This is a genomic window from Mesorhizobium sp. RCAM 06353 (assembly GCF_059683585.1).
The window spans coordinates 1759574-1814645 of sequence record NZ_CM185031.1 but is presented as its reverse complement, the minus strand read 5'-3'; the positions used below and the strand labels follow the sequence as shown (position 1 = coordinate 1814645).

Here is a 55072-nt window from a genome sequence, read left to right as displayed (position 1 = left end):
GGAACGACTTCCGCAAGGCCGAATGCGCCGCCGGCGCGTCCGCCGCTGCCGATACCACGAAGCCGGCAACCACCAAGGCCGCTGCCGCCGCCGATGGCGGCAAGGGCCTGACCATGGCCGAGTGCAGCACCAAGTACCAGGCTGCCAAGACGGCAAACACGCTGAAGGGCCAAAAGTGGAACGACTTCCGCAAGGCCGAATGCGGCGCCGCCGCCTCGGATGACGACACCGTGCCTGCTCCGAGCGAAGCAAGCTACACCAAGGAGCCGGCAAAGCCGACGACGGTTGCGCCCAAGGGCGTCAAATTCCCGTCCGCGATCTCGGCGAAATATGCCAGCGAGACCCCCGGAAAGGGCCGCATGCACACCTGTCTCGACCAATACTATGTCCTCAAGGACGCCAACGCGCTTGGTGGCCTGAAGTGGATCCAAAAGGGCGGCGGCTTCTACAGCCTGTGCAATGCCAAGCTGAAGGGCTGAGCCACGCATGGTATTCCCCCAGATCGATGAGGCATAAGCCTTTTGAGATCGAATTGAAGTAGACGAAAAGTCTGGCAAGGACCGGCAAAGGCCCGCGATGCATCTGCTTCGCGGGCCTTTTGTTGCGCTCGACGACGCCGCGGCCTTGCCCGCATCTGCATAGCGCGGGAGCTGTCGGCATCATCAATTCGCCCGCACTGTCACCGCCAGGCTTGTAGCTCCCCAAAGATTCTAGTTGAACATACCGGGAACAAACAGTATACAAAAAGACATTAGCTTGTATCAACCAGGAGGATCTTATGCTCAATTTGAAATTGGCGGTATTGGCTGCGACGGCATTGGTTGCTTGGAGCGTCGGCCCTGCAAGTGCACTGACGATGAAGGAATGCGGCGAGACCTATCGGACAGCCAAGGAAGGCGGCACTCTGAACGGCATGGACTGGGCCGCTTTCCGCAAGGAGAAATGCGCGACATCTGCTGCGGAGAGTGTCAGCGCGGATACCGTCGAAACCGCGCCGCAGCCGAAAAAGGAAACCGGCGCGGCGGTCGCCCCCACTTTAGCGCCGGCGGGCGTGACATTCCCGACCACACTCGCCGCCGAGTTCAAGACCGAAAAACCCGCGAAGGCGCGGATGAAGACCTGCCTCCAAGGTTACCACGGCAACAAGGAGGCGGGTACGTTGAACGGCCTTCGCTGGATACAGAAGGGCGGCGGTTATTACAGCCTGTGCAATGCGCGGCTGAAAGCTGAATCATAAAATCGAATACGGCGGATAAAGCGGTTCACCGTTTTTCGCGCATACGATGAGTCGAGATCCCCGGGCTTGTCCCGAGGATCTGCTCTCCGCCCTGGGTTAGCCCTGCGGCTGCGGCTCCATGCCGCCTTCCGGCTCCGGGCCCTTCTTGCGGCGGCCGCCGGACTTCGGCACGGCCGAGCCACGGCTGGGCGGCGTGTCGTCGCCGAGGTCGCGCGAGGGCTTGTTGCCTGCGATCAGCTGCTTGATCTCTTCGCCAGACAGCGTCTCGTATTCGAGCAGGCCCTGCGCCAGCGCGATCCATTCCTTCTTCTTCTTGGTCAGGATGGATTTGGCCGAGACATAGGCCTCGTCGATCAGGCGGCGCACTTCGGCGTCGATGATCTGCGCGGTCTCTTCCGAAATGTTCTGCGTGCGCGCCACCGAATGGCCGAGGAACACCTCTTCCTGGTTGTCGCCATAGGCGACATGGCCGAGCTTGTCGGAGAAGCCCCAGCGCGTGACCATGGCGCGCGCCAGCTTGGTCGCCTGCTCGATGTCGGAGGAAGCACCCGAGGTGATGTTCTCCTTGCCGAACTTGAACTCCTCGGCGACGCGACCGCCCATCATGATGGCGAGGCGCGAGATCATGTACTTGTAGCTCATCGAATAGCGGTCGCCTTCCGGCAACTGCATGACCATGCCGAGCGCGCGGCCACGCGGAATGATGGTGGCCTTGTGCAGCGGGTCAGCCGACGGCACGTTGAGCGCCAGGATGGCGTGGCCGGCCTCGTGATAGGCGGTCAGCTCCTTTTCGGCCTGGGTCATGGCCGACGAGCGACGCTCGGCGCCCATCATGATCTTGTCCTTGGCGTCCTCGAACTCGGCCATGGTGACGAGGCGCTTGTTGCGCCGCGCCGCCATCAGCGCCGATTCGTTGACCAGGTTCATCAGGTCGGCGCCGGAGAAGCCCGGCGTACCGCGCGCAACGACCTTGAGGTCGACATTGGGCGCCAGCGGCACGTTGCGCACATGCACCTTGAGGATCTTCTCGCGGCCGACGATGTCGGGGTTCGGTACCACCACCTGGCGGTCGAAACGGCCCGGACGCAACAGCGCAGGATCGAGCACGTCGGGACGATTGGTCGCCGCGATCAGGATGATGCTTTCGTTGGATTCGAAGCCGTCCATCTCGACCAGCAGCTGGTTCAGCGTCTGCTCGCGCTCGTCATTGCCGCCACCGAGGCCGGCGCCGCGATGGCGGCCGACGGCGTCGATTTCATCGATGAAGATGATGCAGGGCGCATTCTTCTTGGCTTGGTCGAACATGTCACGCACACGGGACGCGCCGACGCCGACAAACATCTCGACGAAGTCCGAACCCGAAATGGTGAAGAACGGCACATTGGCTTCGCCGGCGACCGAGCGGGCGAGCAGCGTCTTACCGGTGCCGGGAGGGCCGACCAGCAGCACGCCGCGCGGAATCTTGCCGCCGAGGCGCTGGAACTTTTGCGGGTCGCGCAGGAACTCGACGATCTCTTCCAGATCTTCCTTGGCTTCATCGACGCCGGCGACATCCTGGAAGGTGACGCGGCCGTGCGCCTCCGTCAGAAGCTTGGCCTTCGACTTGCCGAAACCCATGGCGCGCCCGGATCCGGATTGCATCTGGCGCATGAAGAATATCCAGACGCCGAGGATGAGGATCATCGGCAGCCACGAGACCAAATAGCCGAACAGCGAATTGGAACCGTCGGTTTCAGGCCGCGCATTGATGGTGACGTTCTTGTCCTGCAGCCGCGAGACCAGCTGCGGATCGCCGGGCGAATAGGTCTGGAAGCCGGTGGAATTGTCGGTGTAGGTGCCGGTGATGCGGGCGCCCGCAATGGTCACCGTCTTGACCCGGCCGGCCGCGACGTCCTGCAGGAACTGCGAATAAGGCACATCGCTCGAAGCCCCGCGCGTCTGCGGCGTCTGGAACAGATTGAAAAGAGCGATGAGCAGGACCGCTATGATCGCCCAGAGCGCGAGGTTGCGATAGTTCGGATTCATCAATTGTCCCGTTGGCGTCCGCGGACGGACAGCATCATGAGAGGAAACTTGGGCCTAACATAGGGAGAGCGCCTCCCCTTGCCAAGCAGAACAGCACGTCTGGGTTAAGCTTTCGACCAACCATCAATCGGCACTGTGGCCGCGCAATGGCGGAGGGGGAAGCGGCGACGCGCCGATCAACCCCTCGACGGCCTGCGCCGGCGCCAGATCGAAGGACGGCAGGAAGCGGGCAAAAGGCGACACGACCGGCCGCACCACGAACCCTGGCGACCCTCGCTCGCCCTGCTGCAAGCCAGGGGTTTCAAAGGCTTGCTGGGATGTCGGTTCCGCAGCCAACGCGGCACGCATCAGGCTTGCCGGGGTTTCTCCGTCATCAATCGCCAGGCGCTTCGCTGCGGTCGCACCCAGCGGAGCGATCAACAATGCGTCTGAACTGGCGTTCAATGTGATGTGGCGGCGGCCATCCCAGATGGTGTTGTCGACAGCAGCAGTGGCGAGCGGCAAACCCCGCGCCTCACGGCGCAGGAAGATGCCGGCGCGCCGGCAATCAACCACGGTCCGCGACAATGTGGCGCAAAGAAATCCGCCCTTCAGCCGATCGAACAACGCCTCGCTGCGTGCCTGATCCGGAAGAAAGGCAGCGCCTCCGGCGGTGGCGAGCAAAATACGCAACGCGTAGATGGCCGCCTGATCGTCGCCGGCCGAAAGCAGGCGCGGGTCGAGGCGGATGAGACCGGTGGCCGGCTGGCTGGCGAGGCGATGGATCAGATCGGCGGCGCCGGCGCCAAGCTGACTGCGCTCGACGGCGGCCTGGCTGGCGAGCAGCAGCCTGCCCTCGATGGACTCGACACTTTCACCGGCAAGCGCGGCGCGCACGCGCGGCCGCTCGAAGGCCTCGTCGATATTGGTCGGATCATCGGCCCAACCGACATGTTCCCGCCGCAGGAATTCGCGAAGTGCTGAGCGCCGCGTGCCCAGAAGCGGGCGAACGATCCACTCGCGCCAGTCATAGAGGGTGGCCGGCGCCATGCCGGCAAGCCCGCGGCCTGCGACTCCGGCGAACTCTCGGCCCTCACCCCGCGCCTGCCGCATCAGCACCGTCTCGGCCTGGTCGTCGGCGGTATGGCCGGTGACGATCAGGCCGATGCCTTCCGCGCGCGCCGCTTCGGCCAGCAGCCGGTAGCGCGCTTCCCGCGCCGCCGCCGGCAGACCGCTCGATGGCTTGCTTCCGGCCCAGGCCAGGGTGCGGTGGGCAATGCCGCGCTCAGCGCAAAGCTTCGCCACGGTCTGGGCTTCGGCCGCCGAACCTTGCCGCAGGCCATGGTCAACCGTCACGGCCAGCAGCTTCGCTGACGGTGCGGTTCGGTCGAGATGCAGTTTGAGAAGGAGAAGCAGGGCGGTCGAGTCGCTGCCGCCGGACACGGCCGCAACGGCACCGTGGGTAAAATCGATGTGCGAAAAAAGACTCTTCGTTTTGGAAAGAAGGCTGGTCGAAAGATCAGGCTCGGTCGCGAGCATTAGCAGGCAGCCAGAGCCTTCTCCTGCTTGACGCGTTCCTTGAGTGCACTGGAGATATCGGGGTAGCGCTTGCCGACCTCGCTGAAGGTGGCGCAGGCGACATCGTGCTGCTTGAGTCCGACCAGCGACACGCCAAGCTTCAAGAGCATGTCGGGTGCCTTCTTGGCCTTCGGGTAGTCCTTGCTGGCGGCGAGGAAGACCTCGGCCGCGTCGCGGTATTTCTGCTGTCCAAGCAGCGATTCACCCAGCCAGTAATGCGCGTCCGCCGTCTTGGCATCTTTGGGGAAGCGCGAGATATGATCACGAAAACCCTGTTCGGCGGTGCTGTAATCGCCCGACAGGATAAACTGATAGGAATTGCGGTAGAGTTCTTCCGGGTCCTTGGTGGAAGGCAGCGCCGCGACGATCGTGCCATTGGACTTGCCGGCCTTGGCCGGAGCGCCGGTGGCCGGGGCGGTATCTTGCGCCGGGGCGGTTGCCTGGGTGTTGCCGCCGGCATCGATCACATTGCCGTTCTTGTCGACGGTGATCGAGCCAAAGGTCTTTTCCGGCGCTCCCGTGCCGGGGATCACCTTGCCGGGGTCGCCATCGGGTGATTCGACGATGACATCCTCGACCGTCTTGCCGCCGCTCGACTGATCGCTGCCAGTAGCGGCGCCGGAATCAGCCGGCGCCTGGGTTGCCGGGGCCGCGGCCACGTCGGTGTTGGTGTCGGTGGTTGCGTCGGACTTCTTCTTTGGTGCCGCCGGTGCCTGTCCGCCCTGCGAGCCGCCTTCCAGCTGCTGGAAGCGGAACTCGTTGTCTTCCTGCTGCTTGCGGATCTGCTCCTGCATCTGCAGGACCTGGAAATTGAGTTCCTCGATCTTGCCGTTCATCTGCCTCAGCTGGTCTTCCAGACTTGTGACGGCAGTAGGATCGGACTGCACCATCTGGACCTGATCCGGCTTCTTCTTTTCACCGAAAAGGCTGGGCAGCTCGAGGCTGGGCAGATGGAAGGAAAAGCCGCTGTCGGTTGATTGCCCTGTGCCGCTGGCCGCCAGGCCGCTAGCCGGGGCGGTGACGCCTGATAGGAGCAGCAGCGCAAGCGTGCCGCTCAGAACCGATCTCAAATGCATGTGCCTCTCGCCGTGTGTCGTTAGTCTGTTTCGCGCCTTCCAACCAGAGTGGGACCAGCCAAGCGCCCTCGGCTCATAGCAGGGCGCGAGACTTCGGCCAAATTTTGTTTCAGGTGTCCGGATATGAAAAAGGCGGCCCCGAGGGCCGCCTTTCGCAAAGCTGTGTTGTATTTTTGCCGATCAAGAACCGGCGCCGCTGAGCGTGGTGACCGCGCGGCGATTCTGCGACCAGCAGGAGATGTCGTCGCAGACCGCGACCGGACGCTCCTTGCCATAGGAAATGGTCTTCAGCCGGCTGGAAGCGACGCCCTTGGAGACCAGGAAGTCGCGGGTAGCGGCGGCGCGGCGGGCACCGAGCGCCAGATTGTATTCGCGTGTGCCGCGCTCGTCTGCATGGCCTTCGACGACGATGGCATACTGCTTGTACTGGTTCAGCCACTGCGCCTGGCGCGCAAGCGTCTGCTGTGCGTCAGCCCGGATCGAGGTCGAGTCCGTATCGAAGAAGATGCGGTCGCCGATATTGACGGTGAAGTCCTGCGCCGAACCGGGCGTTGCAGCACCGGCACCATTGAGGCCAAGGTCAGCGGCGTTGTTTGGCGTCTTCTTCGAGGCGCAACCGGTGATGGCGAGCAACGCCACCAGCGCGATCATGGCCGGGTTTCTGGTAAGTGCTGCGATACGGCCCATGCCGCCTCTCCTTCGTATTTCGAGTGATCGTATTCGAGTGATTTCGTTGATCACCCAGTAACCACGTTTGGGTTAACCGGCATTCAAGAAACACGGTTAAAATTTGGTTTAGGCCGGTTTAGGTTGCCCGTCCGCAACCTCTTGATCCGAAGCCACAGTTGGCGCGGACCCTAGGCGGAAATGCGGCCAAAACGCGACCAATGCATGGAAAAGGGGCCGAAACGGCCCCTTTTCAGCATGTGTGGCAATTCGGCCGAACCTATTCCAACAGTGGCGACCAGGCCGGGTCCGAGGCGAAGTTCGCGGTCGGGATCGGCTGCTCATTGCGGCCGGTGAGGTCGACGGAAACCAATTTCGGGCCACCAGCGGAATCACGGAAGAACATCAGCACGCGGCCGTTCGGCGCCCAGGTCGGTCCTTCCTGCTGGAAGCCGGACGACAGGATGCGCTCGCCCGAGCCGTCGGTCTTCATGACGCCGATCTGGAATTCACCGCCGGTCTGCTTGGTGAAGGCGATGAGATCGCCGCGCGGCGACCACACCGGCGTCGAATAGACGCCGTCGCCGAAGGAGATGCGGGTCTGGCCCGAGCCGTCGGCGCCCATGACATAGATCTGCGCACGGCCGCCGCGGTCGGAGGTAAACACCACCTTGCTGCCGTCGGGCGAATAGGAAGGCGAGGTGTCGATGGCGGTCGAGTTGGTCAGCCGCGTCGTCGAGCGGCTGCGCAGGTCCATGGCGAAGATGTTGGAATTGCCGTCGTCGCGCAGCAGGCTCATGATCACCTTCTGGCCGTCGGGCGAGAAGCGCGGCGCAAACGTCATGCCGGGGAAATTGCCGACCAGTTCGCGCTGCCCGGTCTCGATCTGCAGGAGATAGACCCGCGGCTGGCCGCTTTCGTAGGACATGTAAGTGATTTCCTGCCGGTTCGGCGAGAAACGCGGGGTCAACACGATCGACTTGCCATCCGAGAGGTAGCGGACGTTGGCGCCATCCTGGTCCATGATGGCCAGGCGCTTCTTGCGCGCATTCTTGGCGCCGGACTCGTCGATGAAGACGACACGCGTGTCGAAATAGCCCTTCTCGCCCGTCAGCCGCTCATAGATCGCGTCGGCGATGATGTGGGCGACGCGGCGCTGATTGGCGTCGTTGGCGAAGAACTGCTCGCCCGCCATCTGCTGTCCGGCGAAAGTGTCCCAAAGCCGGTACTGCGCACGGATGCGCCCGTCTGCTTCCTTGCTGACGCTGCCGGTGACCAGCGCCTGGGCGTTGATGACTTTCCAGTCGTCGAAGCGAGGGGCGGCGTCCGGGTTCGTTATCTTTTCGATGAAGGCGCTCTTGTCGATCGGCGCGAACAGCCCGGAGCGCTTCAGATCAGCGGTGACGATCTGGGAAATCTGGGCGCCAAGCGCATCGCCGCCCTGGAAATCCGTGATGGCGATCGGCAGCGGCTCGACATTGCCCTTGTTGACGTTGAGCTCGACGAGCGCCAGCGCCGGCAGCGTGCCGGCAGCAGTCATGCCCATCGCCATTGCTGCGATCATCAGGAGCGGCTTGAGGATTGATTTCATGTCTTCTCGCTTCTCATACTGATTTTCGGATGTCAGGGCCTAGAGGCCCAGCATCTCCCTTGGATCGAAGGTGACCCGGATGTCGTTCCAGATGTCCTGCTTGCCGGCAGGAACCTGCAGGCCGGCCACGTCGCATTTCTGAACCGCGCGCACCGCGCTTTCATCGAACTGCCGGTTGCCGCTCGACTTTTCGACGGACGGGCGACCGTCGAGCTTGCCGGAGTTGTCCAGGTTGAAGCGCACGACGACGACGAAATTCTCCGAACCTTCCAGCCCGACCGGCAAGGTCCAGCAACCGCCCAACTGGCTCTCCAGGGCGCCCTGCTCGGACTTCGAAAGCTTCTGGCCCTGATCCTTGTCGCCACCGAGCGACGCCTGCTGCGTCGAGCGCTTGGCGCCGCCGCCGGATGGCTTCTGCTTGTCGAGGAGAGCGGAAATCTCGGCGGCGTTGAACTGCTTGTCGTCGGATTTCGGCTTCGACGAAGCGTCCTTGACCGGCTTGTCGGCATCCTTGCGGTCCGGCGCCTTGGCGCTTTCGGCTTGTGCTGGCTGCGGCTTCGGCCGCGCTTCCGGCGCGGGCGCCGAGCTCGGCAATTGCGTCTCTTCGGTCGGCGGGTCCTTCGCTATCGCCTCGGCGACGGCATCCGGCTTGACTTCGGGCGTCGGATCTATTGCCGCGGTCTTGTCCTGCGGCGGCGGGGTCGGCGCCGGCTTGGCCGGCGTCGGCTTGGGCTCGGTCTGCTTGACCGGCTCGGGCTTGACCTCTTCCTTGGGTGTCGGGGCAGGTGCCACTTCCGTCGCCGGAATGGGCTTCGGCTTTTCCTGCGGCTTCGGCACGTCCTCGGTCTTCGGCGTTTCCTTGGGGGTCGGCGCGGGTGGCGGAGCCGATGTGGTGTCGACCGGCTTCGGCTTGGCTTCAGGCGTTATCGGCTTGTCGGTGTCGACGCTGTTTTCGCCAACCTTCTGCGCAACCGGCACGACATCGGGACGCTGCGTCGGCAGCGGCGCCGGCTTCTCATGCATCACCGCCTTCTTGTCGCCCTGCAGCGTCTGCGCAATGGCTTCCATCGGCACGATATCGACCGCGACCGACTCGACATCGGCGGACGGAAGCGCGGCCGGCGCCGACAGGGTGAACAGGCCGAAGGCCAGCACCGCCGTATGCAAGATCACCGATGTGGTGAGGCCGGTCTTCATCTCGCGTCTATTGATCCTGTTCCTGCAATGAAACCAGGCCGATATTCTTGTAGCCAGCGGCCGAAATGCGGGCCATGACCTTCATCGCGGTGCCATAGTCGGTGGACTTGTCGCCACGGATGAAGATGCGCTCTTCATAGCCGGTCTTCGAAATCGCCTGCAGCTTGGCCACCAGCTCCTCGATCGGGATCTCGGTTTCCTGCAGAAAGATCTTGCCCGTGGCATCGATCGAGACCGTGATCGGCTGCGTGTCGGCATTCATCGCCTTGGCCTGCGTATCGGGCAGGTCGATCGGTACGCCGACCGTCAGCATGGGTGCGGCGACCATGAAGATGATCAGCAGCACCAACATGACGTCGACCATCGGCGTGACGTTGATCTCCGACATCAGCGCGTGGTGACGGCCGCGCCGCCGGTGGCCGCGCCCGCCGCGTCCCCCCATGCCTACGGACATACCCATCTCGTTACTCCTCAGGCCTTCGGCGCGACTTTTTCATCGATTTGGCGCGAGAGTATGGCGGAGAACTCGTCGGAGAACCCTTCCATGCGCACAGCGATCTTGCTCGCATCCGATGACAGCTTGTTATAGGCGATGACGGCCGGGATGGCGGCGAGCAGGCCGATGGCCGTCGCCAGCAGCGCTTCGGCGATGCCGGGCGCAACCACAGCAAGGCTGGTGTTCTTGGAGCCGGCAATCGCCTGGAACGAGGTCATGATGCCGATGACCGTGCCGAACAGGCCGATGAAAGGGGCTGCCGAGCCGGTGGTGGCGAGGAAGCCGAGGCGCCCCTCCAGCTTCTCCATCTCGCGGGTCAACGCCAGGTCCATGGCCTTGTCGATGCGGGTCTGCAGCCCGAGCGGCGTCTTGGCGCCCTTCTCGAAGCTCTTCTTCCACTCGCGCATGGCGGCGACGAAAATGGCGCCCATGCCGCTGGTTTTGCGGTCAGCAAGCGTACGGTAGAGCTCCTCCAGCGACTGTCCGGACCAGAAGACCTGCTCGAAGCGGTTCAGCGCCAACCGCATGCGGCCATAGGCAACCAGCTTGTCGATGATGATCGCCCAGGTCCAGACCGAGGCGCAGAGCAAGCCGATCATGACCAGCTTGACCACCCAGCTGGCCTGCATGAACAGCGCCCAAATCGACAATTGCGCGCCCGGGTCGGCGAGTGCGATATTTTCCATCGTTACGTCCTTAAGATTTCCGGGCGAAGCTGGCGGCTGGCCCCTGGCATCCCTTGTGGTCGGTTCGCACGAAGCTACCGGACACCCCAAACCGTGCCGTTAGCGGCCTTTTCAGGGCAAATATTGGTGAAAGGAAGGCGCTGGATAGCGCCAATCTTCACCAATCTCTTCATGAACCGTTATGGTTAAGGATGGGTTAGTGAATATGGCGCGGCGCATTGCCGCGCCCGGTTAGGGAGCAGGCACAATCGCCTACGGCGTAATTCGCCTAATCGGCCGTCGGCAGTGCCTTGGGCATAAAGGCTGCCACCCATTCCTTGGGAAAGCGCCTCGGCCGGCCATTCTCGCCGATGATCGCCGCCTCGACCTTGGCCTCGACCAGCACCTCGTCGCCGCGTTTGAGCTGCTGCGCCATGAAGATGCGCGCGCCGGAAATGCTGTCGGTGCGGGTGTCGACGGTCAGGATGTCGTCGATGCGCGCGGGGCTGCGGAAGTCGATCTCCATGCGGCGCACCACCCACACGATCTTCTCGCCATGCTTGCCGTCGGCGAGTTCCGTGTGATGCACGCCGGTGAGCCTGAGATAGTCGGAGCGGCCGCGTTCGAGGAATTCGAGATAGCGCGCGTGATAGACGACGCCCGAGAAATCGGTGTCGGCATAGTAGACCCGCGCCATCAGCCGGTGGCCGAACGCCGTCAGCGCGCCGGAAAGCCCGGCCAGCAGCGTCGCCGATTCACCATGATCGTCCATTGCGCTTCCTTTTTCGGTCTCGACGAGGCACCTGTCCCCACGTGACCTAGAGCATGATCCCGAAAAGTGGGAACCGGTTTTCTCGGACAAACGGTTTCCGTTTGTCCAAAGATCATGCTCCAGCAAAGAAATAGATCAGGATGACGGTTAAACCAAACGCCATCCTGATCTAACATCGGATGGCACTGTTGACGGCGATGATCAAGAGTTTGATGGCGGCGCTGCTTGTGCTGGTGGCCTGCACGCTAGCCTGCCAGGCGGCGACCTTCTCGATGAAGCGCGGCCTCAATCTCGATCAGTGGGTCACCTGGCCAGGCGAGGATCAGTGGGGCGACGCCAAGGCCATCCTGCCCTTTCCGGAATGGCGAAAGTTCCTCAAGGAGGACGATCTCACAGCGCTCAAGCAAGCAGGCTTCGATTTCCTGCGCATGCCTGTCGACCCTTCGCCCTTCCTGTCCGGCCGGACCGAGGCCTTGCGTGACGACCTCTATGCCAGCGTGCTCGACTCGGTGCGCATGATCAACCGCGCCGGGCTGAAGGTGATCGTCGACATGCACCTGATCCCGGCCGGCGGCAGCCGCAAGATCGGCATGGCGCAAGTGATGGACGGCCCGCATATCTTCGACCGCTACGTCGACATGGTGCGCAAGATGGGTCGCACTTTGGCCGGCGAGGATCCCCAAAAGGTCGCCTTCGAACTGATGAACGAACCGATCGTCGACTGCGACAGCGACGGCACCAGCCTGTGGCCGGACCGCCAGCAGAAATTGTTCGCCGCGGCGCGTTCCTCTGCGCCAAAACTAACGCTGGTGCTGACCGGCGCCTGCTATTCCGCCGCCTCGTCGCTGGAAAAGATCGATCCCAAGGCGATCCCCGACGACAATGTCATCTGGACCTTTCACTCCTACGATCCGTTCCTGCTGACCCACCAGGGCGCGACCTGGGCCGGCGACTTTATCCCCTATGTGACCGGCCTGCCCTATCCGCTGACCGCGGTGCCGAAGGCGCAGCTCGACGTGACGCTCGACACGATCCGCGCCCGGATCAAGGCCGAGGCGCCCTGGACACGGCAGAGCGGCATGCTTGCCTATCTCGATGAACAGGTCGCCAGCATGGACAGCCCTGACAAACTGCGTGGCCTGATGGATGCGCCGTTCACGAAAATTGACGCATGGGCGAAGGCCAACGGCATCAAGCCGGAAAACATCACGCTGGGCGAGTTCGGCATGATCCGCCAGGAATACGGCAATGCCTATGTGATGCCGGCCGAATACCGCGCCGCCTATGTCAAGGATATGGCCGCCCGCGCCGAGGCACACGGCTTCTCATGGTCGGTGTGGAGCTATGGCGGCGCCTTCGGCATCGTCGACGCCTTCAATGGCGACAAGGCCGAGCCTGACGTGATGGACGTGATCAGGTCACTTCACTGAGGCCGGGCATGATCCCGAAAAGTGGATCCGGGTTTTCTCGGACAAACGATTTCCGTTTGTCCAGAGATCATGCCCAGATGTAAGATTCTAGCCGAGATCGATCTGCAGGATCTCCGGCCGCACGCCGAAACGCACAGGCATGATGCTAAAGCCGAGCCCTCCTGAGACGATAAGATTGCGATCGTTCTCGACGACATGGCCATAGGCGTAGCGATTGCCGAAACGCGACGGCACGACGGGCGAATAGCCGAACAGCCGCACCTGTCCGCCATGGGTGTGGCCCGACAGGGTCAGCGAAACCCGCCACGGCACGGTGGCAAAAATGTCAGGCTCATGGGCGAGCAGTATGACAGGCGCGGTGTCGCTGACCTTGGCCAGTGTGCCGTCGAGATCGTCCAACCCCGTCAATCCCGGGCGCTCCTCGGTCGGCAACAGGGCCTGCTGGTCGGCCAGCCCGGCGAGCCACACGCCGTGCCCATCCTTCTCCAGGCGCACGACATCGTTCTCCAGCACCGGGATGCCGACCTTCTCCAAGGCCTTGCGCGCTATGGTTGGGCCGACTCCGGCCCGCTGCGCGAAGCCGTCGTGCCACCAGTCATGGTTGCCAAGGATCGACAGCACGCCGAGCGGGGCCTTGAGGCCCGACAGAGCGGACGCCCATTGCGATGGCGTCACCCCGCCTGTCACCAGGCGCATGCCGGCAATATAGTCGCCAAGCAGAACGATCACATCCGGCTGCAGGGCATTGGCATCCTGGACAAGCGAGGCGATCCGCTCCGGTGTCATCCACGGCCGGCAGGCATGGATATCCGCAAGGGCCACAACGCGCAGCTTCAAGCCATCAGGCCAATGCGGCGGCGTCAGCGCATAGCGCTTCACATGCGTCAAAAGCATCGGCTCGATGCCGACCGCATAGGCGCCGAGCGCGGCGGCCGCCACGAACGACCCGCCGATGAAGCGCAGGAACCCGCGTCTGGTTATCATTCTAGGGCTCCGGCAGGTGGATCGCGGCGGCATGCCGCGAGACAGCGCCGATAAAATCCACGATTGCGCCGGCAAATCGACAAAGACGAGCAGATTCTGCGCAAGACGTTCACGGATGCTTGATCACCGGTCTGGGCACCCACGCCTGATCGCTTGGCGGCTATTCTTCCTGGAACAGGTTGATCTGCTGCTGCGCCAGATCCTTCGGCGCGTCGAGGCCGAGATGGCGCCAGGCATTGGCCGTCAGCATGCGACCGCGCGGCGTGCGCTGGATGAAACCTTGCTGGATCAGATAGGGCTCGATGATGTCCTCGATGGCGTCGCGCGGCTCGGACAAGCCTGCGGCGATCGTCTCGATGCCGACCGGACCGCCGCCGAAATTGCGCGCGATCATCGAGAGATAGCGGCGGTCGAGCGCGTCCAGGCCGAGCGCGTCGACCTCGAGCCGGGTCAACGCCTCATCGGCGATCTTACGGTCGACATGACCGTCGCCGGCGACCGAGGCAAAATCGCGCACGCGGCGCAACAGTCGGCCGGCAATGCGCGGCGTGCCGCGCGCGCGCCGCGCGATCTCCAGCGCGCCATCGTCGCCAAGCGGCATTTGCAGGATGCGCGCACCGCGCCGTACGATCTGCTCGAGTTCCTCGACCGTGTAGAAGTTGAGCCGCACCGGAATACCGAAACGGTCGCGCAGCGGGTTGGTGAGCAGGCCAAGCCGCGTGGTGGCTGCGACAAGCGTGAAACGGGCAAGGTCGATCTTGACCGAGCGCGCCGCCGGTCCCTCGCCGATGATCAGGTCGAGCTGGAAATCCTCCATCGCCGGATAGAGGATTTCCTCCACCGCCGGGCTCAGCCGGTGGATCTCGTCGATGAACAGCACGTCGCCTTCTTCGAGATTGGTGAGCAGGGCGGCGAGATCACCAGCCTTGGCGATGACCGGTCCGGAAGTCGAGCGGAAATTGACGCCGAGTTCGCGCGCCATGATCTGCGCCAGCGTCGTCTTGCCCAGCCCCGGCGGCCCGACGAACAGCACATGGTCGAGCGCCTCGTTGCGGCCTTTGGCGGCCTCGATGAACACTTTGAGATTGGCCCGCACCGCGGCCTGGCCGACGAAATCGTCAAGCGTCTGCGGCCGCAAGGTCTGCTCGGCATCCTCGCCGCGTTTTTCCGGCGCAATGAGACGGGGCGACAGGCTCATGCTGCCTTCCTCGCATAGGGCAGGGAAACGGACAAGCGAGCCCTCACCGCGCCAGTTCCTTCAGCCCGAAGCGGATCAGCTTCGAGGCGTCGGCATCCTCGCCCGCTGTCTTCAGCGCCGCGGCTATCGCGTTGGCAGCGGTGTCGCGCGAATAGCCGAGATTGACCAAAGCCGAGACAGCGTCGGTGATTGGCGCTGATGCCACGCCCTCACCGAGTTCCTGCTTTAGCCCGATGGTGCCAGAGGCAGAGCCCGCATAGGCCGGCGCCTTGTTCTTCAACTCGGTGACGATGCGCTCGGCCACTTTCTTGCCGACCCCGGGCGCGCGGGAAACCATGGCGATGTCGCGCAACGCAATCGCATTGGCTAGGTCGGCTGGCGCCAGCGTCGACAGGATGGCGAGCGCCACTTTGGCGCCGACCCCCGGCACGTTGTTCATCAGCAACCGGAACCACTCGCGCTCAAGCTGCGACTGGAAGCCGTAGAGGCGCAGCATGTCCTCGCGCACATAGGTCTCGATGAACAGCACCACCACTTCGCCGGGCGAAGGCAGCGCCGCCAGCGTGCGCGCCGAGCAATAGGCGACATAGCCGACGCCATGAATGTCGACGAGACAATGATCCTCGTCGATCTCGTCCAACGTGCCCTTGAGCTTGCCGATCATGCCAGATCTTTCATGGAAGATGGGCCTTCATGGGTGCGTTTCCGGAGAGATGATGTCGAGGTCGGGGAAGTAACTGCGATAACGCGCGGCGTCGCGTGTCAAAAGACGATGCCCGGCAACAGTCGCATGAGCGCCGATAAAGAAGTCCGGCAAGGTTCGTTCGCGGACACCACCAGCCCGGCGATAGCGGGAATGCGTGACGCCCGCAAGAAACGCTGCGTCCCAAGGTACAAGTTCGCGATCCATCTCAAGCATGTCGACGGCTTTTCGAAGCGCCGTCTCTGTGGAGATCAGCGGCGCGAGCTCGGACCAGATGATTGTGTTTAGCACCAAGGCACCATCGCGGCGGCAGGAAGCGATCGCCGACGCCGACCATTCTTTCAGCGGTCCCGCTGGTCCCCAAACGTCGATCAGGACATTTGTGTCAATCAACGTCGAGATCTTCACGCGGCCCCCTCAACCACTCCATGTACTGATCGGTGGTCATGCCTCCCAGATCCAACGTTCCCTCCATCCGGTCAAGGACATCGTTGAACCTGCGCAATTTCTCCTCCTGGGAGAGATTCTCGTTGACGGCAACCAGCTGAACGCCCCCGTCGGTGGCCACGAATTCCACCTCGGAACCCGGACCGATGCCCAGATGGTCCCTTATCGGCTTGGGGATCGTAACTTGCCCCTTGGTGGTGACGCGCATGGTAATACCTCTGCGGTATTACTTATCCTCTCAACGTGAACAAGTCAAGAACACCGCTAGCCGGCAAGCGCCATCCGATAGGCCACGCTCTGCCGGTGATGGGCGTGGCAAATCGCAATGGCCAGCGCGTCGGCGGCATGTTCGGTGTCGAAGATCGCTTTGGGCAGCAGCACCTTGACCATCATGTGGATCTGCTTCTTGTCGCCGTGGCCGACGCCGATGACTGCCTTCTTCACCGCATTGGGTGCATATTCGGCAACGACCAGGCCGGCACGCGCCGGCACCAGCATGGCGATGCCGCGCGCCTGGCCGAGCTTCAGCGTCGCCACGGCATCCTTGTTGACAAAGGTCTGTTCGACGGCCGCCTCATGCGGCATTGCCGCATGCAGGACTTCCGCGAGCCCGTCATGCAATTGGCAGAGCCGCGTCGCCAGCGCCGCCTTGTCCTCGGAACGCACGGTGCCGGACGCGATGAAACGCAAGGAATTGCCGAGGCTCTCGACAATGCCCCATCCGGTGCGCCTGAGCCCCGGATCGATGCCAATGATGCGAATCGCGTCCCCCATCCGGTCACTTTACCTCCGGCCGACAGCGATGCCAGCGAAATGTGAACAAACCGGAAACAATGCCCTTGCCGGGCCAGGAGAATCTGGTGGGATTGCCTAGTTGCGGGCGAACGCCGTGTTCAGCAAGCTGATCTGGTCTGAAACCGGATTGGGCCGGCGGCCCATCGGCTGCATATCGACCACAGCGCCGGCGCCGTAGATTTCGTCGTCCATGCGGCGCACAAGTGACTGCAGGCGAAGCGAGCGGTTGACGAGATCGAGGAAATCCTCGGGCAGTTCGGCCCAGCCGGCGGCTTCGTCATGCGCGGAAGCTGTGTCGAGCCGCACCTTGGACTTTTCCGAAGCGACCTGGTCGCGGGTCATTTCGCCGGAATTGGCCGCACGCTGCAAAAGCAGCCAGGAGGCAACCTGCATCAGCCTGGTCGTCAGCCGCATCGATTCGGCAGCGTAGAGCGTGGCCGCCAGCCGCGACAGTTTCTTGGCCTCGGCGCGGCCCTTGCCGTCGAGATACTCAGCCGCCTGTTCGACCAGCCCCATGCCTTCCTGGTAGAGCGGTTTGAAGGAGTGCGAAAAAACCCGACGCTCCGCCAGCTTCACGGTTTTCGCACTGCCCTTCGAAGGCTCGTTCATTGCTACGCCCCTGCACTTGCAACCGGCCGATTCGGCTCACTGCCGATACATCCGGAACCCTATACGACTGAAGCTTGAAAATGCGCTTTGGCGGGGGTGAAGGCAAGCACATGTTTAACAGAAGGTTAACAGCGGACCGACGCCCGGCGTGCCACCGGAATGGGGACAAAAAAAGAGCCGCGGATAAGGCGGCTCTCAGGAGTTTAACAGGGAGGCGTCAAACAAAGTGGCTCCAACCACTCGGTAAGAATCCAGATCACTGGATGCGCATAGTAAACGCCTGTAAAGCTTAATGAACCTTTAACGGCACCGATGTTTTTCGACCGAACGCCCGATTCCTGTGCCGTAACAGCACAGTCTCAAGACCTCCGATGGCACCAGTTCAGGCCTTTTTCCAGACCACCGGCAGCGCGATGAAGGCAAACAGCAGCATGCCTGCGTAGAAGCCGATCGACGCGATTCCCAACATCGGTTCGATTGCCGGCGTGCCGGCAAGCAGAATGAAGAGGCCGATCATGAGCCCGATTCCGCTGATCGCGGTCAGCCAGAAGTGAACGACGGCGATCGTCTTCTGCCCGACGGCCGGAAACAGGTGATAGAAGAAGGCAAAGACCGCCGACATCAGCCAGCCTGCCACCATGATGTGAGCGTGAGTCGGCATCTGGCCATGGTCTTCGCTGATCGCCATGTGGATGCCGAGCGCCATGCCGCACAAAGCATAGATGATCGCCAGCGTGAAGAAATTCCGTGCTACCCCTTGCATGTCTGTCCCTCGAATTTGCCTTTTCCCGTTTTCGGGAATGGGTTGATCGTCAGGCGATTATAGCCGCCGCCGGGCTCCCGGCGTCGGCGCACTAGCATCGGCAGTGTTTCCAGACGATGTCGCGCCCCCCTGACGCATCCGACAATAGCAGAAAATGAAACCGCGCATCGGCTTGTTGTCGAGAGCCACGCCGATCGAAAACCGCCGAAACAGAACCGGTTTTTTCGCGACATCGTTCCGAAACACGCGCCACGCTAAACGCCCACTCCTCTGACGGCCGGCGCAAATCCGCGCCACCGCAAACCCAACGGAAACATCCCGGGAGCAACCGATGGACTGGTATTCGATCGTCAAATTTCTCCACATCGTCTCAGCCACTTTGTGGGTCGGCGGCGGCTTCGTGCTGTTCCTGCTCGGCGTGCTTGCCGAACGCGCCGGCAACATCGAGGACAAGCTCCAGGCGATGCGTGCCAGCGGACAATTGGGCGGCCGTTTCTTCGCGCCGATGTCGATGCTCACCTTGCTCTTCGGCCTCATCATGTGCGGTGTCTGGGTCGGCTTCTCCGACCTGTGGATCATCATCGGCCTGATCGGCTACGCCACGACCTTCTCGATCGGCATGTTCATCTTCAAGCCGACCGGCGAGCGCATGGGTGCGATGGTGGCCAAGGAGGGCGTCACGCCGGCTGTGCTAGCCATTGGCCAGCGCATGATGAGCGCGGCGCGCTTCGACTATGCGGTGATGCTGGTGATCGTCGCCGACATGGTGCTCAAGCCGACCATGCATGATGTCGGTATCCTCGCCGGCATGGCGCTGGTCATAGCAGTGGGCGCCACGCTGGCCTTTGGCGGCAACCGTCGCCTCGTGCCCAGCGCCGCCTGATCCCACAGACGGTGGGAGCGGCTGAACAGCCGCCTCGCCCGCTACATCAGGCCGGCTAGGCCGTCCCACAGCAGTTTGATGGCAACGACGGCCACGGTCGCGTAGGTGAACGGATAAAAAATCTCGGGCCGCATCCGCCGCACCAGCCAGGCGCCGGCGATGGTCGACAGCGGCGCCAGCGGCATCAGCACCGCGGACGCCGTCAGATTGGCGGTGTCGAACTGGCCGAGCGCGAAATAGGGGATGAGTTTCAGCGCATTGGTGGCGGCAAAGAAGATCGCGGCGGTGCCCGACAGCACCTTGGGATCGAGCCGGATTGGCAAGGCATAGACCTGGAAGGGCGGGCCGCCGACATGGGCGACGAAGCTGGTGAAGCCGGCGACCGTGCCCCAGATCGCGGCAGCCACGCGGTTGGGCTCGGCGGCATGGTCGGAGCCATGGCGGAACTGCAGATAGAGCCAGCGCAGCACGAAGATGATGGCGACCGCACCGACGATGAGCCGCACCGCCTCCTCGGTGACGAGTGCCGCGGTCAGCCAGCCGAGGCCGATGCCAATGACGGCGCCTGGCATCATGTCGACCAGCATCTTGCGGTCGTACACGCCCCACCACGTCCACACCGAGACGATGTCCATCAGGCATAGGATCGGCAGCAGGATGGCGGCCGCCTGCACCGGCGGTATGGTCAGCGCCATCAGCGGCACACCGACGAAACCGACAGCGCCGCCGAATCCGCCCTTGGACAGGCCGACCAGAATAACCGCCGGAATGGCGGCCGCGTAGAACCACGGATCGAGAAGCAGGCCTGACATGGTGAGGGACTGATCTGGAGGGAAGGCGTCAACGCCTGAATAACCCAGAATTGCGCTTCGAGCGACTGTAAATCCGGGCCGGTTGCCGGACACCCGCCAATGTCCGGCTCGTGCCCTAGCGCCGGGCCGAGACCAGCAGGAACATCGGCCGCTCGAGTTCTTCCGCCAGTTCCGGCCTGGCCGCGATCTGTGCGGCTGTCGGACAGAATTCCTCGACATGTCCGATCGCGAAATCCGACCGGATCAGCGCGTCAGCGGCAGAACCAGCCGAAGCCGCAGCCGAGATCGACAATTCGCAAGCCGCCGACATCGGGCAGCATCGCGCGCAGCGCCGGCCATTCGGCAGCACCTTCCAGGCCTTCGACCGACCGGCCAAGCTGGCTGTAGCTGGCGAAGAACTCCGGTTGGTCATAGATATTCTGCGCCATGTCTTCCTCGTCTCTCAGCCCATCATCCATCGGACCTGCAGCGCATTTCCACCACGGCCATACGGAGTCAAGACGATGATGGTGCCCCGAGCGGCGGCGGCCGCCGCCGGATCGGCTGCGCCTTGATGATGGCGGTGCTGGTCTCGGCCTTGTCGGCGATGCGGTCGAGAATGCCGTCGAGGTCGCCGATCGAGCGCACGAACAGCCGGGCGACAAAACAGTCATCACCCGTCACCTTGTCGCATTCGCCGAACTCGGCGATCTCCTCGATCAGCTTCTGGACGATGTGCAGCTTGCCCGGCAAAGGCTTGATGCGCACGATCGCCTGCAGCGTATAGCCGAGCGCCAGCGGATCGATCTCGACGGTGAACGCCCGGATGACGCCGCGCTCCTCGAGCCGCCGGAGCCGCTCCGAAACGCTCGGCGACGACAGTCCGACCTGTGCGGCCAACTCCTTCAGCGAGGTCCGTGCATCCTTCACCAGGATTTCGAGGATTCTTCGGTCGAGATCGTCAAGCATTTCAGATTTCTCGCGAATTCGTAGCATTTTCCTAATATAATTAGGCCATCTTCTCATACGGCCTTTTCTATCAGATGGAAAGCGCCCACGCTGCATGAGATTATGCCGCCTCAACTGACTCAGAGGTCTATCATGAACGATACGGTACGCGGCACGGTCGAAATGTCGGCAGCAATGGCGATCCTGGGCACGATCGGATGGTTCGTCGTCATGTCCGGCCAGCCCATCATGGATGTGGTGTTCTGGCGCTGCGCATTCGGCGCGGTGACGCTGCTCGTCATCTGCGCATCGCTCGGATTGTTGCGCAACAAACTGTCGTTGCGCGTCATCGGCCTCGCCGCGCTTGGCGGTGCCGCCATCGTCATCAACTGGCTGCTGCTGTTCAGCGCTTTTTCACGCGCGTCGATCTCGATCGCCACCGCCGTCTACAACACCCAGCCCTTCATGCTGGTCGGCTTCGGCGCGCTCTTCTTCGCCGAACGCCTGACGCTGACCAAGCTGACATGGCTGGCAATAGCCTTCGCCGGCATGGTGTTGATCGTCGAGGCCGCGCCTGACGCCGGCGATGTCGGCACCAACTATTTTGCCGGCATCCTCATGGCGCTGGCGGCGGCCTTCTTCTGGGCCGTCGCGGCCATCGCCACCAAGAAGCTCAAGGGCACGCCGCCGCATCTGATCGCGCTCATCCAGGTCTGCGTCGGTGTCGTCATGCTGGCGCCCTTCGCCAGTCTGTCGCATCTTCCGGCCGACCCATGGAGCTGGGCCATGCTGGCGACGCTCGGCATCGTCCACACCGGCCTGATGTACATATTGATGTACGGCGCCATCCAGAAGTTGCCGACGCATCTGCAGGGATCGCTGTCCTTCATCTATCCGGTCGTCGCCATCCTGGTCGATGTCACAGCCTTCGGCCATCGGCTGCATCTCAGCCAGATCGTCGGTGCCGCTTTGATCCTGACGGCGGCGGCCGGCATGAATCTCGGCTGGACCTTGTGGAAGTCGAAACCGTCCGCCGTGAGCCCTGAGCCGGTCAAGTAGGGCAGCACACCGGCCACCCGGCGGTCCAGAAACGCGATCCCGACTGCCCGCCTGTTCAAAGCGGGCAGTTTGTTCTATGCCGCAATCCAACCATCTTCGCCCGGCATAGGCGAAACCCGGGATCGAAGAACCATGAACGACGCCACACCCCCAAATCGCTGCCGCATCGTGCTGATCGCGCCGTCCGGCGTGCCGGCCACCCGCATCGCCACCGCATTCGACGGCGGTGACGTCGCCTCGCTGATCCTGCCCGAGAACGGCATGGACGAGGCCTCCTTCCAGGCCTTCGCCGAACAGATCGTGCCGGCGGCTCAGGCCGCGGGCGTCGCCGTCATCATCGCCGGCGACACCCGCATAGCGGGCCGGGTCCAGGCCGACGGCATTCATGTCGAGGTTTCCAAGGCCGAACTCGCCGAGACGATCGGACATTTTCAGGCGAAAATGATGGTCGGCGCCGGCGGCGCCAAGACGCGTGACGACGCGCTTGAGCTTGGCGAGACGCGGCCCGACTACATCTTCTTCGGCCGCTTCGGCTACGACAACAAGCCCGAGCCGCACCCGCGCAACCTGTCGCTGGGGCGATGGTGGGCTGATATGATCCAGATCCCCTGCATCGTCATGGCCGGGTCCGATCTGGCTTCCATCGAGGAAGTGGCCGCCACCGGCGCCGAATTCGTCGCGCTGTCGAGCGCGGTGTTTGCCGACGGCGTCGATCCGCAAGCGACGATTGCCCAGGCCAATGCGCTGCTCGACGAAACCGCGCCGCGCTTCGAGGACTGATGTGGCTCCGGTAAGGCTTCCCCTTCAGGCCTTGCTTGCAGCGGTCATGATCCAGGCCGCCGCCGCCGAAACCATACCCTTGCCGCAGCCCAAGCCTGAAACAGGCGTGCACACCGACAAGCCGATCGAAAAGCAGCTGCCGCAACCGGCCACCACGGCGGAGCCCGCACCGCTGCCCTCGGTCGACAGCGTCAATCCCGACCGCTTCGGGGCCAAGCCGGCGGACGCGGCCTATGGCGCCTTCCAGCGCGGGCTCTACAAGACGGCCTACAACCTCGCGCTGGTGCGTGCCCAGAACGGCGACCCGGCGGCGCAGACATTGGTGGCCGAGATCCTGTCGCGCGGGCTCGGCGTGCCGTTGAACGCGGCGGATGCCTCCAAATGGTATGCGCTTGCCGCCGAGCAAGGCGTACCGGAGGCGCAGTTCCAGTATGCGCTGATGCTGCTCGACGGCCGCTACGTCAAGAAAGACACGAAAGAGGCCTACGCGCTGATGCAGGCCGCCGCCGAAGCCGGCAACCAGCTGGCGCAGTTCAATTTCGCGCAGATGCTGGTCCAGCAGGATCCCGGCGACGCGGGCCTGACCAAGGCGGCCACCTACTATGAGCGCGCCGCCGCGACCGGCCTCGCCGACGCGCAATACGCCATGTCCCAGATCTACGCCAACGGTGTCGGCGGCAAGCCACGCGACGACGCCCAGGCAAGGCGCCTGCTGGCACAGGCCGCACGACAGAACTACGACACCGCGCAGATCGATCTCGCCGCCTGGATGATCGAGGGCCGGGGCGGCGCCCGCGACCTGAAATCGGCTTTCGGCTGGACGAAGCAGGCCGCCGAAGGCGGCAATGTCGCCGCCGAGAACCGCTTGGCAAAACTCTATATGCAAGGCATTGGCACCGATCCCGACCTGGTGCTCGCCGGCGCCTGGTACATCGTTGCCCGCCGCGCCGGTCTCATCGATCCCGACATGGACGATTTTCTGCAGGGGTTGAGCGACGACCAGACCAAGGAGGCCCTGCAGAAGGCGAACCGCCTGCCCTGACGTCGGCCCGTGCGGCCGCCCGACGCCGGGCCAACTCCTGATCGCTCCCTTGCCTCTCCGGGCGATTTGTGGTCTTGGGAGCCCCTAAATCGCTTGTCCCGGCGAAAATCTCATTCCGGATCCCATCATCATGGCCAAGATCAATGGCAACGAAATCCGTCCCGGCTACGTCATCGAGCACGATGGCGGCCTCTGGGTGGCGGTCAGGACCAACACCGTCAAGCCCGGCAAGGGCGGCGCCTACAACCAGGTCGAACTGAAGAACCTCATCAACGGCACCAAGCTCAACGAGCGCTTCCGCTCGGCCGAGACGGTCGAACAGATCCGCCTCGACCTGAAGGATTTTTCCTTCCTCTACGCGCAGGAAGACGCACTGGTGTTCATGGACACCCAAAGCTACGAACAGCTCGAGCTGAACAAGGAATTCGTCGGCGACCGCGCCGCATTCCTGCAGGACGGCATGATGGTGACGGTTCAGCTCTATGAGGAGAGGCCGATCGGCATCTCGCTGCCCGATTATGTGACCCTGACCATCACCGAGGCCGATCCGGTGGTGAAGGGCCAGACGGCGGCATCCTCCTACAAGCCGGCGGTGCTGGAGAACGGCATTCGCGTGCTGGTGCCGCCCTTCATCGGCGCCGGCGAACGCATCATCGTCGACACCAACGAAATCACTTACGTGCGCCGCGCGGACTGACGCGCAGCAGCAGGAAGAAGCACTATGGCACGCTCAGCCCTTCTCAACGTCATGGTCCAGGCCGCAATGAAGGCCGGCCGATCGCTGTCGCGCGACTTCGGCGAGGTCCAGAACCTGCAGGTCTCGCTGAAGGGTCCGGGCGACTATGTCAGCCAGGCCGACCGCAAGGCCGAGGACATTCTGTTTGCCGAGCTGTCGAAGGCGCGCCCGGGCTACGGTTTCCTGATGGAAGAGCGCGGCGTGGTGGAAGGCGACGACAACCAGCATCGCTGGATCGTCGACCCGCTCGACGGCACCACCAATTTCCTGCACGGCATTCCGCTCTTCGCCGTCTCGATCGCGCTGGAACGCCAGGGCCAGATCGTTGCCGGGGTCATCTACAACCCGGCGATGGACGAGCTCTATACCACCGAGCGCGGCGGTGGCGCTTTCATGAACGACCGCCGGCTGCGCGTCGCCGGCCGCATCAAGCTGGTCGACACGTTGATCGGCTGCGGCATGCCGCATCTGGGACGCGGCCACCACGGCAATTTCCTGGTCGAGTTGCGCAACGTCATGGCCGAGGTTTCCGGCATCAGGCGGCTTGGTTCAGCCTCGCTCGATCTCGCCTATGTCGCCGCCGGCCGCATGGACGGCTTTTGGGAAACCGGCCTGTCGGCCTGGGACATCGCCGCCGGCCTGCTCTTGATCCGCGAAGCCGGTGGTTTCGTCTCGGACATGGATGGCGGACAGGACATGCTCGACAACGGCTCGGTGGTCGCCGGCAATGAGGTCATCCAGCGCGCTTTGCTGAAGGCCGTGAAGAAGCCTCTCTCGGCGCGCTGACAGGCACGGCGCGCTGAAGGGCCGCAGTCGCAAAACCGCCACCAAAGCTTGAAATACTGTCCGGTGCTTGCCCAGATTAGGGGTGACACAGGACGATCGATGACCAACACACCGTCGCAACTCGAAATCCCGTTTATCGGGCGCTGGCACTACTCCCGCGCGGAGATGATCGCCGACGGCATCGTTCATGCTGTCGGCATCGTGCTGGCGATCGCGGCCGGCTCGGCGCTGCTGGCGCTGGCGGCGTTTCGGGTTGGGCCGGGCGAATACATCGCCGCCGCCTTCTACGTCGTTTCACTGCTCACCGTGCTGTCGGTATCGATGACCTACAATCTGTGGCCGGTGACGTCGCCGGCGAAATGGGTCTTGCGGCGCTTCGACCACGCCGCGATCTATCTCTTGATCGCGGCCACCTACACGCCCTTTCTTGCCCAGCTCGATGGCTCGCCATTGGCCAGCGGGATGATCGTCCTGGTGTGGGCAGCGGCCGCCACGGGCATTGCCATAAAAGTGTTTTTCCCCGGCCGCTTCGACCGGCTGGCCGTTGTCTTCTACCTCGCCATCGGCTGGAGTGGCATCATTCTCGCAAAGCCGCTTGTCCAGACCCTGCCGACGACATCGCTTGCGCTGATCATCGCCGGTGGCGTCGTCTATTCCTGCGGTGTCATTTTCTTCGCCTGGAAGGGGCTGCGCTTCCACAATGCGCTGTGGCATGGCTTCGTCGTCACCGGCGCCGGCCTGCATCTGGCGGCCATGGTCGACTGTCTGGTCATCAATCGTCTCTGATCATGGAAACCGATTTCGGTTTCCATTTCGGATCGGGCGGGTTGCATACTAGCCCCACGGCAATATTGCCAAGCGCCATTCAATTTGGTCACAATTCCGTTTAGAGTCACCAAACTACGTGATCGGCGGCGCTGGAGCAATTCCAGGGAAAGTGTGAGCGGTTTCCCGTTCGGAATTGCGTAAAGGCAAATAAAGCATCGGAAACGGGGCACGGATGGCTTTTCTCAGATCCTTCGGCATGGGCAGGCGCTCCGACGTCCTGATCTACGATCCGCATAAACTGTCGAGTCCGCAGGTCTTCCTGCTGACCATGGTTATCTTCCTGGCCATCGTCGCCTTCATTGCCGCCATCCTGACCCGCCAGATCTCGACCGCCTTCGGCAGCAATCCCGGGCTCAACGGCCTGATCGTCGGCGTGCTCGTGGTCGGCATCCTGCTGGCCTTTGCCCAGGTCGGGCGGCTGTTTCGCGAGGTGCGCTGGGTCAACTCCTTCCGTGCCGGCTCGGAGACAACAGAGCCGGTTCTGCTGGCGCCGATGAAGGCGATGATCGGCCGCTCCTCCGCGACGGCCTTTTCGACCAGTTCGATGCGCACCATGCTCGATTCCATCGCCACGCGCCTCGACGAGAGCCGCGACACCTCGCGCTATCTCGTCGGCCTGCTGGTGTTTCTCGGCCTGCTCGGCACCTTCTGGGGCCTGTTGAACACGATCGGCTCGATCCGCGAGACCATTGAATCGCTCGACCCCGGCACGGGTGATGCGGCGGCGGTGCTCGATTCGCTGAAGCAGGGCCTGTCGGCGCCGCTGGCCGGCATGGGCACGGCCTTCTCGTCCTCGCTGTTCGGCCTGTCGGGCTCGCTCGTACTTGGCTTCCTCGACCTGCAGGCGGGCCGCGCCCAGACCCGCTTCTACACCGAGCTTGAGAACTGGCTGTCCTCGGTCACGGATCTGTCGTCTGACATCGTCGTCTCCGACCCGGCCAAGACCGAATCCTCCGACGAGATCCGTGTGCTGTCGGAACGGCTGCGCAGCATGCAGGAGAATGGCGGCGGCTCCAATCCGCGTGTCGCCACCGCCATGGCCAATCTCGCCGATGGCATTTCCGGCCTGGTCAAGAACATGCGCTCCGAGCAGCAGATCATGCGCGACTGGGTCGAGGCTCAGTCGGATGAGCAGAAGGCGATGCGCAACACGCTGGAAAAGATCGCCGAAGCCCTGAAGAAGCCCGGGGTGCACTGACATGGCGCTTGCCAGGGGCCGGCGTACCGACCGCCGCATCGACTATTGGCCGGGCTTTGTCGACGCGCTGTCGACGCTGCTTCTGGCCATCATGTTCCTGCTCACCGTCTTCGTGCTGGCGCAGTTCCTGCTCGGCCGCGAACTCTCCGGCAAGGATACGGCGCTCACACGCCTCAACTCGCAGATCAATGAACTGACGCAGCTTCTGGCGCTGGAGCGCTCGACGGCGCAGGACAAGGACGATTCGCTCGCCAATTTGCAGGCGTCGCTATCGGCCGCGGAGGCGGAGAAGAGCCGGCTCGAACAATTGCTGGCGCAAGGTGCCGGCGCCGGCGACGCCGCCAACCAGCGTGCCGCGGAACTGGGCGGCGAACTCGACAACCAGCGCCAGATCAGCCAGCAGGCGCTGAGCCAGGTCGAAATCCTCAACCAGCAGATCGCGGCACTGCGCAAGCAGATCGGCGCGCTCGAGGATGCGCTCAACGTATCCGAAACCCGCGACCGCGATTCGAACACCAAGATCGCCGACCTCGGCCGCCGGCTGAACGTGGCGCTTGCACAGCGCGTGCAGGAATTGAACCGTTACCGCTCCGACTTCTTCGGGCGTCTGCGCGAGATTCTTGCCGACCGCGAAAACATCCGCATCGTCGGCGACCGCTTCGTCTTCCAGTCGGAAGTGCTGTTCCCGACCGGGTCCGAAGTGATCAACGATGCCGGCAAGGTCGAGATGAAGAAGCTCGCCGACGCCATCATCGAACTGCAGAAGGAAATTCCGCCCGAGATCAACTGGGTGCTGCGCGTCGATGGCCACACCGACAACAAGCCGCTCTCCGGCACAGGCCGCTATCGCGACAATTGGGAACTGTCGACGGCGCGTTCGACCTCGGTGGTCAAGTTCCTGATCGAGAACGGCGTGCCGGCCAACCGGCTGGTCGCCGCCGGCTTCGGAGAGTTCCAGCCGCTCGACCCCGCCGACACCGACGAGGCACGCAACAAGAATCGCCGCATTGAACTGAAGCTCACCGAACGGTGATTCATCATCACGGAAACGTCACGCGAACTTGTTCGTCGGCTCAACTCTAGGGCGCAGACCGAGGCCGGCAAGGTCTGAAAAGATTATCTTTTTTTAATTACACTTCGCGCGAAAGCGCTCCTAGCTTGCCGCGCAGGGCCGAGAACCGCCGGCGATGCCTCCCATCGCGACGCGACGGAACCCGACGGCCCACGGCTGGAAGGCAGGCGAAAGAACCGCTGCCTTCCTCTTCTGGAGGAGACGCGACGATGCGCTCTTTTAACCCCACGCTCAGAACTGCAGCACTGACCGCATTCTTCATCGCCATTCCGCTCGCCGGCGCCTACGCCGCGGGCCATCACAAGGGCGTTCTCGATACCACCAACCCGAGCGACTTGACGGGTCCGCGCGTCGAAGCCCTCATTGAACAGGCTCAAGGCGTCCGCCAGGGCATCGTCGACGCAAGGCAGGCCAACAACATCACCCCGGCCGTGGCGGAACACCTGGAAATGCGCACCAACCAGATCCGCCAGGCGGCCGAGAAGATTGCCGCGTCGGATCACGGCAGGATACCGGCCGCGCAGTATCATGACCTGCTGAGCCATCTCGACCGTGTCGACCAGCGGCTGAGGATTGATATCGGCAGCGCCTTCATGATGGGTGATGGCTCCGACGGCGGAAATTATCCGAACGGCTAGAGCAATTCCAGGAAAAGTGTGGACGGTTTTCCGTCCGGAATTGCGTTGAAATAAGGAGTCTCAGGGCGATCCCGTCTGGAAACGTTCAGAGGAAGGGACACCTGGCGCCTTCGGGACCCCAATCCCGCGGGCGTCCTTTTTCCTCACCAGCCCAGCCTGCCTACCAACCAAGCCAGACCGTGATCAGGGCGACCACCGCCGGCACGGTCTGGATGAACAGGATCTTGCGGCCGACCGTTGCCGCGCCGTAGAGGCCGGCAATCGCCACGCACAACAGGAAGAAAACCTTGACCTGAAAACCCGCAGTGCCGAGATAAAGCCCCCAGATCAGGCCAGCGGCGAGGAACCCGTTGTAGAGGCCCTGATTGGCGGCCAGCACCTTCGAGGCATTGGCGAATTCCGGCGTCAGGCGGAATGTCTTGTGCCCGCGCGGCGTGTCCCAGAGCACCATCTCGAGATAGACGATGTAGACATGGATCAAGGCCACCAGCCCGACCAGGATGTTGCCGATCATGTGCTCCCCCTTCATGCGTTGCCGGCAGCATTTCATGTGTGGCATCACCTGCGCAAGGCGCATCTGCCGGACGGTATCTGGAGCAATTCCAGGAGAAGTGTGAAGCGGTTTTCCCGCGAAAGGCGCGTAGCGCTTTCCCCACAGGAATTGCGTCAAAACAAGAGTCAGAGCAGCTTACTGTTTCCGTGAAACGGTGAACTGCTCTGAGGGTTGCCAACGCTTTGGCGTTGGTGTCTTTTTCGCGCCGTCCTCAATCACGGAACCCGCCATGTCCTTTCAGAAACTCGACGACCTCGGTCACAAGCTCGAAGCACTTGAGCATGCGCTGGCCATTCTCGGTGCCGATGAGGCGACGCATATGGCCGTCGGCGGCGGCGAAAAGCGAGCCGAGGCGATGGCGGCACTGGCCGGCATGTACCACACCAGGGCAACCGTACCGGAAATCGCCGATTGGATCGCCGCCGCCGAAGGCGAGGTGCTTGACGACGAGCAGCGCGCGGCTCTCGCCGAACTGCGGCGGCAGTACACCAACCTGACCTGCCTGCCCGTCGAATTCGTTGAACGCCAGACGACGGCGCGCATGCGTTGCGAGCAGCTGTGGCGCGACCTGCGCGCCAAGAACGATTGGGCCGGCTTCCAGCCGGCCCTCGAGGGCGTGGTGGCGCTGGTGCGTGAGGAGGCAGCTCTGCGCTCCGCCGTGCTCGGCCTCGCCCCTTACGATGCGCTGATGGAGCAATTCGACCCCGGCAACCGCACCGCAGACATCACCCCCGTCTTTGCCGACCTGAAGGCCTTCCTCAAAGGCTTCGTGCCGGAGGCGCTGGCGATCCAGGAAGCGCGGCTGCGCAAGCATCCGCTGAAGCCGCTTTCGGGCACCTACTCGATCGACAAGCAGCGCGAGCTTGGCCTTGCCATGATGGCGGCGGTCGGTTTCGACCTGACGCACGGCTCGCTGTCGGTCTCGCACCATCCCTTCTGCGGCGGCGTGCCCAGCGACGTGCGCATCACCACCCGCTACAAGACATCGGATTTCCTATCGGCGCTGATGGGCGTGCTGCACGAGACCGGCCATGCGCTCTACGAGCAGAACCTGCCGAAAGCATGGTCGCACTGGCCACTCGGCAAGGCGCGCGGCATGGCCGTGCATGAAAGCCAGAGCCTGTTCGTCGAAAAGCAGATCGGCCGCAATCCCGCCTTCTGGCGCTGGGCGCTGCCGGTGGTGGAAAAGCATCTCGGCGAGGCCTGGTCGCTCGACGATCTCCTGCCGCATGTGCATCGCGTCGAGCGCGGCCTGATCCGCGTCGACGCCGACGAGGTGACCTATCCGCTGCATGTCATCTTGCGCTATGAGCTGGAGCAGGAACTGGTCTCGGGCAGGCTGGAGGTGGCTGATCTCCCCGAAGCCTGGGACGCCAAGATGCGCGACTATCTCGGCCTCTCGACCATCGACAATCCGGCCGACGGGCCGATGCAGGACGTGCATTGGCCGGGCGCCGCCTTCGGCTACTTCCCGTCCTATACGCTGGGCGCGATGATGGCGGCGCAGCAATGGGCCGCGCTGACGCGCGAGCATCCTGCCGCCGACGACGAACTGGCGAAAGGGAATTTCACTGCAATCAACGACTGGCGCCGCAAGAAGATATGGTCGCAGGGGTCGCGCTGGTCGACGCCGGACCTGCTCAAACGCGCCACCGGCGAAAAACTCAACGCCGTGTATTTCGTCAATCACCTGAAGCAACGCTACGGAGCATGAGATCGGCCGTCATGCCATCCCGATTTCGCTGACCGTCGACGCAAGCCCGCAAACAAGGCGATGACTCGGCTTTATCGGACGACGCCCGAATTCCAATGTCTTGCGGGATCGCCTCCACTTTTCTATCACTGGTGGTATCCGACGATATCTGTCGAAGCGTGCGGATCATAAGGGCGGGTACTTTCCGGTGACATTGTCTGCGATCACACGGCTTGTCGTCTTGATTGCCTTCGCGATTTTCTGCGCGCCGGCCCTAGCCGACACAGAAATCCACAAAGGCAGCCCAGGCGCCTGGATCGACCGGATCGAACTCCCCAAGGCAGACCCGCATTTCGACAGCCAGATCAAGAACGGCATCTCCAATCTTGTCTCGGAATATCAGATCCGGCAGCAGCCCGGCGGCATCGAGGCCTTCGACCACTACGCCTACAGGATAGTCGACCGCACCGGTCTCGAGCGCGGCGCTGCCATAAATTTCGAGTTCGACCCGGCGACGTCGCAGGTGACGATGAACTGGCTGAACATCATCCGCGACGGCGTGGTCATCGACCGGCTGCCAGGGGCCACGTTCGACGTGTTCCGGCGCGAGAAGGACGCCGAGAAAGGCCTGTTCGACGGCTGGCTCACGGCCTATGTGAATGTCGACGATGTCCGTGTCGGCGACATCATCGACTATGGCCGGACCACCGTCAGGACACCGATCGTCGGCGCCGATCTGTTTTTCCACTCGGTCGCCATGGCCTGGGGCGAACCCATCGCGCTCATCCGCGAGAAGGTGACCTGGCCGGCAAGCCAGCCCTTGAACATCCGCCAGGTCCGCACCGACATCCAGCCGGATGTCAAAACCGACGGCGCGTCGAAATCCTACACCTGGCAAAGCGTCAACCCTGCCCCGGTCAAATCAGAGGAAAACCTGCCGGCGGATTTCCTGACCTATCCGACGATCCAGATCTCCTCGACAGCCAAATGGCAGGACGTTGTCGATGCGATGTTGCCCTACTATCGGCTCGACCAGGAACTGCCGGCCGCTTTCGCATCGAAGCTCGATGACATTGCCGCCAGATACGCCAGGCCGGAAGACCGGATGATCGAGGCAATGCGGCTGGTCCAGGACACCATCCGCTATGTAAGCCTGTCGATGGGCCGCGGCTCCTACATTCCTCGCAGCCCCGGCACCGTCATCGCCTCAGGCTTCGGCGACTGCAAGGACAAGGCCCTGCTTCTTGCCTCCAGCCTGCGCCGGCTCGGCGTTCAGGCCGATCCGGCCCTGACCGACCTCAACGGCGGACTGGCACTTGGCGACATGCTGCCGACGATCCGCGCCTTCGACCACGTCATCGTCAAGGCAACGATCAAAAGCCAGACCTACTGGATCGATGCGACCAACTATCTGCAGGGCGGCCGGGCCGAAAACCTTGTTTCGCCGGACTATGGCTTTGCCTTGCCTGTTATCGCCGGCAAAGCGCAGATGGAGAGGATGGAGCGCAAGGAGCTTTTCCAGCCGACCACTTTCGTCAGCGAGGCGTTCGACTTTCCCAAACTCAAGGGCGAGGCGCTCAAGCTGACGGTCAGCACCACCTATCGGGACGCCGATGCCGACTCCATGCGCTACAGGCTGGTTTCGCAATCGGCCACCAAGCTCGCCGACGACTATCTCCAGTATTACAACCGGCAATATCCCGGAATGACCAGCCTGGCACCTTTGTCGACACATGACGATCGTGACGGCAACGTCGTCATGACGGTCGAATCCTACGCGCTTCCGGCCGAGGATCTCGACGCCGATGATCTCGTCAAGAACTTCCCACTGAAGGCGGATGTCGGCATCAGCAATCTGCCGGAGCCGGACCTGGTTGGCCGGGCCGGGCCGATCTGGCTCGGCAACCCGATGTTCAAGCGCCATCAGTGCATCGTCCGGAACCTGAAGGCGGCGTTTGTCGGCCCCGAAAAGTCCGACGACGTGATTACGCCCTATGTCGCCTTCAAGGCGCGTTGGTCGAGCACGCCGACCGAATTCCAGGTCGACTGGTTTCTCAAGACGATCGGCGATCGGGTTCCCGCCAAGGACATCGGTTCGTATCTGAGGTCGCGCAGGAAGATGAGTGACAACGCCTCATGGAGCTACAATTTCGGCTATGCCGAAACCGAGGCGAATTGACCGGTATATCGGAAGCGCTTATTCCGCCGCGCCCCTGAAGGCGCTGGCGCCGGTCTCGAACTGCAGCTTGGCCAGCCTGGCATAGATGCCGCCCTTGGCGACCAGGCTCTGATGCGTGCCTTCCTCGACGATGCGGCCACCATCCATGACCAGGATTCGGTCCGCCTTCAGCACCGTCGCCAGCCGGTGGGCGATGACGATGGTGGTGCGGCCTTGCATCAGCCGTTCCAGTGCCGTCTGCACCAGCGTCTCGCTTTCGGCGTCGAGTGCCGAAGTGGCTTCGTCGAGCAGCAGGATCGGCGCGTCGCGCAGGATGGCGCGGGCGATCGCCACACGCTGGCGCTGGCCGCCGGACAGCGTCACGCCGCGCTCGCCGACCTGGCTGTCATAGCCATTCTCGAGCTTGAGGATGAATTCGTCGGCCAGCGCATCCTTCGCCGCCGTCTCGATCTCGGCATTGCCGGCACCCGGCCGGCCGAAGCCGATATTGTCGCGCGCGCTTGCCGCGAAGATGGTGACGTCCTGCGGCACGATGGCGATGCGCTCGCGCACCGAGACGGGATCGGCCTCGCGCACGTCGACGCCATCAATCAGGATCTTGCCGGTTTCGGGGTCGTAGAAGCGCAGGATCAGCGAAAAGACCGTGCTCTTGCCGGCCCCCGAGGGGCCGACGATGGCCACCGTCTCGCCGGGCATGACCTGAAAACTCAAGCCATGGACGGCGGCACGGTCGGGCCGGGCCGGATAGGAGAAGGAGACATTGTCGAAGACGATCGCGCCCTTGGCGACCGCCGGCAGCGGCTTCGGATCGGCCGGCGCCTGAATCGCCGGCTTCTCGGCCAGGATCTCGGTCAGCCGCTCGGCAGCACCCGCCGCCTGGGCAAGTTCGCCCCAGACTTCCGACAGCGCGCCTAGCGCGCCGGCGGCGAACACCGAATAGAGCAGGAACTGGCCCAGCGTACCCGGCGATATCGTGCCTTCGAGGACGTCGCGCGAGCCGAACCAGAGCACCGCGACGACGGATGAGAAGATGGTGAAAATGGCAAAGAAGGTGAGAAAGGCGCGCGCGAAGATCGAGGCGCGCGCTGCCTCGAAGGCAGCCTCCACCGCGCCCGAAAAATGACTGGTGACCAGCTTCTCGTTGGTGAAGGCCTGCAGCGTGCGCACCGCGCCGATCTGCTCGCTGGCATAGGCTGTGGCATCGGCAAGCGTGTCCTGCGCCTGCCTTGACTTGCGCCGCACCGAACGGCCGAAGGCAACCAGCGGCAACACGATCACGGGTATGGCCGCTATAACCAGGCTGGACAGTTTCGGGCTGGTGATGACCATCATTCCCACCGCGCCGAGGCCAAGGATGACGTTGCGCAGCGCGACAGAAGCCGTGGCGCCTACAGCCGACTTGACCTGTGTGGTGTCGGCGGCGAGCCGCGACACGATCTCGCCCGACTGGGCGGTGTCGAAGAAGGCAGGCGATAGCGTCGTCACATGGGCAAAGACGTCGCGCCTGATATCGGCAACGACGCGCTCGCCGAGCGTAATGACGAAATAGTAGCGGCCGGCCGATGCCGCCGCCAGCACCGCGGCCATGGCCACCAGTGCCGCGAAATATTCGGCGATGAAGGTGGTGCTGGACGACGAGAAACCATGGTCGATCATGCGCCGCACGGCCAGCGGCAGCGTCAGCGTCGTTGCCGCCGCGATGGTCAGCGAGATAAGGGCGCCGACGACCAGCGTGCGATATCCAGTGATATAGGGGAACAGGCGTCTGAGCGGCTTGAGCGAGCGTCGGCGCTCGTCTGCGCTGCTTGATTGCGCCATCTCGGTGTTTCCTCTAGCCGCTTCGGCTTTATGCGCTTCAATATGCGCTTGCCGCGGCCTTGTGATTCAATTCCGCCTGATGTATAGGCTCGCCGACCGTTTTAGAAGCCGTGGCTCCTCAATAGCTGCGGCTTCGAGTTTTAAAAAGAGGCGCATCGACGCAGGCTTATGCCCGTCAGCCGCGCCGGCAAGCCAGGAACCGAGCCATGAAGAGCGCTATCCATCCCGATTACCACACCATCAAGGTCGTCATGACCGACGGCACCGAATACACGACCCGTTCGACCTGGGGCAAGGAAGGCGATACGATGAACCTCGATATCGACCCGAGCACGCACCCGGCCTGGACCGGCGGCCACCAGACCCTGCTCGACCGCGGCGGCCGTCTGTCGAAGTTCAAGAAGCGTTTCGAAGGTTTCGGCCTCTAAGCCTATCTCGCCATTGCCGTAGATCAAAAACCCGCCTTTCGAGGCGGGTTTTTTGTTCAACGAATGGTGGCACGAACAAAGTCGCCCTTGATGACGACCGAGGGCTTGGCGCCGGCGGTGCTGATAAGCGAACTGTCGACCAAGGACGCCGTTGCGGTCACCGAATAGCTGATCGCAACCCCCTGGCCGAAGGAGAGCGTGGCATCCAGCGCCTTGCCGGTGATGGCGATGTTTTCGTCCTGCCTGACGCTGCTAAAGGCGAGACTGGCTTTCAGCGCGTCGCCTCTGAGGTCGACGGTCGAGGCATGCCCGTCCAGCGAAACATCGGCCGCCTTGCTGGTTATGGCGATGGTGGAGAAAATTGCCCGCCATGTTGGCCTGCAGCGCTGCCTGGTCGATCGACACCGAACTTTCGGGTTGAATGTTGGCGTTGATCTCGACCCTGCAGTCGGAGGGATCCAGCCATGAGGAGGAGGCAACGTCGATACGCAATGTCGAGGCCTCCAGTTTCATGTCGCCGGCAAGGCTGCAGTCATTGGCGAACCAGCTCGAATACCAGCGCGCGAACCAGCCTTCGCGGCGGCTGCCGATCGTCGCCTGGTAAGGCGCCGAGACCGAAGTGGTGAGCCTGACGGAACTGGCTTCGCCCGATATGACGACGACGCTCACGCCGGAGAGATCGAGTGTCTTGCCGGCATCCCCGCTCGCCGGTGACGCAAGCACGACGCTGCCGAATGACAGCAGGCCAAGAATTGCGGATTTCATTGATATCTCCGATCATGTGTGGCGGTCCCGGCTGGACCGTGGCGCTGTCGGAATGACCCGGGACGTCGATTTCCGCGACCTCGATCGCGATCCGGGACGACCGTGAACGCAATCCAGGTCATTGTCGGTCGCTGCCAGCCCTGGAACCACGCTTGCGATCATGATCTTCATTCCCCTGCCGTTCGTCGTCGCCCTGCTGCTCGTGATCCTGCTTGTGCAGATGATCCGCGCAAACGAGGCCGATCTGCGCGAGCACATCGCCTTCATGCTGCTGATGGCCGCCTATGCCTCGCAGTCGGTCCTGATCGGCATCCGCTGGGGTTATGACGTCAGGGCCATGATGCCGGTCCAGTCGGTGCTGGCGACGCTGATCGCACCGCTTGCCTGGATCGCCTTCAGCGGCTTGACGAAGGAACGATCGGAGCATCGCCTGGCACGGCTGTGGCCGCATCTGCTGCCGGCCTGCCTGGTTGCCTTGCTGCTGGTCTTCTGGCGCGAGCCGGTCGGCCCGGTCATCATCCTTGTGTTCTTATCGTACGGGCTCGCGCTTCTTTGGCTTGCGCTGGCCGGCCCGGATGTCCTTGTCGAATCACGCCTCGACGGCGTCTTGCAGTCCTACCGGTCGCTGTGGGTGACGGCGCTGGCGATGCTCGCATCGCCGGTCACCGACATCATCATCAGTTTTGACATGCAATGGACCGGCGGTGCTCATTCCGGTGCGGTGATTGCCGGCGGCAACGTTCTGGCGCTGTTGCTTCTCGGCGGTGCTGCCGCGGTCGCCAGCGAAGCCACCGCTCCGGTCGAAGACGAGGAAGAAGAGGATGAGCCTCGGCTGCAAACCGCAACCAGCGAAGACTCCGCGATCGCGGCGGCGGTCGACGCGCTGATGCAGTCGAAGGAACTCTACAAGGATGTCGATCTCAACCTTGGGCGCATCGCCAGGCGGCTCGGCCTGCCGGCACGGCAAGTGTCGTCGGCGATCAATCGCATCCACGGATCGAGCGTGTCGCAATACGTCAACAACCAGAGGATCGACGAGGCGCGCCGCCTGCTGGCGACGACGGACGAACCGATCACCCGCATCATGTTCGACGCCGGTTTCCTCAGCAAATCGAACTTCAACCGCGAGTTCCTGCGCATCACCGGCCTGAGCCCGAAAGCCTGGCGGCTTGAGCACCAGCGGCCAGGTGGCGCGATGTCGGCGACATCTTTGCCGGGCACATCCTTGCCGGCCACATCTTTGCCGGAGGGTGGAAAATGAACGCGCGCAGTGCCACTCAGTCTCCGGTCAGTTCCCGCAGCGCCATGCGCTTGTAGGCGGCGACCAGCCTGTCGCCTTCCTGCCGGTCGACCGAGATCGCCAGCCGCATCGCGGCCTCGCCCATCTGCCAGACGAGAAATGCGGTCGTCTCCAGGGCGACGGGGTCGGCACCGGGATGCAATCGCTTCAACACCGCCACAAGGAATTCAGCGTTAGCCCGACTGTCGGCGAGTTCGAGTTGGCGCAGCGCCTTGTCGGCCTGCGTGCCCGACCAGATGTCGCGCATCACCGGCTCGGCCAGGAACAGCCGGTAATAGATATCGACCAGTTCCGAGAAAGCCCGCCGCAGGCCTTCGGCATCGCTGACATCCTTGAGTTCGGCCGAGATGCAGGCCTGGCTTTCGGCGGTGTAGCGCTCGGCCAGCGCCCAGATGATCGCCCGCTTGTCGGGAAAGAACTGGTAAAGCGAGCCGATCGACACCCCTGCCCGTTCGGCGACTTCGCCCATGCGCATGGCATCGCTGCCTTGCTCGGTGATCAGCGCCGAGGCGGCCGCCAGCATGCGCTCCACCCGCTCGCGGCTGCGTTGCTGGCTTGGCGCCCGCCGTGGCGAAGCGATCTGCTCATTGGCCGGCGTGCCTTCCATGGACTGTCTCCAACAAACGCATTCGGCAAATCGCCGAGGAAATGGCTTGACTCGCAAAATACGAGGGTTTATCACGTTTTGCAAATGTGAGTATTACTCATGTTTTGCAACAGAGGAAAACCACAATGACCGACACCAAACCAATTCTGATCCTTGGCGGCACCGGCAAGACCGGCCGCCGTCTCGCCGAACGGCTGACGGCCCGCGGCATTCCGGTACGGATCGGTTCCCGTTCCGCCGCGCCTCGTTTCGACTGGGAAGCTCCCGCAAGCTGGGCTCCCGCACTCGAGGGCGTCAGCGCGGTCTACATCAGCTACTATCCCGACATCGCCGTGCCGGGCGCCGCCGAAGTGATCGGTGCCTTCGCCCGCCTTGCCGTGCGGCATGGCGTTCGCCGGCTGGCGCTTTTGTCGGGCCGCGGCGAGCACGAGGCGCAGCGCGCCGAAGAGATGCTGAAGGCTTCCGGGGCCGACTGGACGATCCTGCGCTGCGCCTGGTTCTCGCAGAATTTCAGCGAAGGCTTTCTCGTCGAGCCGCTGCTGGCGGGCGAGGTCGCACTGCCGGTCGGACCGGTCGGCGAACCCTTTGTCGATGTCGACGACATCGCTGACGCCGCCGAAGCCGTGCTGACTGAGCCCGGTCATGTCGGCCAGCTCTATGAGCTCACGGGGCCGCGGCTGTTGAGCTTCACTGATGCGGTCGCCGAGATTGCCAAGGCGGCAGGACGCGACATCCGCTTTGTCAGAATTTCGCATGACGAGTTCACGGCTTCCGTCACGTCGCACGACCTGCCGCCCGAATTCGCCTGGCTGCTCAACGAGCTGTTCACCCAGGTGCTCGACGGCCGCAACGAGTCGCTCGCCGACGGCGTCCAGCGCGTGCTCGGCCGTGCACCGAAAGACTTCTCAACCTATGCAACCGAAACAGCCGCTAGCGGCATCTGGAGCAACTGAGATGATCAAGCTTCTTCCTGCCCTCACCATCATTGCCGCCATCGGCTCAGGCGTCGTCGGCGGCGTGTTCTTCGCCTTTTCCAACTTCGTCATGGCAGCGCTTGCCCGGCTGCCTGTCCCGCAAGGCATCGCGGCGATGAATTCGATCAACATCACGGTGATCACGCCGACCTTCATGACGGCGCTCTTCGGCACCGGACTGCTCTGTCTGGTGCTTATCGCCGCCGCCATCATGGGCTGGAGCCAGTCCGGCTCGTACTGGCTGCTTGCCGGTGCGGTGGTCTACGTGATCGGCAACCCGATCGTGACCATGGTTTTCAACGTACCGCTCAACGATGCACTTGCCGCCGTCGACCCGGCCAGCAGCAACAGCGCCGCCGTGTGGGCGAACCATCTGAGCCAATGGGTGATGTGGAACCACGTCCGTACCATCACCGCCGTCATGGCGATGGCCTGCTTTATCTTCGCATTGCTCTAAGGAGGCCTTCCAAAACGCAAGGGACTCCGCTCAGGCGGGGTCTTTCTGCGTGTGGCCCTTGCGGTCGGAATGACCGAGATCGCGATCCGGGTCGATCACGTCACGCACCAGCTGCTTGAGTTTTGCCGCGTCCGGAAAGCCACCGTCGCGCTTGCGGTCCCAGACCAGCACCTCATTGCAGGAGATGGTGAAGATGCCGCCGGTGCCGGGCACCAGCGTCACTTCGCCAAGATCGGTGCCGAAGGTGGAGAGCAGCTCCTGCGCCATCCAGCCGGCACGCAGCAGCCACTGGCACTGCGTGCAATAGGTGATGACGATCCGAGGTTTCTCAAAAAGGCTCATTCATGTGTCTCGCGAGTGCGAACGGTTGTGCCGGCGATTCGATCATGGATCGGCTCATGGCCCAACGCTATCGAAATTCCGATCCAGAGCGGCCAGATCAAAGCCAAGGTAGTAACGATTTCCAGCCAGAAATAGCTCGGCGCAGGTGTCGGAACGCCCCTCCAGGTCTGAAAGGCGGACCAGGCTCCCGTCAGTACGAGGGGGAAAGCGCCGAGAAACTTGATAAGCTGTCGATGAAACGCCTTTTGTAATGGCAGGCCTCTCCTTTGCCAGTGATCCTGGTCATACACGACGAGCACCAAAGCCCGCTTGCCGACTGATTGGCCAAAGGCCATCTCCATGACAAGAAGATAGATCGCCAGAGCGGGTAACTGGAGTAAACCCTGATCCAATGTTGTAAGTCGAAACGTCTCCTCCGAACCAACTTTGATTGAAACCGTCTCTGACTTTGCAAGCTGGGCCATCTTCGCTTTTTCGACTGCCCAATCGGCAACTGGAACGTCGAAGTTATAAGATTTGCACACTTGCCGACGTTCGGGCAACAGACCGCCATGCACCTTGCCCGACCTGCATATTTCTACGAAGTGATCCTTCACCCCACCGCCGGCCACCAGGAACAGGCCAGCAACCAGAAAATAGAGGGGTATCATCACGACAAGGTAGTCGATGACCAAAGCGAGGAACCGACGCCATATGCCACCCCGGCGAGGCCAAGCCATCGCAGTGGCAACTTCAGGCCTGTCGCCAGTCATCTCCCCTCCCGCCGACAACTCACTGAGCTATACGTTGGGTGGGGAGTCCTTGACTATGGTGTTCCTCTACACTTCCGCGTGACGGTCAGAAGCTCACGCCGCGCTAAGCTTGGCCAAGGTCTCGTCGTCGACTTCGAAGTTGGCGTAGACGCTTTGTACGTCATCGTCATCCTCGAGCGTGGCGACAAGCTTCATCAGCGATTGAGCCCTTTCCTCGTCGACCGGAACATTGTTCTGCGGCCGCCAGATCAGCTTCACCGATTCCGCCTCGCCAAGCGAGCTTTCCAGTGCTTTCGACACCTCACCGAGATTCTCGAAGGCGCAATAGATCGTGTGGCCTTCCTCGTCGGTTTCCACGTCGTCGGCGCCGGCTTCGATCGCCGCGTCCATGACCTTGTCGGCGCTGCCGGCCGATGCCGGATAATAGATTTCGCCTACACGGTCCCACATGAAGGACACCGAGCCGGTTTCGCCCATCGCGCCGCCGGCCTTGGTGAAGGCCGCGCGCACATTCGACGCCGAGCGGTTGCGGTTGTCGGTCAGCGCCTCGACGATGACGGCGACGCCGCCTGGGCCATAGCCTTCATAGCGCACAGCTTCATAGTTTTCCGCATCGCCCATCGAGGCCTTGTTGACGGCGCGCTGGATGTTGTCCTTCGGCATCGACACGGCCTTGGCGTTCTGGATCGCCAGCCGCAGGCGTGGGTTCATCGATGGGTCGGGCGTGCCGCTCTTGGCGGCGACGGTGATTTCGCGCGCCAGCTTGGAAAACATTTTCGACCGCACCGCGTCCTGACGGCCCTTGCGGTGCATAATGTTCTTGAACTGTGAATGGCCAGCCATGGCACCCCTGTCGTCTTCTCGGCTAGAGCATTCTGCAGCCAGGTGGATCACCTCGCCTTTGCAAAAAATGCTCGAATTCAAAATCTCAGAGCGCCGGAGGTGCAACCCGCGGAAGCACGGCATTCTCTGTCGGAATGGCCGGCTTATAGATAAATCGGCTCAATTCGTCCAGCCGCGCCGTGCGGGGCGCGGTTGGTCATGATGATCCCGCTGCCGATCGCTCAATGCCCGTCGCTGGGCCTCGCCTTCTTGCGCTGCCGCGCCAGCATGTTGAGCCCTTCGACCAGGGCCGAAAAACCCATCGCCGCGTAGATGTAGCCCTTGGGCACGTGATAGCCCATGCCGTCGGCGATCAGCGTCATGCCGATCATCAGCAGGAAGCCCAGCGCCAGCATGACGATGCTGGGGTTCTTGGCGATGAAGTTGGCCAGCGGCCCTGCCGCCAGCATCATCACGGTGACGGCCACGATCACGGCGATGTACATGATGGCGATCTCGTCGGTCATGCCGACGGCGGTGATGATGGAATCGATCGAGAAGACGAGGTCGAGCAGCAGGATCTGGAAGATCGCGCCGGCAAGGCTGATCTGCAGCGTCCCGCCCAGCATCGTGTCCTGATGGTCGTCGGGATCGACGGTGTGATGGATCTCCTTGGTCGCCTTCCAGACCAGGAACAGGCCGCCGGCGATCAGGATCAGGTCGCGCCAAGAGAAGCCATGGCCGAATGCGGTGAAGACCGGCGTCGTCAGCTGGACGATGATCGAGATGGTGGCGAGCAGCACCAGCCGCATGACCAGCGCCGCCGAGATGCCGAGCCGGCGGGCGCGGGCCCGCTGCGCTTCCGGCAGCTTGTTGGTCAGGATCGAGATGAAGATCAGATTGTCGATGCCGAGCACGATCTCCAGCACCACCAGCGTCAGCAAAGCGACCCAGGCTGTCGGGTCGGATACAAAATGAAAATGCGGCGCCAGAAACTCAATGAGCTGCATGGAGGTCGTCCCCTACGATCTAGAGCAGTGTCGCCGGCAGTTAGGTACTACAAACCTCTATATCAATGTCACGACCAGAAAGATGGAGCCGTTTCTTCCAATCGCGGCCCGCGACGAAACGGCGCGATCTTCTCGGTCAGTCCGGTACGATCGGAAATATTGACACCAACCCCACACAATGTCGCCGGTCCGGTCGCAGCCTCGAAACGCCCCTTAGGCACTTTCGACAGGAACCGGTTGAGCGGCTCCTCCTTGTCCATGCCGAGCGAGGAATCGTAGTCGCCGCACATGCCGGCATCGGACAGATAGCCGGTGCCGCCATTGAGGATCTGGTGGTCGGCGGTCGGCTGGTGGGTGTGGGTGCCGACGACCAGGCTGGCGCGGCCATCGACGAAATGCGCGAAACACATCTTTTCCGACGTTGCCTCGGCATGGAAGTCGATCACCACCGCATCCGCCTGCTCGCCGAGCGGACAGGCGGCAAGCTCACGCTCGCCGGCCTGGAACGGATCGTCGAGCTCGGGATGCATGAACACCCGGCCCATGATGTTGGCGACCAGCACCCTCGCCCCGCCCCTCGATATGTAGACGCCGGAGCCGCGCCCGGGCGTGCCCTTGGGAAAGTTGGAGGGACGCAGGAAGCGCTCTTCGCGTGGCGCGAAGGCGAGCGCGTCGCGCTGGTCCCAGACATGGTTGCCGGTGGTGACAACATCGGCGCCGGCCGCGATGGTCTCGCGAAAGATCTCTTCGGTGATGCCGAAACCGCCGGCAGCATTCTCGCCATTGACGATGACGAAATCGAGTTTGAAATCCGAGATCAGACCAGGCAGTTGTTCCCAAACCGCCGTGCGTCCCGTCTTGCCAACCATGTCGCCGAGGAAAAGAAGTCTCATATCCACTTCTATTCCAGAGCCATGGACGCTAGGCAAGCGGTAGTACGGCTGGCCCTAACGCCGGCCGAAAGTGGCGCGCGGCGGCTGGGGTGGTTTTGCGCCCGCACCCAATGCGCCGACGGACGATGGCGTCATCGGCAATGTCGGCGGCGCGTTCCGTCCGCGCAACCAGAAGAACCAGATGTAGAAGACGATGAACCCGCCGGTAACGGCAAGGAGCAGCAATCCGCCGCGCCAGCCTTTCATCGCAGCGGTATCGAGCTTCGATGGATCGGCAGGGTTGTAATACATCTCTACCTTGTCGCCCACGGCTGCCTTGTAGAGACCGATGATCTTTCCCTTGCCGGACCAGCCCATCGGCGCGTCGTTGGCGACATAGGTGACGGCGACATCGATGCCGTCCGTGGTGAGGCCGTTTTCCTGCTTTTCACTGTAGGGACTGACGGAAATTACGGTGGCAACCGTCTGATTCCAGGCGGCTTGATGATGCACGGAGGTTCTGATGACGTGCAATGCCATCGCCAACAGTGTCACCGCGATCAAGACGAACGGCATCAGCAGGAAGCGTGCAAAGACAAAAGCCATGGTTGCCATCGGCCCGGACTGTATTGCAGGAACGCTATCCGATATATCTTGGAAACCCGTTAAGCAGATCGCGATCTTTTAAGCGATGCCGAAGCGGCGCAACCCGCTCTCGGTGAGTATTTCCGGGATGACCACGTCATGGTTCTCGTCCGGAACCTGCGGAACTTCCTGGCAGTCGAAGGCGATGCCGATCAATCGGGGCGCATGCCCCTTGTCGACAAGCTTCGCGATCGCGCGGTCGTAGTAGCCGGCGCCGTAGCCGATGCGGTGACCACGCGCGTCGAACGCGGCAAGCGGCACCAGCATCACCTCTGGATCAAGCACCTCGGCCTCTTCATGCGGCCCGACGGTGCCAAAACCCATGTCGACCATCGGCGCGCCACGCACCAGCTCGCGAAAGACGATCGTGGTCTTGTCGAGAATGGCAGGCAGGCAAAGCCTGGCGCCCTTTTCACGCAAGGCAAACATCAATGGCCTGACGTCGACTTCCGAACGCATCGGCCAGAAGCCGGAGACGATCTGACCGGGCTCGATGGTGAGATGATCGCGCGCCGTCTCGGCCATTTCGAGCGCTACTTCGACCCGCCAGAATTCATCGAGCGCATCGCGGCGCCCAAGCGCCTCGAGCCGCAGCTGTTTTTTCAGGTCTTTGAGAGATGTCATGCGCGGACGATAGAAAAGGCCGGATATGGATGGCGTTTTGGGAGCGACGTTTTCTACCGCATGATCCACCGAAATGCGTGGATACAGGGGCAAGAAGTGACGATCCACACAACCGGTGGAGAGAGCGATCCCGGGAACCTACAAAGTAGGTGGGCGCCGTGTGAGAAAACCCACGGGTCTTCCCAGGGACAGCTCCCTAAGGATCGTTAAGGCCCCGGGGAAAATGTTCTCCTGCCGGGAAGCACAGACCGTCCCCCCCAATATAGGCCGCTCATCAGTCAAGCGCCAGTGATGCAGACAGTCTCGGCGGCTTTATTCGCCACCCGCGTCGCACCCTTGCACAGGCCGGTCGGCGTCCTTACGCTCATGACGTGAACCAAGGAGCAAAAATGCGTTTCGAAGGCACGGCGGCCTATGTCGCCGACAAGGATCTGATGGTGGCCGTCAACGCGGCGATCGCACTGGAGCGGCCCTTGCTGGTCAAGGGTGAGCCCGGCACCGGCAAGACCGAACTTGCCCGCCAGGTGGCATCGGCACTTGGACTCGATCTCATCGAATGGCACGTCAAATCGACCACCAGGGCGCAACAGGGCCTTTACGAGTACGACGCCGTCTCGCGGCTGCGCGACAGCCAGCTCGGCGACAGCAGGTTCAACGACATCAAGAACTACATCAAGCGCGGCAAGCTATGGGAGGCGTTCGCGGCGGGCAAGAAGGTCGTGCTGCTCATCGACGAGATCGACAAGGCCGACATCGAATTCCCCAACGACCTGCTGCAGGAACTCGATCGGATGGAGTTCTTCGTCTACGAGACCGGCGAGACCATCCGCGCTGCTATCAGGCCCATCGTCATCATCACCTCCAACAACGAGAAGGAACTGCCGGACGCCTTCCTGCGCCGCTGCTTCTTCCACTACATCCGCTTTCCCGACGTCGACACCCTGCACAGGATTGTCGACGTCCACTATCCCGGCATCAAACAGAATTTGGTGCGGGCGGCCCTCACCCAGTTCTACGAGATCCGTGACGTGCCGGGCCTGAAGAAGAAGCCGTCGACCTCCGAGGCGCTCGACTGGATCCGCCTGCTCGTCGCCGACGACATCGCGCCCGAGGATCTGCGCGCCGATCCGAAGAATGCACTGCCCAAACTGCATGGCGCGTTGCTGAAGAACGAACAGGACGTGCACCTGTTCGAGCGGCTGGCCTTCATGGCCAGAAGGCAGCAATAGCCAGGCAGCAGTAGCGCTTTTCCCGCTGTGGACCGTTGCTGCCGGCCAGACAGGAAGGCAGCTTCGGCCGCAACCCTTCGGAGGAGATGAAATGTCTGAGATTATTGTCCGCCCGCTCGCACAGTCCGACCACGCCGACTGGAAGCGCCTATGGACCGACTATCTGACCTTCTACGAGACCAAGCTGCCAGAAGAAGTCTACGCCGTCACCTGGAAGCGGTTGTTCACGGCGGGTGAATTCGAGCCGAAGGGTTTTATCGCCACCGTCGACGGCAAGGCTGTCGGCCTCACCCACTATCTCTACCACCGCTCCGGCTGGTCGGAGAAAAACAACTGCTACCTGCAGGACCTGTTCGCCGACCCGGACGTGCGGGGCAAGGGCATCGGCGCAGCGCTGATCAAGGCGGTGAAGGACGCTGCGGAAAAAATCGGCGTCAAGAACGTCTACTGGATGACGCACGAGACCAACACCACCGCACGCAAGCTCTACGACCATGTGGCGCGCCGCACCGGCTTCATCGAGTATGATCTGCTGTAGATAGAAAAATGTTCATCCCCTTCTTCCTCGAACTGAAGGCCGCGCGTGTTCCCGTTTCGCTCCGGGAATATCTGTCGCTGCTGGAGGGGCTGGAGGCCGGGCTGGTCGACTACGACGTCGAAGGTTTTTATTACCTGGCCCGCGCCGCTCTGGTGAAGGACGAGCGCCATATCGACCGCTTCGACCAGGTGTTCGCGCATGTATTCAAGGGCATCGAGGCGCTTGGCGGGCCGGATGCGGTCGACGTCGCCAATATTCCCGAGGAATGGCTGCGCCGGCTCGCCGAAAAGCACCTGACCGAGGAAGAGAAAAAGCTGGTCGAGGCGCTTGGCGGTTTCGAGAAGCTGATGGAGACCTTGAAGCAGCGGCTCGAGGAGCAGAAGGGCCGCCACCAGGGCGGCTCGAAATGGATCGGCACCGGCGGCACCTCGCCCTTCGGCGCCTATGGCTACAATCCCGAAGGCGTGCGCATCGGCCAGCACGAAAGCCGCAACCGCCGCGCGGTAAAGGTCTGGGACAAGCGCGAGTTCAAAAACTTCGACGATGCCGTCGAGCTCGGCACCCGTAACATCAAGATCGCGCTAAAACGGCTGCGCCGCTGGGTGCGCGAAGGCGCCGAGGAAGAATTCGACCTGCCCGGCACCATCCACGCCACCGCCGAACATGGCTATCTCGACGTGCAGACGCGGCCCGAACGGCGCAATGCCGTGAAGCTTTTGATGTTCTTCGACGTCGGCGGCTCGATGGACGACCACATCAAGAGCGTCGAGGAACTGTTTTCGGCGGCCCGTGCCGAATTCCGCCAGCTCGAATATTTTTACTTCCACAACTGCCTCTACGAGGGCGTGTGGAAGGACAACCGGCGCCGCCATGCCGAGGTGATTCCGACCTTCGACCTCCTCCACAAATACGGCCCGGACTACAAAGTGATCGTCGTCGGTGACGCCTCGATGAGCCCCTACGAGATTGCGCACCCCGGCGGATCGGTCGAGCACTGGAATCCGGAGGCCGGCGCCGTCTGGGTCGGCCGCCTGCTGCAGCAATGGCCGAATGCGGTATGGCTGAATCCCGAGAGCGAAAAGAACTGGGGTTACACCCACTCGATCGCGATGATCCGCGACATTTTTGGCGGCCGCATGTTCCCGCTGACGCTGGCCGGGCTCGAAGCCGCGACCAAGCAGCTTTCCAGAAAGCATTGAAAGACCGATCCGATGACCTGCTTCCTCTGCCTGCAGTGCGGCGTCCAGTTCGCGGCGACGAAGACACCGCCGCAACATTGCCCGATCTGCGAGGATGAGCGGCAATTTGTGCGCTGGGAGGGCCAGGCCTGGATCACACAGCAAGAGCTCTCTGCCGGGCATAGACTTGTGATGAGGGATGATGCCGGTGTGCTTGCCTTCGGCATCGAGCCGCGCTTCGCCATCGGCCAGCGGGCACAGCTGGTGCAGACGCCGCACGGCAATGTGCTGTGGGACTGCGTCTCGCTGGTCAGCGACGAGGCGATAGCAGAGATAAACCGTCGCGGCGGTCTGGCGGCCATCGCCATCTCGCACTGCCACTTCTATTCGGCGATGGCCGAATGGAGTGAGGCCTTCGGCGGCGTGCCGATGTATCTCCATGCCGATGACCGCCAATGGATCATGCGGCCGCATCCCTCGATCGTCAGTTGGGAGGGCGAAACTCTTGTCATCAACCCGTCCCTGACACTCATCCGTTGCGGCGGCCATTTTGCCGGCAGCCAGGTGCTGCACTGGCAGCGCGATGGCGGCAACGCGCTGCTGACCGGCGACACCGTCCAGGTGACGCCGACGCGCCGCCATGTCAGCTTCATGTACAGCTATCCCAACCAGATACCGCTCAACGCGGCGGCCGTGCGCCGCATCGCGGCAGCACTTGAACCATTCGACTTCGACGACATCCGCGGCGCATGGTGGGACCTGAACATCATCGGCGGCGGGAAGAAGTCGTTCGCCACTTCGGTCGCCCGCTATCTCGCGGCGATCGTCTGAGGAAGACGGCACGATTGAAAATGTGGGCAAATCCGTAACAAATGCCTATGTTGGAGCGAATATCCGGTTGCAATCAACAACGAGCCGCCAAGGCTGAGGAGATCATATGGACACCCACACCTACCCCGTCACCCGCACCGACGCCGAATGGCGCGCCCGGCTTACGCCGGAGCAATATGCGGTCATGCGCGGCCACGGCACCGAGCGGCCGGGAAGCTGCGCCTTGCTCTACGAGAAGCGCGCCGGCACATTTTCCTGCGTCGGCTGCGACCAGCCGTTGTTCGAATCCAAGCTGAAGTTCGAGAGCGGCACCGGCTGGCCGAGCTTCAACGATCCGGTGCCCGGCTCGGTCGAGAACACCATCGACCGCAGCTACGGCATGGTCCGCACCGAATGCCACTGCGCCCGCTGCGGCAGCCATCTCGGCCACGTCTTCGAGGACGGCCCGCCGCCGACCGGCCTGCGCTACTGCATCAACGGCGTCGCGCTGAAATTCGAGCCGGCGGCCTGATCGGCATCGTGTAACTTTCAGCAAGGGGCGGCTTCGGCCGCCCTTTTTCGTGCTGCGTTCGGCCCGTTCAGACCGCCACCGTGGCGACGAGCCAGAGCGCCGAGCCCAACAGCATCAGCGAGGCCTTGGCGCCCGATTGTTCTGCCGTCCGCCAGACCGCGATAGTGAGAAAGATGTTGTAGGGCACCGGTGCGAAATGCACCGCCAGCACGAAGCCGAGCGGCATCTTCAGTCCAAGCAGGATCAGTGCTGCCGCGGACGAAGCAACGTTGATCCCCGTCCCAACCAGCATCATGTCGCGCCAGAACAGCCGGTCGATCGGCACCTGGCCAAGCCAACGCGAGCGGAAGAAGGACCTGACGCCTTCCAGGGACACCAGCGCCCTACCCCTGCCCAAGCACTTCGGTGACGGCGCGCTCGACACGCGAACACTCCGTCACCAGCCAGTCGGTCATGGCAGGCCAATTGTCCTCGGCATAGCAGTTGACCCGCCACATCGAATTGATGCCGAGGCCCTCGCAGCTTTGGTCCGGCCTGAGTTTCAGCCTGTCTTCGATGGCTGGCTGGAACGGCTTCAGCCGCGACCAGCTTTGCGTGGCGCCGAACTTCTCGTTGCGGCCGAAGAAGACGCCAACATGGTTCTGCGCCGGCGCGACATACATGGAAAGGACCAAGGCGAAGTCGGGCAGCCCGCGCTGCCAGAACCAGGGTCCGCGCCGCGCCAGCCGGGCTCTTTCTTCCGGATGCCGCTCAGCGAACAGCGTCCAGAAGCCGCGATGGCGGAATTCCGAGGCGCGGCGACCGCCAAAGTCGAATTCGCTCATGGTTCAAACCGTATCTCCGGCCACCGCAAGGGTACCGGGCGGTTAATCTTAGACCATTCCGAGCGCGGCCATATATAGATCGAGGATGGCGTCCTCTTCCTGGCGCTCGGCTTGGTCTTTCTTACGCAGCCGGATGATGGTGCGGATCGCCTTGGTGTCGAAGCCTTTTCGCCCCCACACGAATCTGTCGCCCACCTCCCAAGCCTTCCATCCCCTCAAACCCAAGCGCCCTACCGGATTCCATCTAGGCACCATCTCGTCTAGGCAGCACCGACATAGGAGTGCGGGGGGCGGCGCGTAACTCAATAACGCTGTAGCCGCCCCCCGCATGCACGGGCCGTTAGCGCGCATCTCATCGTCGAAGCACCTTGTCTTCGACCGGACATACTCGGAATGGCTGCATCGCTACTGCTTCCCTGCACGCGCGGGGGAGCGGGCACTGGCCAGCGAGAGTTCCGGGTTGCCGAACACGGTCATCGCCAACCCGCGCGCGGGATCTTGCGCGAAGCGTTGGTCGACGACCTGGTTCGCAATGAAGTTTGCCTCAATCAGTGTCGCTCCCGAATTCCAGCGTTCGAGGAATGCTGGCAGCCAATGTGACGGAACACGAGCATCGAGCGGCCAAGGCGACGCTATTACCGCCGAACAGCCTCGGTCGACAATCTGCTTCGCCAGCCCAAGCGTCGTGTTCGCGGCTGGATGCTTGTCCGTACGCCCTCCGCTGCATACGAAGAGGATCACGACACCGATGTTGCGTAGGGCGTTGGCGAGATCGGCAGCAGTGACCCGAAGGATGCCCTCGTCCGATACGACCTGGAAGTAGCGGCCTTCTGGATGTACGCCACCGTGCGCGGTTACCACGGCCAAGGTCGCTCCGGCGAACGCTCCCGGCAGCACCGAACCGTTTTCAACCGTGAACCCGTACTGTTCAAAGGTCGGCTGGAGTCTTTCTGCGATCATCTGCAGTGTTTGGCTGTCGCCGCGGGCGGCAGTCGAGATCCACGCACACATCCGACCGTCGCCTAAGAAGGCAGCCTCGCGGGCGCGCCCGAGCCAAGCCAGCGAGGGTGTTGCCGCCATCGGTCTAGTCCGCCCAGCGAACTCACCGTCGACAAAAAGTAGATTCGGCGGAAAGGTTTGGAACCCCGTGTCGGCGGCAATAACGACGGGCCCGTCCGGCAGCTGCGAAAGCCGCAGGTCGGCCGTGGATGTGTAAAACAGGTTGGCGGTGTTTTCGTCGATGCCGTAGGCATAAGGAAACTTGACCGCCCACCGCTTCAATCGCTCCTCAAGTATGATATCGGCAGGCTCCCTGGCAGGCTGGCCAAGCTCACCTCCAGTAGTGGCTAGACGCACAAGACGGCCAATCTCGTCGAAGCCCACTTGAACCACGCTGAGCCCAGCACGAGAGATGGCGCGCGCGATCTCGGCCGTCTCTCCAATAGTCGCCGGGGCTGGCGGCGGCACGGCGGCCTCGTCCCATCCTGGCAATGCCACGCCACGATCGGCGAGCAAGTCGAGGACGAATGCCGCACCTTCAGGGCTCTTGAGCAAATCTTCCCCCGCAAGCGCTCGTCCGGCTGCGATCGCCAGATTTCGCATATCAAAACCGACATCGTCGGAGTAGCGGGCCGGGCCGAGCGCTCGCATGACCGAGAACAAGTCCTCGGCGGTGGGCCTCGCAGCAGACATGGTAGCGACCAGGTCGCCGAATGAGCCTCTGGCACCCCGTTGCAACTCGTCGAATGTCTCATCGGCCTCAGGCGGAACCGCGAGCCCTCGCAGACGCGCGGTGCGTAGCAGCTGCCCAAGAAGCGCCCCAGCAGGCGCTGTATGCCCGCGATGGCGAAGCACGTCACGTCCGTTCGCGACGACATCGACCAGCAGGGCCGTCAACGTCGCGTTTACATCTTCTGCAATCCGCAATCTCATCTGCCGAAGCTGCAACTCGAGCGTGTCAAGTTCATGCCCATAGCGATCGCGCAGCCCCATGCGCTCGAGCACGCTCCGAGCTTTGTCGATCACGATCCGAGCGTGGTCATGAAGTCCACAATCCCGGAAAAGTCGCGCGACGCCGGTGATTTCCTGATAGATTTCTTCCTCGTCGCCACCGTCATCGGCTGCCAGCGTGCAAGCGATCGCCAACAGCCCTTCGATGGAATTCCCTCCGCGTGCGTAGACATCGGCCATCGCGAACCAACCCAAGCGTCGGCGCCGCGCGCTCGCGGCGCAGTTGATGAGCGCCTGTTCAGCCAAGTCCCGCGCCTGTTGAATATCGCCTGCGCTCGCGAGCTTGCCGGCGACAAGGCGGATGAGGCGCAGGTCGTAGTCCGGATCGCTGGAATGCGGGGCAACCGATGCCCCGAACGCCAACCAGGTCAGCATGGCGCTCGTGTCTTCGAATGTGCCAGGCGGTGCGTAAGTGAGGTAATCCGAGACGGCCGAAACCACTTCGTCGGCGGGCTCCGTAAGAAGCTCTGATGGAAGCACCGAGCGGCCGATCACCAGCGGTTCTTCGGCCTTCATCCAGTTGAAAGCGGCCGTCAGAAACGGTTTGCGCTCCATCAGCCAGTCCATGTCGGCTTTTCCCGGGGAGGCGCTCTTCCGAAGCTCGATCGGACGGGACGCGAGCTGAAGCACCAGCACCGCCATCAAGGTCAATCCTGCTGTTCCGGCGACGGCGGGCTGCATGAGCTCGACAAGACCCACGCGTAGCGCTCGATTGTCAGGGTTCGCAGCCAGCCGCTCGATGAGTTCTAGTACCGCAGCCTGGAAACGATCGCGCGGTACAGCCCATCCGTCACCCTTACTGGAGGCCAGCAGCAGCGCTTCGAGTGTGTCAAGGAGCAGTCGTTCCCCACGTTCTGATAGCTCCGACACCGAAGGAAGAGGCATCACAAGGTCGAACGCGTGGACCAAGAGCTTTCGCGCGAGCGCGTCGCCAACGCTCGCCATGCGGTAAGCTTCTGCTAGGGCTTCGTCGCGACCAGCCGCCGCAATCAGCGCCAGATAGTCCGGCACCGACTGACCAGAGAAATGACGGTCCAGGGCTTCGTAGAACGCTGCACGCCGGTCATCGCCGAGCTTCTGCCGCGCGAAGCTCGCCGCGCCGGCATAGTCCCGAGCGCGCACCAGCTGTCTGAACTGCCGACGCTGTAAGCTCGCACTGCCGGGAAAGAGCGCTCCAAGACGAGCAGCAGTCCTTGCTTCGATGTCGGTTAAGTTGCCGTCGCGTGCCGTTGCTAAGGCGCTTTCCAAATCCTCTCGATTGTCTAGCCCATCGATGATCGGCATCAGTAGCTCTTCCGCCAGCCGCGAGGCATTGGCATCTTGGGCGACGCGGGCAAGTTTGACTCGTGAACCCGCATCCAGCTCAGACTCCATCGGCAACAATTCACGGATGGCCTGCAGCGCATGCTCCAAATGCCCGGCGCGGTAGAGGAGCTGGATACGCAGGAAGGCCTTTTGTCTGTCGAGCGACGGCGGCAGTGCTTCGACATCCCGCAAGGCCTGACCCAGCCTGCCCTGCCGGATCCATGCGTCCCATTGATCAACGTGCTTGGACAAGACCGTCTCTGGATCCTCGGCGCTGTCCGAGCCCATTACGCCACAACCGTCGACTGTCAGAAGCAAGTCGAACAGCTCCTTGCGACGAGGGCTGAGCTCATCGGCATCGAGCGCCACATAGAGCGCCTTTTCCTTAGCCAACCGAGTCGCTGCGGTAGCTAGTGCGTGCAGCTGCGGAGCCCAAACGTCTTCAGGCTGCAGCGGGGTCACCGCGCCTGGTGCCACGTAAGACTCGATTCCATCGTCTCGGTAGCTGGCAGCCTCCGTGACGATGACGGCCGTTCGTTCGCCCTGCTCTGCGATGATGTCGAGCACCGAACTATGGTGCCGATCTGCGCAGACCAGCACATTCATTCGCGCCTTCAGGGCAGCAACTTCGCGGGGCTCAAGCTGACGCTTTGCCAATACTTCGAAGCTCTCGACGAACTGGGCCCAAACGGTCTCAACCGCACCCGATCGATCCGTACCTGGCGGCACCAGCACGACGAAATGACGGACGGCCAACCGCCCCTCTTGGTCGACTAAACCCGTCAACACCGCCGCCATCATACCAGCACGGGCGATTGGCACTCCGGAATCGAGATTGTAGATGTCAGAGCCGCCGAAGACGTTCGGGTAGCGAGCGATGAAGGCCTGGATTTCGCGTGCCACGGCCACGTGATCGCTACGCTGAACGCTTACGGATTCTTCTTCCATCCTGCCTCATTTCTCCACAAACTCGCTCGCGAAGCCTCGCTCTCCAGGTTGGCACCTTCAGAACTTAGCGGAACTTTTCATCCGATCTTTGCGCATCTCCGACTGTGCAATATGTTTGTCAACACGTGTGTCGCCACCAAGAATTTCGACAGTTAAAATCCCTGTCCACATCATCTCGAAACCCCACCAGCTTGACTTTGATAGGCCCCGCCCGGCTCGATGAGTGAGAACGCATCGCGGCCAAGAGCCCGCTTCCCTGAGGAGTCCGAAGTGCCGCAGTGTCGTCTCAGCAGTGTCGTCTCAATTGTGGTCGCCGAAGTATCTAAGTTGGTGGGCCGCGGCGCTTTGCGGTGACACCGGATGCTTCGCAGGGGCTCCTTAGGACGCTGGCATTGCCAAGTGAACGTCTGCCATCGAGGGTAGGGAGGTACGCCCCTCAATGAAGTCTACGACATGGGCAGATGGTTTGCGGCTGGCAAAGCCGCCTGGGATAGCCCGCATGAAATCTTCGATGAGTTGTAGGCGGTTCCACTTCAAGTCCCCGGGCTTGCAACAGTCCGCGTACGGCAAGGTTTCCGACCCGCAGCCGCACAGCTCATCGTCTCTGCACTCGCTGAGGCGATAGTGGACCTGCAGGGCAAGCGGACTCCCAATCAGCGCATACTGCTTGCCGGGCCACAATCCGGAAATCTCAAGAAACAATTGCCGCGCTGCCCATACAGTATAGAGGTCGAGCAGGGTCCGGAGATCGCCGCCGTCGGTCCATGCTCCGTCGTTAGGCGCGAAGGCGCAAACCGTACCGTCCTGGAAGTTGGTGTGGCGGGGACCGATCCACCTGGGCGGATTGTCGGTCTCGGTCCAGAATCCCCACGCCCGGGGGCCAGG

General features: G+C 62.6%; 58 protein-coding genes, 1 other RNA gene and 2 pseudogenes (1 of these 61 only partly in view). 24 read left to right on the top strand and 37 right to left on the bottom strand.

Annotated elements, in window-relative coordinates:
* On the top strand, positions 1-479 hold the 3' portion of the coding sequence (locus tag AC56QX_RS08480) for a hypothetical protein (protein ID WP_497115195.1). The gene continues 361 nt to the left of window position 1, outside the view; 479 of the gene's 840 nt are visible here — the last part of the coding sequence; the start codon falls outside the window, past its left edge; its stop codon occupies positions 477-479.
* A gap of 299 nt (positions 480-778) precedes the next feature.
* Positions 779-1237: a hypothetical protein gene (locus tag AC56QX_RS08475; protein WP_497115193.1), complete on the top strand. Its 459-nt coding sequence runs from the start codon at positions 779-781 to the stop codon at positions 1235-1237.
* Positions 1238-1333: 96 nt separating this feature from the next.
* Here the strand turns inward: AC56QX_RS08475 and ftsH are convergent, their stop codons facing one another.
* The 9 genes from ftsH to ybgC form a co-directional block, all read right to left on the bottom strand.
* Entirely contained in the window at positions 1334-3262 is a 1929-nt protein-coding gene (ftsH, locus tag AC56QX_RS08470) for an ATP-dependent zinc metalloprotease FtsH (RefSeq protein WP_497115191.1), read from the bottom strand.
* A gap of 123 nt (positions 3263-3385) precedes the next feature.
* Positions 3386-4780, bottom strand: coding sequence for a tRNA lysidine(34) synthetase TilS (gene tilS, locus AC56QX_RS08465; RefSeq protein WP_497115189.1), 1395 nt, complete (start codon positions 4778-4780; stop codon positions 3386-3388).
* On the bottom strand, positions 4780-5895 hold the full coding sequence (ybgF, locus tag AC56QX_RS08460) for a tol-pal system protein YbgF (RefSeq protein WP_497115187.1): 1116 nt from the start codon (positions 5893-5895) through the stop codon (positions 4780-4782). The genes tilS and ybgF overlap by 1 nt, the downstream gene beginning before the upstream one ends.
* A gap of 180 nt (positions 5896-6075) precedes the next feature.
* Positions 6076-6582, bottom strand: coding sequence for a peptidoglycan-associated lipoprotein Pal (gene pal, locus AC56QX_RS08455; RefSeq protein WP_477444640.1), 507 nt, complete (start codon positions 6580-6582; stop codon positions 6076-6078).
* A 259-nt stretch (positions 6583-6841) separates the two neighbouring features.
* On the bottom strand, positions 6842-8152 hold the full coding sequence (tolB, locus tag AC56QX_RS08450) for a Tol-Pal system beta propeller repeat protein TolB (protein WP_475456314.1): 1311 nt from the start codon (positions 8150-8152) through the stop codon (positions 6842-6844).
* A gap of 39 nt (positions 8153-8191) precedes the next feature.
* Positions 8192-9349, bottom strand: a complete 1158-nt coding sequence (gene tolA, locus AC56QX_RS08445; protein WP_497115184.1) for a cell envelope integrity protein TolA — start codon at positions 9347-9349, stop codon at positions 8192-8194.
* Between the two features lie 7 nt (positions 9350-9356).
* On the bottom strand, positions 9357-9809 hold the full coding sequence (gene tolR, locus AC56QX_RS08440; RefSeq protein ID WP_027141797.1) for a protein TolR: 453 nt from the start codon (positions 9807-9809) through the stop codon (positions 9357-9359).
* Between the two features lie 11 nt (positions 9810-9820).
* The gene (gene tolQ / locus AC56QX_RS08435; protein ID WP_475456308.1) at positions 9821-10531 is read right to left on the bottom strand and encodes a protein TolQ; all 711 of its coding nucleotides are present in this window, start codon (positions 10529-10531) and stop codon (positions 9821-9823) included.
* A gap of 268 nt (positions 10532-10799) precedes the next feature.
* Positions 10800-11282: a tol-pal system-associated acyl-CoA thioesterase gene (gene ybgC / locus AC56QX_RS08430; RefSeq protein WP_497115182.1), complete on the bottom strand. Its 483-nt coding sequence runs from the start codon at positions 11280-11282 to the stop codon at positions 10800-10802.
* 179 nt (positions 11283-11461) lie between these two features.
* Here ybgC and AC56QX_RS08425 point away from each other — a divergent pair, with 179 nt between their 5' ends.
* Positions 11462-12712 (top strand): glycoside hydrolase family 5 protein, encoded by a 1251-nt coding sequence (locus AC56QX_RS08425; RefSeq protein WP_497115180.1) that lies wholly within the window; start codon positions 11462-11464, stop codon positions 12710-12712.
* A gap of 87 nt (positions 12713-12799) precedes the next feature.
* Here AC56QX_RS08425 and AC56QX_RS08420 read toward each other — a convergent pair whose 3' ends face one another.
* The 8 genes from AC56QX_RS08420 to AC56QX_RS08385 all read right to left on the bottom strand — a co-directional run bounded on the left by AC56QX_RS08420 (position 12800) and on the right by AC56QX_RS08385 (position 18211).
* Positions 12800-13696 carry a metallophosphoesterase gene (locus AC56QX_RS08420; protein ID WP_497115178.1) on the bottom strand — a complete coding sequence of 299 codons (897 nt, stop codon included), beginning with the start codon at positions 13694-13696 and terminating at the stop codon, positions 12800-12802.
* 160 nt (positions 13697-13856) lie between these two features.
* Positions 13857-14894, bottom strand: a complete 1038-nt coding sequence (ruvB, locus tag AC56QX_RS08415) for a Holliday junction branch migration DNA helicase RuvB (RefSeq protein WP_023811851.1) — start codon at positions 14892-14894, stop codon at positions 13857-13859.
* 43 nt (positions 14895-14937) lie between these two features.
* Entirely contained in the window at positions 14938-15558 is a 621-nt protein-coding gene (gene ruvA, locus AC56QX_RS08410; RefSeq protein WP_497115176.1) for a Holliday junction branch migration protein RuvA, read from the bottom strand.
* A 27-nt stretch (positions 15559-15585) separates the two neighbouring features.
* Positions 15586-16005, bottom strand: a complete 420-nt coding sequence (locus AC56QX_RS08405) for a type II toxin-antitoxin system VapC family toxin (protein ID WP_477221705.1) — start codon at positions 16003-16005, stop codon at positions 15586-15588.
* Positions 15983-16252: an AbrB/MazE/SpoVT family DNA-binding domain-containing protein gene (locus AC56QX_RS08400; RefSeq protein WP_497115174.1), complete on the bottom strand. Its 270-nt coding sequence runs from the start codon at positions 16250-16252 to the stop codon at positions 15983-15985. Before AC56QX_RS08400 ends, AC56QX_RS08405 begins: the two co-directional genes overlap by 23 nt.
* A 56-nt stretch (positions 16253-16308) precedes the next feature.
* Positions 16309-16818, bottom strand: a complete 510-nt coding sequence (gene ruvC / locus AC56QX_RS08395; protein WP_497115172.1) for a crossover junction endodeoxyribonuclease RuvC — start codon at positions 16816-16818, stop codon at positions 16309-16311.
* A gap of 96 nt (positions 16819-16914) precedes the next feature.
* The gene (rcdA, locus tag AC56QX_RS08390; protein ID WP_497115171.1) at positions 16915-17448 is read right to left on the bottom strand and encodes a protease adaptor protein RcdA; all 534 of its coding nucleotides are present in this window, start codon (positions 17446-17448) and stop codon (positions 16915-16917) included.
* Positions 17449-17830: 382 nt separating this feature from the next.
* Positions 17831-18211, bottom strand: a complete 381-nt coding sequence (locus AC56QX_RS08385) for a hypothetical protein (protein ID WP_497115169.1) — start codon at positions 18209-18211, stop codon at positions 17831-17833.
* A 331-nt stretch (positions 18212-18542) separates the two neighbouring features.
* Between AC56QX_RS08385 and AC56QX_RS08380 the strand changes: the two genes are divergently transcribed.
* The gene (locus AC56QX_RS08380; RefSeq protein WP_497115168.1) at positions 18543-19094 is read left to right on the top strand and encodes a DUF2269 family protein; all 552 of its coding nucleotides are present in this window, start codon (positions 18543-18545) and stop codon (positions 19092-19094) included.
* A gap of 41 nt (positions 19095-19135) precedes the next feature.
* On the opposite strand, the gene AC56QX_RS08375 is transcribed toward AC56QX_RS08380, so the two are convergent.
* From AC56QX_RS08375 to AC56QX_RS08360, 4 genes and pseudogenes are all read right to left on the bottom strand, one after another.
* Positions 19136-19906, bottom strand: coding sequence for a sulfite exporter TauE/SafE family protein (locus AC56QX_RS08375; protein ID WP_497115166.1), 771 nt, complete (start codon positions 19904-19906; stop codon positions 19136-19138).
* 115 nt (positions 19907-20021) lie between these two features.
* On the bottom strand, positions 20022-20216 hold the full coding sequence (locus AC56QX_RS08370; RefSeq protein ID WP_497115164.1) for a hypothetical protein: 195 nt from the start codon (positions 20214-20216) through the stop codon (positions 20022-20024).
* Positions 20161-20334: pseudogene (locus AC56QX_RS08365) on the bottom strand (SAM-dependent methyltransferase); the annotation flags it as partial. The gene AC56QX_RS08370 and the pseudogene AC56QX_RS08365, both read right to left, overlap by 56 nt.
* Before the next feature lie 67 nt (positions 20335-20401).
* Positions 20402-20854: an Lrp/AsnC family transcriptional regulator gene (locus AC56QX_RS08360; protein ID WP_497115162.1), complete on the bottom strand. Its 453-nt coding sequence runs from the start codon at positions 20852-20854 to the stop codon at positions 20402-20404.
* Between the two features lie 132 nt (positions 20855-20986).
* Between AC56QX_RS08360 and AC56QX_RS08355 the strand changes: the two genes are divergently transcribed.
* The 9 genes from AC56QX_RS08355 (at position 20987) to AC56QX_RS08315 (ending at position 28972) form a co-directional block, all read left to right on the top strand.
* Positions 20987-21892: a DMT family transporter gene (locus AC56QX_RS08355; protein WP_497115161.1), complete on the top strand. Its 906-nt coding sequence runs from the start codon at positions 20987-20989 to the stop codon at positions 21890-21892.
* A gap of 132 nt (positions 21893-22024) precedes the next feature.
* On the top strand, positions 22025-22672 hold the full coding sequence (locus tag AC56QX_RS08350) for a thiamine phosphate synthase (RefSeq protein ID WP_497115159.1): 648 nt from the start codon (positions 22025-22027) through the stop codon (positions 22670-22672).
* A gap of 46 nt (positions 22673-22718) precedes the next feature.
* A complete protein-coding gene (locus AC56QX_RS08345; RefSeq protein ID WP_497115157.1) occupies positions 22719-23714 on the top strand; it encodes a tetratricopeptide repeat protein in 996 nt (331 codons plus the stop codon).
* Positions 23715-23844: 130 nt separating this feature from the next.
* Positions 23845-24411, top strand: coding sequence for an elongation factor P (efp, locus tag AC56QX_RS08340; RefSeq protein WP_477444620.1), 567 nt, complete (start codon positions 23845-23847; stop codon positions 24409-24411).
* A 24-nt stretch (positions 24412-24435) separates the two neighbouring features.
* Positions 24436-25236, top strand: coding sequence for an inositol monophosphatase family protein (locus AC56QX_RS08335; RefSeq protein WP_497115155.1), 801 nt, complete (start codon positions 24436-24438; stop codon positions 25234-25236).
* A 99-nt stretch (positions 25237-25335) separates the two neighbouring features.
* Positions 25336-26022 carry a PAQR family membrane homeostasis protein TrhA gene (gene trhA, locus AC56QX_RS08330; RefSeq protein ID WP_497115153.1) on the top strand — a complete coding sequence of 229 codons (687 nt, stop codon included), beginning with the start codon at positions 25336-25338 and terminating at the stop codon, positions 26020-26022.
* A gap of 214 nt (positions 26023-26236) precedes the next feature.
* Complete coding sequence (locus AC56QX_RS08325; protein WP_497115151.1) at positions 26237-27262, top strand: MotA/TolQ/ExbB proton channel family protein; 1026 nt, start codon at positions 26237-26239, stop codon at positions 27260-27262.
* Position 27263: 1 nt separating this feature from the next.
* Positions 27264-28295 carry a peptidoglycan -binding protein gene (locus AC56QX_RS08320; RefSeq protein WP_497115148.1) on the top strand — a complete coding sequence of 344 codons (1032 nt, stop codon included), beginning with the start codon at positions 27264-27266 and terminating at the stop codon, positions 28293-28295.
* A 248-nt stretch (positions 28296-28543) separates the two neighbouring features.
* Positions 28544-28972, top strand: coding sequence for a hypothetical protein (locus AC56QX_RS08315; protein WP_497115146.1), 429 nt, complete (start codon positions 28544-28546; stop codon positions 28970-28972).
* 160 nt (positions 28973-29132) lie between these two features.
* Here AC56QX_RS08315 and AC56QX_RS08310 read toward each other — a convergent pair whose 3' ends face one another.
* Entirely contained in the window at positions 29133-29486 is a 354-nt protein-coding gene (locus AC56QX_RS08310) for a DUF1304 domain-containing protein (RefSeq protein ID WP_497115144.1), read from the bottom strand.
* Positions 29487-29754: 268 nt separating this feature from the next.
* On the opposite strand from AC56QX_RS08310, the gene AC56QX_RS08305 reads away from it, so the two are divergent.
* Entirely contained in the window at positions 29755-31239 is a 1485-nt protein-coding gene (locus tag AC56QX_RS08305; protein WP_497115142.1) for a carboxypeptidase M32, read from the top strand.
* Between the two features lie 187 nt (positions 31240-31426).
* Entirely contained in the window at positions 31427-33397 is a 1971-nt protein-coding gene (locus tag AC56QX_RS08300; RefSeq protein WP_497115140.1) for a DUF3857 domain-containing protein, read from the top strand.
* Positions 33398-33415: 18 nt separating this feature from the next.
* Here the strand turns inward: AC56QX_RS08300 and AC56QX_RS08295 are convergent, their stop codons facing one another.
* Positions 33416-35215 (bottom strand): ABC transporter transmembrane domain-containing protein, encoded by a 1800-nt coding sequence (locus AC56QX_RS08295; protein ID WP_497115139.1) that lies wholly within the window; start codon positions 35213-35215, stop codon positions 33416-33418.
* A gap of 206 nt (positions 35216-35421) precedes the next feature.
* On the opposite strand from AC56QX_RS08295, the gene rpmE reads away from it, so the two are divergent.
* A complete protein-coding gene (rpmE, locus tag AC56QX_RS08290) occupies positions 35422-35643 on the top strand; it encodes a 50S ribosomal protein L31 (protein ID WP_027031640.1) in 222 nt (73 codons plus the stop codon).
* A gap of 252 nt (positions 35644-35895) precedes the next feature.
* Here rpmE and AC56QX_RS08285 read toward each other — a convergent pair whose 3' ends face one another.
* Positions 35896-36408, bottom strand: a complete 513-nt coding sequence (locus tag AC56QX_RS08285) for a hypothetical protein (RefSeq protein ID WP_497115137.1) — start codon at positions 36406-36408, stop codon at positions 35896-35898.
* Positions 36409-36568: 160 nt separating this feature from the next.
* Between AC56QX_RS08285 and AC56QX_RS08280 the strand changes: the two genes are divergently transcribed.
* On the top strand, positions 36569-37669 hold the full coding sequence (locus AC56QX_RS08280) for a helix-turn-helix domain-containing protein (protein WP_497115135.1): 1101 nt from the start codon (positions 36569-36571) through the stop codon (positions 37667-37669).
* Positions 37670-37685: 16 nt separating this feature from the next.
* Here AC56QX_RS08280 and AC56QX_RS08275 read toward each other — a convergent pair whose 3' ends face one another.
* Complete coding sequence (locus tag AC56QX_RS08275) at positions 37686-38315, bottom strand: TetR/AcrR family transcriptional regulator (protein WP_497115134.1); 630 nt, start codon at positions 38313-38315, stop codon at positions 37686-37688.
* 125 nt (positions 38316-38440) lie between these two features.
* Here AC56QX_RS08275 and AC56QX_RS08270 point away from each other — a divergent pair, with 125 nt between their 5' ends.
* On the top strand, positions 38441-39268 hold the full coding sequence (locus AC56QX_RS08270; RefSeq protein WP_497115133.1) for an NAD(P)H-binding protein: 828 nt from the start codon (positions 38441-38443) through the stop codon (positions 39266-39268).
* A gap of 1 nt (position 39269) precedes the next feature.
* Positions 39270-39746 carry an anthrone oxygenase family protein gene (locus AC56QX_RS08265; protein WP_497115131.1) on the top strand — a complete coding sequence of 159 codons (477 nt, stop codon included), beginning with the start codon at positions 39270-39272 and terminating at the stop codon, positions 39744-39746.
* 30 nt (positions 39747-39776) lie between these two features.
* On the opposite strand, the gene AC56QX_RS08260 is transcribed toward AC56QX_RS08265, so the two are convergent.
* The 8 genes from AC56QX_RS08260 to ssrS all read right to left on the bottom strand — a co-directional run bounded on the left by AC56QX_RS08260 (position 39777) and on the right by ssrS (position 45066).
* Positions 39777-40088 carry an Rdx family protein gene (locus AC56QX_RS08260; RefSeq protein ID WP_497115129.1) on the bottom strand — a complete coding sequence of 104 codons (312 nt, stop codon included), beginning with the start codon at positions 40086-40088 and terminating at the stop codon, positions 39777-39779.
* On the bottom strand, positions 40085-40840 hold the full coding sequence (locus AC56QX_RS08255; protein ID WP_497115127.1) for an RDD family protein: 756 nt from the start codon (positions 40838-40840) through the stop codon (positions 40085-40087). The genes AC56QX_RS08260 and AC56QX_RS08255 overlap by 4 nt, the downstream gene beginning before the upstream one ends.
* Before the next feature lie 93 nt (positions 40841-40933).
* On the bottom strand, positions 40934-41683 hold the full coding sequence (locus AC56QX_RS08250) for a YebC/PmpR family DNA-binding transcriptional regulator (protein WP_497115125.1): 750 nt from the start codon (positions 41681-41683) through the stop codon (positions 40934-40936).
* 221 nt (positions 41684-41904) lie between these two features.
* Complete coding sequence (locus tag AC56QX_RS08245) at positions 41905-42672, bottom strand: TerC family protein (protein WP_497115123.1); 768 nt, start codon at positions 42670-42672, stop codon at positions 41905-41907.
* A 68-nt stretch (positions 42673-42740) separates the two neighbouring features.
* On the bottom strand, positions 42741-43565 hold the full coding sequence (locus AC56QX_RS08240) for a TIGR00282 family metallophosphoesterase (protein WP_172222735.1): 825 nt from the start codon (positions 43563-43565) through the stop codon (positions 42741-42743).
* Positions 43566-43619: 54 nt separating this feature from the next.
* A complete protein-coding gene (locus AC56QX_RS08235; protein WP_497115121.1) occupies positions 43620-44150 on the bottom strand; it encodes a DUF3592 domain-containing protein in 531 nt (176 codons plus the stop codon).
* A 78-nt stretch (positions 44151-44228) separates the two neighbouring features.
* Positions 44229-44813 (bottom strand): 5-formyltetrahydrofolate cyclo-ligase, encoded by a 585-nt coding sequence (locus tag AC56QX_RS08230; protein WP_497115119.1) that lies wholly within the window; start codon positions 44811-44813, stop codon positions 44229-44231.
* Positions 44814-44910: 97 nt separating this feature from the next.
* Positions 44911-45066: non-coding RNA, 6S RNA (gene ssrS / locus AC56QX_RS08225), on the bottom strand.
* Between the two features lie 136 nt (positions 45067-45202).
* On the opposite strand from ssrS, the gene AC56QX_RS08220 reads away from it, so the two are divergent.
* The 5 genes from AC56QX_RS08220 to msrB all read left to right on the top strand — a co-directional run bounded on the left by AC56QX_RS08220 (position 45203) and on the right by msrB (position 49100).
* Positions 45203-46042 carry an AAA family ATPase gene (locus tag AC56QX_RS08220; RefSeq protein WP_497115118.1) on the top strand — a complete coding sequence of 280 codons (840 nt, stop codon included), beginning with the start codon at positions 45203-45205 and terminating at the stop codon, positions 46040-46042.
* Positions 46043-46133: 91 nt separating this feature from the next.
* Positions 46134-46580: a GNAT family N-acetyltransferase gene (locus AC56QX_RS08215; protein WP_497115116.1), complete on the top strand. Its 447-nt coding sequence runs from the start codon at positions 46134-46136 to the stop codon at positions 46578-46580.
* Between the two features lie 8 nt (positions 46581-46588).
* Positions 46589-47779 carry a vWA domain-containing protein gene (locus AC56QX_RS08210; protein ID WP_497115114.1) on the top strand — a complete coding sequence of 397 codons (1191 nt, stop codon included), beginning with the start codon at positions 46589-46591 and terminating at the stop codon, positions 47777-47779.
* A 12-nt stretch (positions 47780-47791) separates the two neighbouring features.
* A complete protein-coding gene (locus AC56QX_RS08205) occupies positions 47792-48589 on the top strand; it encodes an MBL fold metallo-hydrolase (protein WP_497115112.1) in 798 nt (265 codons plus the stop codon).
* 106 nt (positions 48590-48695) lie between these two features.
* Positions 48696-49100 (top strand): peptide-methionine (R)-S-oxide reductase MsrB, encoded by a 405-nt coding sequence (msrB, locus tag AC56QX_RS08200; RefSeq protein ID WP_013892492.1) that lies wholly within the window; start codon positions 48696-48698, stop codon positions 49098-49100.
* Between the two features lie 67 nt (positions 49101-49167).
* Here the strand turns inward: msrB and AC56QX_RS08195 are convergent, their stop codons facing one another.
* The 4 genes and pseudogenes from AC56QX_RS08195 to AC56QX_RS08180 all read right to left on the bottom strand — a co-directional run bounded on the left by AC56QX_RS08195 (position 49168) and on the right by AC56QX_RS08180 (position 54187).
* Positions 49168-49476: a hypothetical protein gene (locus AC56QX_RS08195; protein ID WP_497115110.1), complete on the bottom strand. Its 309-nt coding sequence runs from the start codon at positions 49474-49476 to the stop codon at positions 49168-49170.
* Positions 49477-49483: 7 nt separating this feature from the next.
* Entirely contained in the window at positions 49484-49924 is a 441-nt protein-coding gene (locus AC56QX_RS08190) for a hypothetical protein (protein ID WP_497115108.1), read from the bottom strand.
* A gap of 48 nt (positions 49925-49972) precedes the next feature.
* A pseudogene (locus AC56QX_RS08185) lies at positions 49973-50089 on the bottom strand (DUF2312 domain-containing protein); the annotation flags it as partial.
* Positions 50090-50329: 240 nt separating this feature from the next.
* Positions 50330-54187 (bottom strand): hypothetical protein, encoded by a 3858-nt coding sequence (locus AC56QX_RS08180; protein WP_497115106.1) that lies wholly within the window; start codon positions 54185-54187, stop codon positions 50330-50332.
* Positions 54188-55072: the final 885 nt, after the last annotated feature.

Excerpts from the sequence above, each read along its gene's own strand:
- AC56QX_RS08475 (WP_497115193.1), top strand. The coding sequence starts at position 779 with ATGCTCAATTTGAAATTGGCGGTATTGGCTGCGACGGCATTGGTTGCT.
- ftsH (WP_497115191.1), bottom strand. The coding sequence starts at position 3,262 with ATGAATCCGAACTATCGCAACCTCGCGCTCTGGGCGATCATAGCGGTC.
- tilS (WP_497115189.1), bottom strand. The coding sequence starts at position 4,780 with ATGCTCGCGACCGAGCCTGATCTTTCGACCAGCCTTCTTTCCAAAACG.
- ybgF (WP_497115187.1), bottom strand. The coding sequence starts at position 5,895 with ATGCATTTGAGATCGGTTCTGAGCGGCACGCTTGCGCTGCTGCTCCTA.
- pal (WP_477444640.1), bottom strand. The coding sequence starts at position 6,582 with ATGGGCCGTATCGCAGCACTTACCAGAAACCCGGCCATGATCGCGCTG.
- tolB (WP_475456314.1), bottom strand. The coding sequence starts at position 8,152 with ATGAAATCAATCCTCAAGCCGCTCCTGATGATCGCAGCAATGGCGATG.
- tolA (WP_497115184.1), bottom strand. The coding sequence starts at position 9,349 with ATGAAGACCGGCCTCACCACATCGGTGATCTTGCATACGGCGGTGCTG.
- tolR (WP_027141797.1), bottom strand. The coding sequence starts at position 9,809 with ATGGGTATGTCCGTAGGCATGGGGGGACGCGGCGGGCGCGGCCACCGG.
- tolQ (WP_475456308.1), bottom strand. The coding sequence starts at position 10,531 with ATGGAAAATATCGCACTCGCCGACCCGGGCGCGCAATTGTCGATTTGG.
- ybgC (WP_497115182.1), bottom strand. The coding sequence starts at position 11,282 with ATGGACGATCATGGTGAATCGGCGACGCTGCTGGCCGGGCTTTCCGGC.
- AC56QX_RS08425 (WP_497115180.1), top strand. The coding sequence starts at position 11,462 with ATGGCACTGTTGACGGCGATGATCAAGAGTTTGATGGCGGCGCTGCTT.
- AC56QX_RS08420 (WP_497115178.1), bottom strand. The coding sequence starts at position 13,696 with ATGATAACCAGACGCGGGTTCCTGCGCTTCATCGGCGGGTCGTTCGTG.
- ruvB (WP_023811851.1), bottom strand. The coding sequence starts at position 14,894 with ATGAGCCTGTCGCCCCGTCTCATTGCGCCGGAAAAACGCGGCGAGGAT.
- ruvA (WP_497115176.1), bottom strand. The coding sequence starts at position 15,558 with ATGATCGGCAAGCTCAAGGGCACGTTGGACGAGATCGACGAGGATCAT.
- AC56QX_RS08400 (WP_497115174.1), bottom strand. The coding sequence starts at position 16,252 with ATGCGCGTCACCACCAAGGGGCAAGTTACGATCCCCAAGCCGATAAGG.
- ruvC (WP_497115172.1), bottom strand. The coding sequence starts at position 16,818 with ATGGGGGACGCGATTCGCATCATTGGCATCGATCCGGGGCTCAGGCGC.
- rcdA (WP_497115171.1), bottom strand. The coding sequence starts at position 17,448 with ATGAACGAGCCTTCGAAGGGCAGTGCGAAAACCGTGAAGCTGGCGGAG.
- AC56QX_RS08385 (WP_497115169.1), bottom strand. The coding sequence starts at position 18,211 with ATGCAAGGGGTAGCACGGAATTTCTTCACGCTGGCGATCATCTATGCT.
- AC56QX_RS08380 (WP_497115168.1), top strand. The coding sequence starts at position 18,543 with ATGGACTGGTATTCGATCGTCAAATTTCTCCACATCGTCTCAGCCACT.
- AC56QX_RS08375 (WP_497115166.1), bottom strand. The coding sequence starts at position 19,906 with ATGTCAGGCCTGCTTCTCGATCCGTGGTTCTACGCGGCCGCCATTCCG.
- AC56QX_RS08370 (WP_497115164.1), bottom strand. The coding sequence starts at position 20,216 with ATGTCGGCGGCTTGCGAATTGTCGATCTCGGCTGCGGCTTCGGCTGGT.
- AC56QX_RS08360 (WP_497115162.1), bottom strand. The coding sequence starts at position 20,854 with ATGCTTGACGATCTCGACCGAAGAATCCTCGAAATCCTGGTGAAGGAT.
- AC56QX_RS08355 (WP_497115161.1), top strand. The coding sequence starts at position 20,987 with ATGAACGATACGGTACGCGGCACGGTCGAAATGTCGGCAGCAATGGCG.
- AC56QX_RS08350 (WP_497115159.1), top strand. The coding sequence starts at position 22,025 with ATGAACGACGCCACACCCCCAAATCGCTGCCGCATCGTGCTGATCGCG.
- AC56QX_RS08345 (WP_497115157.1), top strand. The coding sequence starts at position 22,719 with ATGATCCAGGCCGCCGCCGCCGAAACCATACCCTTGCCGCAGCCCAAG.
- efp (WP_477444620.1), top strand. The coding sequence starts at position 23,845 with ATGGCCAAGATCAATGGCAACGAAATCCGTCCCGGCTACGTCATCGAG.
- AC56QX_RS08335 (WP_497115155.1), top strand. The coding sequence starts at position 24,436 with ATGGCACGCTCAGCCCTTCTCAACGTCATGGTCCAGGCCGCAATGAAG.
- trhA (WP_497115153.1), top strand. The coding sequence starts at position 25,336 with ATGACCAACACACCGTCGCAACTCGAAATCCCGTTTATCGGGCGCTGG.
- AC56QX_RS08325 (WP_497115151.1), top strand. The coding sequence starts at position 26,237 with ATGGCTTTTCTCAGATCCTTCGGCATGGGCAGGCGCTCCGACGTCCTG.
- AC56QX_RS08320 (WP_497115148.1), top strand. The coding sequence starts at position 27,264 with ATGGCGCTTGCCAGGGGCCGGCGTACCGACCGCCGCATCGACTATTGG.
- AC56QX_RS08315 (WP_497115146.1), top strand. The coding sequence starts at position 28,544 with ATGCGCTCTTTTAACCCCACGCTCAGAACTGCAGCACTGACCGCATTC.
- AC56QX_RS08310 (WP_497115144.1), bottom strand. The coding sequence starts at position 29,486 with ATGATCGGCAACATCCTGGTCGGGCTGGTGGCCTTGATCCATGTCTAC.
- AC56QX_RS08305 (WP_497115142.1), top strand. The coding sequence starts at position 29,755 with ATGTCCTTTCAGAAACTCGACGACCTCGGTCACAAGCTCGAAGCACTT.
- AC56QX_RS08295 (WP_497115139.1), bottom strand. The coding sequence starts at position 35,215 with ATGGCGCAATCAAGCAGCGCAGACGAGCGCCGACGCTCGCTCAAGCCG.
- rpmE (WP_027031640.1), top strand. The coding sequence starts at position 35,422 with ATGAAGAGCGCTATCCATCCCGATTACCACACCATCAAGGTCGTCATG.
- AC56QX_RS08285 (WP_497115137.1), bottom strand. The coding sequence starts at position 36,408 with ATGAAATCCGCAATTCTTGGCCTGCTGTCATTCGGCAGCGTCGTGCTT.
- AC56QX_RS08280 (WP_497115135.1), top strand. The coding sequence starts at position 36,569 with ATGATCTTCATTCCCCTGCCGTTCGTCGTCGCCCTGCTGCTCGTGATC.
- AC56QX_RS08275 (WP_497115134.1), bottom strand. The coding sequence starts at position 38,315 with ATGGAAGGCACGCCGGCCAATGAGCAGATCGCTTCGCCACGGCGGGCG.
- AC56QX_RS08270 (WP_497115133.1), top strand. The coding sequence starts at position 38,441 with ATGACCGACACCAAACCAATTCTGATCCTTGGCGGCACCGGCAAGACC.
- AC56QX_RS08265 (WP_497115131.1), top strand. The coding sequence starts at position 39,270 with ATGATCAAGCTTCTTCCTGCCCTCACCATCATTGCCGCCATCGGCTCA.
- AC56QX_RS08260 (WP_497115129.1), bottom strand. The coding sequence starts at position 40,088 with ATGAGCCTTTTTGAGAAACCTCGGATCGTCATCACCTATTGCACGCAG.
- AC56QX_RS08255 (WP_497115127.1), bottom strand. The coding sequence starts at position 40,840 with ATGACTGGCGACAGGCCTGAAGTTGCCACTGCGATGGCTTGGCCTCGC.
- AC56QX_RS08250 (WP_497115125.1), bottom strand. The coding sequence starts at position 41,683 with ATGGCTGGCCATTCACAGTTCAAGAACATTATGCACCGCAAGGGCCGT.
- AC56QX_RS08245 (WP_497115123.1), bottom strand. The coding sequence starts at position 42,672 with ATGCAGCTCATTGAGTTTCTGGCGCCGCATTTTCATTTTGTATCCGAC.
- AC56QX_RS08240 (WP_172222735.1), bottom strand. The coding sequence starts at position 43,565 with ATGAGACTTCTTTTCCTCGGCGACATGGTTGGCAAGACGGGACGCACG.
- AC56QX_RS08235 (WP_497115121.1), bottom strand. The coding sequence starts at position 44,150 with ATGGCTTTTGTCTTTGCACGCTTCCTGCTGATGCCGTTCGTCTTGATC.
- AC56QX_RS08230 (WP_497115119.1), bottom strand. The coding sequence starts at position 44,813 with ATGACATCTCTCAAAGACCTGAAAAAACAGCTGCGGCTCGAGGCGCTT.
- AC56QX_RS08220 (WP_497115118.1), top strand. The coding sequence starts at position 45,203 with ATGCGTTTCGAAGGCACGGCGGCCTATGTCGCCGACAAGGATCTGATG.
- AC56QX_RS08215 (WP_497115116.1), top strand. The coding sequence starts at position 46,134 with ATGTCTGAGATTATTGTCCGCCCGCTCGCACAGTCCGACCACGCCGAC.
- AC56QX_RS08210 (WP_497115114.1), top strand. The coding sequence starts at position 46,589 with ATGTTCATCCCCTTCTTCCTCGAACTGAAGGCCGCGCGTGTTCCCGTT.
- AC56QX_RS08205 (WP_497115112.1), top strand. The coding sequence starts at position 47,792 with ATGACCTGCTTCCTCTGCCTGCAGTGCGGCGTCCAGTTCGCGGCGACG.
- msrB (WP_013892492.1), top strand. The coding sequence starts at position 48,696 with ATGGACACCCACACCTACCCCGTCACCCGCACCGACGCCGAATGGCGC.
- AC56QX_RS08190 (WP_497115108.1), bottom strand. The coding sequence starts at position 49,924 with ATGAGCGAATTCGACTTTGGCGGTCGCCGCGCCTCGGAATTCCGCCAT.
- AC56QX_RS08180 (WP_497115106.1), bottom strand. The coding sequence starts at position 54,187 with ATGGAAGAAGAATCCGTAAGCGTTCAGCGTAGCGATCACGTGGCCGTG.